The 54,934-nt window shown below is 72.6% G+C and carries 52 protein-coding genes and 1 riboswitch (1 of these 53 running past the window's edge); of the genes, 23 read left to right on the top strand and 29 right to left on the bottom strand.

Going from position 1 to position 54,934, the window contains the following annotated elements; translation table 11 throughout:
• The 3 genes from nagA to ACZ6CV_RS18855 form a co-directional block, all read right to left on the bottom strand.
• A protein-coding gene (nagA, locus tag ACZ6CV_RS18865; RefSeq protein WP_469251886.1) for an N-acetylglucosamine-6-phosphate deacetylase crosses the window boundary here: on the bottom strand, positions 1 to 645 show its 5' portion. It extends 495 nt beyond the left edge of the window; the window shows 645 of its 1,140 coding nt (coding positions 1-645); its start codon is at positions 643 to 645; the stop codon falls past the left edge of the window.
• Positions 645 to 1,622, bottom strand: coding sequence for an ROK family protein (locus tag ACZ6CV_RS18860; protein ID WP_469251885.1), 978 nt, complete (start codon positions 1,620 to 1,622; stop codon positions 645 to 647). Before ACZ6CV_RS18860 ends, nagA begins: the two co-directional genes overlap by 1 nt.
• Positions 1,623 to 2,290: 668 nt before the next feature.
• Complete coding sequence (locus ACZ6CV_RS18855) at positions 2,291 to 3,184, bottom strand: SIS domain-containing protein (RefSeq protein WP_469251884.1); 894 nt, start codon at positions 3,182 to 3,184, stop codon at positions 2,291 to 2,293.
• Positions 3,185 to 3,469: 285 nt separating this feature from the next.
• Here ACZ6CV_RS18855 and ACZ6CV_RS18850 point away from each other — a divergent pair, with 285 nt between their 5' ends.
• The 3 genes from ACZ6CV_RS18850 to otsB are packed head-to-tail and all read left to right on the top strand — an operon-like array spanning position 3,470 to position 5,885.
• The gene (locus ACZ6CV_RS18850; protein ID WP_469251882.1) at positions 3,470 to 4,735 is read left to right on the top strand and encodes an ABC transporter substrate-binding protein; all 1,266 of its coding nucleotides are present in this window, start codon (positions 3,470 to 3,472) and stop codon (positions 4,733 to 4,735) included.
• An 18-nt stretch (positions 4,736 to 4,753) separates the two neighbouring features.
• The gene (locus ACZ6CV_RS18845; RefSeq protein WP_362372313.1) at positions 4,754 to 4,993 is read left to right on the top strand and encodes a DUF3263 domain-containing protein; all 240 of its coding nucleotides are present in this window, start codon (positions 4,754 to 4,756) and stop codon (positions 4,991 to 4,993) included.
• A 19-nt stretch (positions 4,994 to 5,012) separates the two neighbouring features.
• Positions 5,013 to 5,885, top strand: a complete 873-nt coding sequence (otsB, locus tag ACZ6CV_RS18840) for a trehalose-phosphatase (protein ID WP_362372316.1) — start codon at positions 5,013 to 5,015, stop codon at positions 5,883 to 5,885.
• A gap of 51 nt (positions 5,886 to 5,936) precedes the next feature.
• Here the strand turns inward: otsB and ACZ6CV_RS18835 are convergent, their stop codons facing one another.
• A complete protein-coding gene (locus ACZ6CV_RS18835) occupies positions 5,937 to 7,364 on the bottom strand; it encodes an alpha,alpha-trehalose-phosphate synthase (UDP-forming) (RefSeq protein WP_469251881.1) in 1,428 nt (475 codons plus the stop codon).
• Between the two features lie 44 nt (positions 7,365 to 7,408).
• Positions 7,409 to 8,353, bottom strand: coding sequence for a glucosyl-3-phosphoglycerate synthase (locus ACZ6CV_RS18830; protein ID WP_469251880.1), 945 nt, complete (start codon positions 8,351 to 8,353; stop codon positions 7,409 to 7,411).
• Positions 8,354 to 8,494: 141 nt separating this feature from the next.
• Positions 8,495 to 8,651: riboswitch (SAM riboswitch) on the top strand.
• A 17-nt stretch (positions 8,652 to 8,668) separates the two neighbouring features.
• On the opposite strand from ACZ6CV_RS18830, the gene thrC reads away from it, so the two are divergent.
• From thrC to groL, 4 genes are all read left to right on the top strand, one after another.
• Positions 8,669 to 9,964, top strand: coding sequence for a threonine synthase (thrC, locus tag ACZ6CV_RS18825; protein WP_469251879.1), 1,296 nt, complete (start codon positions 8,669 to 8,671; stop codon positions 9,962 to 9,964).
• An 87-nt stretch (positions 9,965 to 10,051) separates the two neighbouring features.
• Positions 10,052 to 10,327, top strand: a complete 276-nt coding sequence (locus tag ACZ6CV_RS18820) for a MoaD/ThiS family protein (protein ID WP_150217764.1) — start codon at positions 10,052 to 10,054, stop codon at positions 10,325 to 10,327.
• A gap of 421 nt (positions 10,328 to 10,748) precedes the next feature.
• Complete coding sequence (locus ACZ6CV_RS18815; RefSeq protein ID WP_005315736.1) at positions 10,749 to 10,952, top strand: cold-shock protein; 204 nt, start codon at positions 10,749 to 10,751, stop codon at positions 10,950 to 10,952.
• Positions 10,953 to 11,273: 321 nt separating this feature from the next.
• Positions 11,274 to 12,899, top strand: a complete 1,626-nt coding sequence (gene groL / locus ACZ6CV_RS18810) for a chaperonin GroEL (RefSeq protein WP_355807995.1) — start codon at positions 11,274 to 11,276, stop codon at positions 12,897 to 12,899.
• 107 nt (positions 12,900 to 13,006) lie between these two features.
• On the opposite strand, the gene ACZ6CV_RS18805 is transcribed toward groL, so the two are convergent.
• The 3 genes from ACZ6CV_RS18805 to ACZ6CV_RS18795 all read right to left on the bottom strand — a co-directional run bounded on the left by ACZ6CV_RS18805 (position 13,007) and on the right by ACZ6CV_RS18795 (position 17,204).
• Entirely contained in the window at positions 13,007 to 14,281 is a 1,275-nt protein-coding gene (locus ACZ6CV_RS18805; RefSeq protein WP_469251878.1) for an esterase/lipase family protein, read from the bottom strand.
• 1,842 nt (positions 14,282 to 16,123) lie between these two features.
• Entirely contained in the window at positions 16,124 to 16,381 is a 258-nt protein-coding gene (locus ACZ6CV_RS18800) for a DUF397 domain-containing protein (protein ID WP_469251877.1), read from the bottom strand.
• Complete coding sequence (locus ACZ6CV_RS18795; RefSeq protein WP_469251876.1) at positions 16,362 to 17,204, bottom strand: helix-turn-helix domain-containing protein; 843 nt, start codon at positions 17,202 to 17,204, stop codon at positions 16,362 to 16,364. The genes ACZ6CV_RS18800 and ACZ6CV_RS18795 overlap by 20 nt, the downstream gene beginning before the upstream one ends.
• 114 nt (positions 17,205 to 17,318) lie before the next feature.
• Between ACZ6CV_RS18795 and ACZ6CV_RS18790 the strand changes: the two genes are divergently transcribed.
• Together ACZ6CV_RS18790 and ACZ6CV_RS18785 are read left to right on the top strand one after the other, a co-directional pair.
• Complete coding sequence (locus ACZ6CV_RS18790; RefSeq protein WP_469251875.1) at positions 17,319 to 17,531, top strand: hypothetical protein; 213 nt, start codon at positions 17,319 to 17,321, stop codon at positions 17,529 to 17,531.
• Positions 17,528 to 17,761 carry a hypothetical protein gene (locus ACZ6CV_RS18785; RefSeq protein WP_469251874.1) on the top strand — a complete coding sequence of 78 codons (234 nt, stop codon included), beginning with the start codon at positions 17,528 to 17,530 and terminating at the stop codon, positions 17,759 to 17,761. Before ACZ6CV_RS18790 ends, ACZ6CV_RS18785 begins: the two co-directional genes overlap by 4 nt.
• A gap of 42 nt (positions 17,762 to 17,803) precedes the next feature.
• Here the strand turns inward: ACZ6CV_RS18785 and murQ are convergent, their stop codons facing one another.
• Together murQ and ACZ6CV_RS18775 are read right to left on the bottom strand one after the other, a co-directional pair.
• Entirely contained in the window at positions 17,804 to 18,784 is a 981-nt protein-coding gene (gene murQ, locus ACZ6CV_RS18780; RefSeq protein WP_469251873.1) for an N-acetylmuramic acid 6-phosphate etherase, read from the bottom strand.
• A gap of 75 nt (positions 18,785 to 18,859) precedes the next feature.
• Positions 18,860 to 19,786: a MurR/RpiR family transcriptional regulator gene (locus ACZ6CV_RS18775; RefSeq protein WP_469251872.1), complete on the bottom strand. Its 927-nt coding sequence runs from the start codon at positions 19,784 to 19,786 to the stop codon at positions 18,860 to 18,862.
• A 106-nt stretch (positions 19,787 to 19,892) separates the two neighbouring features.
• Between ACZ6CV_RS18775 and ACZ6CV_RS18770 the strand changes: the two genes are divergently transcribed.
• Both ACZ6CV_RS18770 and ACZ6CV_RS18765 read left to right on the top strand, forming a co-directional pair.
• Positions 19,893 to 20,252 carry a hypothetical protein gene (locus ACZ6CV_RS18770; RefSeq protein WP_469251871.1) on the top strand — a complete coding sequence of 120 codons (360 nt, stop codon included), beginning with the start codon at positions 19,893 to 19,895 and terminating at the stop codon, positions 20,250 to 20,252.
• Entirely contained in the window at positions 20,249 to 20,515 is a 267-nt protein-coding gene (locus ACZ6CV_RS18765; protein ID WP_469251870.1) for a DUF4031 domain-containing protein, read from the top strand. Before ACZ6CV_RS18770 ends, ACZ6CV_RS18765 begins: the two co-directional genes overlap by 4 nt.
• Before the next feature lie 12 nt (positions 20,516 to 20,527).
• On the opposite strand, the gene ACZ6CV_RS18760 is transcribed toward ACZ6CV_RS18765, so the two are convergent.
• The 3 genes from ACZ6CV_RS18760 to ACZ6CV_RS18750 all read right to left on the bottom strand — a co-directional run bounded on the left by ACZ6CV_RS18760 (position 20,528) and on the right by ACZ6CV_RS18750 (position 23,910).
• The gene (locus ACZ6CV_RS18760) at positions 20,528 to 21,754 is read right to left on the bottom strand and encodes a Cmx/CmrA family chloramphenicol efflux MFS transporter (RefSeq protein ID WP_469252023.1); all 1,227 of its coding nucleotides are present in this window, start codon (positions 21,752 to 21,754) and stop codon (positions 20,528 to 20,530) included.
• A 327-nt stretch (positions 21,755 to 22,081) separates the two neighbouring features.
• A complete protein-coding gene (locus ACZ6CV_RS18755) occupies positions 22,082 to 23,161 on the bottom strand; it encodes a GNAT family N-acetyltransferase (RefSeq protein WP_469252022.1) in 1,080 nt (359 codons plus the stop codon).
• Positions 23,162 to 23,211: 50 nt separating this feature from the next.
• A complete protein-coding gene (locus ACZ6CV_RS18750) occupies positions 23,212 to 23,910 on the bottom strand; it encodes an HD domain-containing protein (protein ID WP_469251869.1) in 699 nt (232 codons plus the stop codon).
• A gap of 150 nt (positions 23,911 to 24,060) precedes the next feature.
• Between ACZ6CV_RS18750 and ACZ6CV_RS18745 the strand changes: the two genes are divergently transcribed.
• A complete protein-coding gene (locus ACZ6CV_RS18745; protein ID WP_469251867.1) occupies positions 24,061 to 24,735 on the top strand; it encodes a maleylpyruvate isomerase family mycothiol-dependent enzyme in 675 nt (224 codons plus the stop codon).
• A gap of 44 nt (positions 24,736 to 24,779) precedes the next feature.
• Here the strand turns inward: ACZ6CV_RS18745 and ACZ6CV_RS18740 are convergent, their stop codons facing one another.
• A complete protein-coding gene (locus tag ACZ6CV_RS18740; protein WP_469251866.1) occupies positions 24,780 to 25,160 on the bottom strand; it encodes a hypothetical protein in 381 nt (126 codons plus the stop codon).
• The gene (locus ACZ6CV_RS18735) at positions 25,157 to 26,437 is read right to left on the bottom strand and encodes a helix-turn-helix transcriptional regulator (protein WP_469251865.1); all 1,281 of its coding nucleotides are present in this window, start codon (positions 26,435 to 26,437) and stop codon (positions 25,157 to 25,159) included. Before ACZ6CV_RS18735 ends, ACZ6CV_RS18740 begins: the two co-directional genes overlap by 4 nt.
• Before the next feature lie 184 nt (positions 26,438 to 26,621).
• On the opposite strand from ACZ6CV_RS18735, the gene ACZ6CV_RS18730 reads away from it, so the two are divergent.
• The 3 genes from ACZ6CV_RS18730 (at position 26,622) to ACZ6CV_RS18720 (ending at position 28,375) form a co-directional block, all read left to right on the top strand.
• A complete protein-coding gene (locus tag ACZ6CV_RS18730; protein WP_469251864.1) occupies positions 26,622 to 26,990 on the top strand; it encodes a hypothetical protein in 369 nt (122 codons plus the stop codon).
• Positions 26,991 to 27,074: 84 nt separating this feature from the next.
• Entirely contained in the window at positions 27,075 to 27,518 is a 444-nt protein-coding gene (locus ACZ6CV_RS18725; RefSeq protein WP_469251863.1) for a glycine-rich domain-containing protein, read from the top strand.
• Positions 27,519 to 27,532: 14 nt separating this feature from the next.
• Positions 27,533 to 28,375 carry a protein kinase domain-containing protein gene (locus ACZ6CV_RS18720; RefSeq protein ID WP_469251862.1) on the top strand — a complete coding sequence of 281 codons (843 nt, stop codon included), beginning with the start codon at positions 27,533 to 27,535 and terminating at the stop codon, positions 28,373 to 28,375.
• On the opposite strand, the gene ACZ6CV_RS18715 is transcribed toward ACZ6CV_RS18720, so the two are convergent.
• The gene (locus ACZ6CV_RS18715; RefSeq protein WP_469251861.1) at positions 28,342 to 28,560 is read right to left on the bottom strand and encodes a hypothetical protein; all 219 of its coding nucleotides are present in this window, start codon (positions 28,558 to 28,560) and stop codon (positions 28,342 to 28,344) included. The genes ACZ6CV_RS18720 and ACZ6CV_RS18715 overlap by 34 nt on opposite strands.
• Before the next feature lie 181 nt (positions 28,561 to 28,741).
• Between ACZ6CV_RS18715 and ACZ6CV_RS18710 the strand changes: the two genes are divergently transcribed.
• From ACZ6CV_RS18710 to ACZ6CV_RS18700, 3 genes are all read left to right on the top strand, one after another.
• Complete coding sequence (locus ACZ6CV_RS18710) at positions 28,742 to 31,066, top strand: heavy metal translocating P-type ATPase (RefSeq protein WP_469251860.1); 2,325 nt, start codon at positions 28,742 to 28,744, stop codon at positions 31,064 to 31,066.
• 168 nt (positions 31,067 to 31,234) lie between these two features.
• The gene (locus ACZ6CV_RS18705; protein WP_469251859.1) at positions 31,235 to 31,924 is read left to right on the top strand and encodes a copper homeostasis protein CutC; all 690 of its coding nucleotides are present in this window, start codon (positions 31,235 to 31,237) and stop codon (positions 31,922 to 31,924) included.
• 158 nt (positions 31,925 to 32,082) lie between these two features.
• Positions 32,083 to 32,703, top strand: a complete 621-nt coding sequence (locus tag ACZ6CV_RS18700; RefSeq protein ID WP_469251858.1) for a DUF2165 domain-containing protein — start codon at positions 32,083 to 32,085, stop codon at positions 32,701 to 32,703.
• Here ACZ6CV_RS18700 and ACZ6CV_RS18695 read toward each other — a convergent pair.
• Together ACZ6CV_RS18695 and ACZ6CV_RS18690 are read right to left on the bottom strand one after the other, a co-directional pair.
• Positions 32,700 to 34,856 (bottom strand): HelD family protein, encoded by a 2,157-nt coding sequence (locus ACZ6CV_RS18695; protein ID WP_469251857.1) that lies wholly within the window; start codon positions 34,854 to 34,856, stop codon positions 32,700 to 32,702. The two genes, ACZ6CV_RS18700 and ACZ6CV_RS18695, sit on opposite strands and share 4 nt — an antisense overlap.
• 771 nt (positions 34,857 to 35,627) lie before the next feature.
• Positions 35,628 to 38,273: a helicase-associated domain-containing protein gene (locus tag ACZ6CV_RS18690; RefSeq protein ID WP_469251856.1), complete on the bottom strand. Its 2,646-nt coding sequence runs from the start codon at positions 38,271 to 38,273 to the stop codon at positions 35,628 to 35,630.
• A gap of 164 nt (positions 38,274 to 38,437) precedes the next feature.
• On the opposite strand from ACZ6CV_RS18690, the gene ACZ6CV_RS18685 reads away from it, so the two are divergent.
• Both ACZ6CV_RS18685 and ACZ6CV_RS18680 read left to right on the top strand, forming a co-directional pair.
• A complete protein-coding gene (locus tag ACZ6CV_RS18685) occupies positions 38,438 to 39,346 on the top strand; it encodes a hypothetical protein (protein WP_469251855.1) in 909 nt (302 codons plus the stop codon).
• 102 nt (positions 39,347 to 39,448) lie between these two features.
• Complete coding sequence (locus ACZ6CV_RS18680; RefSeq protein ID WP_469251854.1) at positions 39,449 to 41,089, top strand: DNA repair helicase XPB; 1,641 nt, start codon at positions 39,449 to 39,451, stop codon at positions 41,087 to 41,089.
• A gap of 49 nt (positions 41,090 to 41,138) precedes the next feature.
• Here the strand turns inward: ACZ6CV_RS18680 and ACZ6CV_RS18675 are convergent, their stop codons facing one another.
• Both ACZ6CV_RS18675 and ACZ6CV_RS18670 read right to left on the bottom strand, forming a co-directional pair.
• The gene (locus ACZ6CV_RS18675) at positions 41,139 to 41,510 is read right to left on the bottom strand and encodes a hypothetical protein (RefSeq protein WP_469251853.1); all 372 of its coding nucleotides are present in this window, start codon (positions 41,508 to 41,510) and stop codon (positions 41,139 to 41,141) included.
• Positions 41,449 to 42,609: a glycosyltransferase 87 family protein gene (locus ACZ6CV_RS18670; protein ID WP_469252021.1), complete on the bottom strand. Its 1,161-nt coding sequence runs from the start codon at positions 42,607 to 42,609 to the stop codon at positions 41,449 to 41,451. Before ACZ6CV_RS18670 ends, ACZ6CV_RS18675 begins: the two co-directional genes overlap by 62 nt.
• A 1,169-nt stretch (positions 42,610 to 43,778) precedes the next feature.
• Between ACZ6CV_RS18670 and ACZ6CV_RS18665 the strand changes: the two genes are divergently transcribed.
• Positions 43,779 to 44,894, top strand: coding sequence for a hypothetical protein (locus ACZ6CV_RS18665; RefSeq protein WP_469251852.1), 1,116 nt, complete (start codon positions 43,779 to 43,781; stop codon positions 44,892 to 44,894).
• Between the two features lie 19 nt (positions 44,895 to 44,913).
• On the opposite strand, the gene ACZ6CV_RS18660 is transcribed toward ACZ6CV_RS18665, so the two are convergent.
• From ACZ6CV_RS18660 to ACZ6CV_RS18645, 4 genes are all read right to left on the bottom strand, one after another.
• Positions 44,914 to 45,921: an ABC transporter substrate-binding protein gene (locus tag ACZ6CV_RS18660; RefSeq protein WP_469251851.1), complete on the bottom strand. Its 1,008-nt coding sequence runs from the start codon at positions 45,919 to 45,921 to the stop codon at positions 44,914 to 44,916.
• Between the two features lie 41 nt (positions 45,922 to 45,962).
• Positions 45,963 to 46,796 carry an ABC transporter ATP-binding protein gene (locus tag ACZ6CV_RS18655; protein WP_469251850.1) on the bottom strand — a complete coding sequence of 278 codons (834 nt, stop codon included), beginning with the start codon at positions 46,794 to 46,796 and terminating at the stop codon, positions 45,963 to 45,965.
• Positions 46,793 to 47,902 (bottom strand): FecCD family ABC transporter permease, encoded by a 1,110-nt coding sequence (locus ACZ6CV_RS18650; protein ID WP_469251849.1) that lies wholly within the window; start codon positions 47,900 to 47,902, stop codon positions 46,793 to 46,795. The genes ACZ6CV_RS18655 and ACZ6CV_RS18650 overlap by 4 nt, the downstream gene beginning before the upstream one ends.
• Before the next feature lie 199 nt (positions 47,903 to 48,101).
• Positions 48,102 to 49,100, bottom strand: a complete 999-nt coding sequence (locus tag ACZ6CV_RS18645) for a FecCD family ABC transporter permease (protein WP_469251848.1) — start codon at positions 49,098 to 49,100, stop codon at positions 48,102 to 48,104.
• Positions 49,101 to 49,238: 138 nt separating this feature from the next.
• Here ACZ6CV_RS18645 and ACZ6CV_RS18640 point away from each other — a divergent pair, with 138 nt between their 5' ends.
• Positions 49,239 to 49,868 carry an HAD family hydrolase gene (locus ACZ6CV_RS18640; RefSeq protein ID WP_469251847.1) on the top strand — a complete coding sequence of 210 codons (630 nt, stop codon included), beginning with the start codon at positions 49,239 to 49,241 and terminating at the stop codon, positions 49,866 to 49,868.
• Positions 49,869 to 49,953: 85 nt separating this feature from the next.
• Here ACZ6CV_RS18640 and ACZ6CV_RS18635 read toward each other — a convergent pair whose 3' ends face one another.
• Positions 49,954 to 50,205 carry a hypothetical protein gene (locus ACZ6CV_RS18635; protein ID WP_358779118.1) on the bottom strand — a complete coding sequence of 84 codons (252 nt, stop codon included), beginning with the start codon at positions 50,203 to 50,205 and terminating at the stop codon, positions 49,954 to 49,956.
• Positions 50,206 to 50,398: 193 nt separating this feature from the next.
• On the opposite strand from ACZ6CV_RS18635, the gene ACZ6CV_RS18630 reads away from it, so the two are divergent.
• On the top strand, positions 50,399 to 50,782 hold the full coding sequence (locus tag ACZ6CV_RS18630; protein ID WP_469251846.1) for a cold-shock protein: 384 nt from the start codon (positions 50,399 to 50,401) through the stop codon (positions 50,780 to 50,782).
• Positions 50,783 to 50,836: 54 nt separating this feature from the next.
• On the opposite strand, the gene ACZ6CV_RS18625 is transcribed toward ACZ6CV_RS18630, so the two are convergent.
• From ACZ6CV_RS18625 to ACZ6CV_RS18610, 4 genes are all read right to left on the bottom strand, one after another.
• On the bottom strand, positions 50,837 to 51,733 hold the full coding sequence (locus tag ACZ6CV_RS18625; protein WP_469251845.1) for a 1,4-dihydroxy-6-naphthoate synthase: 897 nt from the start codon (positions 51,731 to 51,733) through the stop codon (positions 50,837 to 50,839).
• Entirely contained in the window at positions 51,726 to 52,463 is a 738-nt protein-coding gene (locus ACZ6CV_RS18620) for a futalosine hydrolase (RefSeq protein ID WP_469251844.1), read from the bottom strand. Before ACZ6CV_RS18620 ends, ACZ6CV_RS18625 begins: the two co-directional genes overlap by 8 nt.
• On the bottom strand, positions 52,433 to 52,942 hold the full coding sequence (locus ACZ6CV_RS18615) for a DUF2771 domain-containing protein (RefSeq protein ID WP_469251843.1): 510 nt from the start codon (positions 52,940 to 52,942) through the stop codon (positions 52,433 to 52,435). The genes ACZ6CV_RS18620 and ACZ6CV_RS18615 overlap by 31 nt, the downstream gene beginning before the upstream one ends.
• Before the next feature lie 355 nt (positions 52,943 to 53,297).
• A complete protein-coding gene (locus ACZ6CV_RS18610) occupies positions 53,298 to 54,692 on the bottom strand; it encodes an MFS transporter (protein WP_469252020.1) in 1,395 nt (464 codons plus the stop codon).
• Positions 54,693 to 54,934 lie beyond the last annotated feature (242 nt).

Here is a 54,934-nt window from a genome sequence, read left to right as displayed (position 1 = left end):
CATGGCGTTGAACAGGTGCGTGGCGACGGTGGCGCCCGCGTCGATCGCGGCCACCGTCTGCTCGTACGTCGCGTCGGTGTGGCCGATCGCCGCGATGACGCCGTGCTCGGCGAGGAGCCGTACGGAGTCGAGGCCGCCCGGCAGCTCGGTGGCGAGCGTGCACATCCTGGCCTGGCCGCGGGCCGCGTCGATCAGCTTGCGGACGTCGGCGGGGTCGGGGTGGCGGAGCAGGCCCTCGCTGTGCGCGCCCTTGCGGCACGGGGAGATGAACGGGCCCTCGAAGTGGATGCCGGCGATGTCGCCCTGCTCGGCGAGTTCGGAGAGCACCCCGGCGCGCTCGACGAGGAAGTCCATCTCGCCGGTGACGGTCGAGGCGACGACGGTGGTGGTGCCGTGCAGGCGGTGCGTGTGCACGCCCTTCAGGACGTCCTCGACGGTGCCGGAGGTGAAGGACGCGCCGCCGCCGCCGTGGTTGTGCAGGTCGACGAAGCCGGGGACCACCCAGTGGCCGGTGAGATCGACGGTCTCGGCGTCCGCGGGCGCGCTGCCCGCGATGCGGGTGCCGTCGACGATCACTCGGCCGTTGGTGAGGGTCCCGGTGGGCAGGACCACCTGTGCACCGGCGAGAACCTTGCTAGTGGCCATCAGGTGGCTACCTCCGTGGGGTCGGTCGTGGGGTCGGTGTTCCGGTCGCCGGTTCTCCGGTCGACGAGGTCCCAGGCGAGCAGGCCCGCGCCCAGGCACCCGGCGGTGTCGCCGAGGGCCGCGGGGACGATGTCGGGCAGCGTCTGGAACTGGACGACGCGCGCCGCGACGGCCGCCCGCAGCGGCGTGAACAACGTTTCCCCCGCCTCCGCGAGACCGCCACCGATGATCAGCGTGTGCGGGTCCAGCAGAGTGAGGGCGGTGAGCAGGCCGTCGGCGAGGGCGTCGACGGCGTCCTGCCAGACCGTGCGGGCCCGCGGGTCGCCGGACTCCACGGCCTTCGCGCAGTCCGCGGCGTCCGCCTGCGGGTCGCCGCTCGCCTCGGCCCAGGCCTTGCTCACGGCGGAGGCGGAGGCGAGGCGCTCCAGGCAGCCGCGCTGACCGCAGCCGCAGGGTGGGCCGCCGGGGCGCACGACGATGTGGCCGATCTCGCCGGCCGAGCCGTGGGCGCCGGGCTCGATGGCGCCGCCGATGCCGATGGCGCCGGCGATGCCGGTGCCGAGCGGTACGAAGAGGAAGCGGTCGGCGCCCTTGCCCGCGCCGATGCGGCCCTCGGCGAGGCCGCCCGTGCGGACGTCGTGGCCGAGGGCCACGGGGACGCCTTCCAGGCGGGTGCTGAGGAGGTCGCGGAGCGGGACGTCGCTCCAGCCGAGGTTCGCTGCGTACACGGCGATGCCGCGCTCGGCGTCGACGATGCCGGGGACGGCGACGCCGGCCGCGGCGGCGGGTTCGCCGAAGCGGGCGGTGCCGTGGGCGCGCAGGTCCGCGGCGAAGTCGAGGATGGACTCGACGACGGCGTCGGGGCCCCGGTCGCGGCCGGTGGGGCGGCGCGCCTCGTACAGCAGCGTGCCGTCCGCCCCTACCAGGGCGGCCTTCATTCCGGTGCCGCCCACATCGAGGGCGATGACGTGTCTCACGGGGGACAGTCTCGCGCGTTCCCCCTGGAAAGGTCTAGTCCACTTCGGCTTCTTGTACGGGGGCGGGGTGCTGTGGGCCCCTTGCGGGGCGGGGTGCGTGTTCGTGGTTCCGCCCGGTGGGGGCGGGGTGCTGGTCCCGCCGCTGCGCGGCGGGCTTCTCCCACCCGCCCACCCGTTTGCCCCGCGCCGTGTGGTGGGCGGGGTGTCGTCTGTCGGACGTGTGGTTGTCCGGCGCGTTCCGGGACGTGGCCTGCTCCGCCGCTGCGCGGCGGGTTTTTCCCACCCGCCCACCCGTTTGCCCCGCGCCGTGTGGTGGGGGTAGGGGCGTGTCGTCCGGGTCTGCCGCCAGTTGAGCCGTCGGGCGGAGCTTCGGCTCGGGGTGGGGGGTGGCCTGGCGGTTCGGTGCGGGGTGAACGGGTGGGTGGGTGGGAGGCATCCGCCGCGCAGCGGCGGTCTGGGGTGGGTGTGTTCCGGCGGGCGTCGCCGGTGTGGAGAGCCCCGGCTCGGGTGGGGTTTTGCCCAGCGGTTCGGTGCGGGGTGAACGGGTGGGTGGGTGGGAGGTGCCCGCCGCGCAGCGGCGGTTCTGGGCCGAAGGCCCCAGCCCCGCCCCCCGGGCGAGACCCCGCCCCGCCCAAGGTGAGGGCCCGCCTGGGGGGGCCTGCCCGGGCCTACGGGAGGATCACGCTGCGCGTGAGGTTGCGGGGGCGGTCCGGGTCGTAGCCGCGGGACTCCGCAAGCGCCACCGCGAGCCGCTGCGCCCGGATCAGCTCCGCCAGCGGGTCCGCCTCCTGGCGGGCCACCAGCTCGCCGCCCACCCGGGCCACGTCACCCGCGAGCCCCTCCGGCAGCACACCGAACATCCACGTCACCCGGCCGGGGCCGGTGATGGAGATCGGGCCGTGCCGGTACTCCATCGCCGGGTAGGACTCCGTCCACGCCCCCGCCGCCTCGCGCATCTTCAGGGCCGCCTCCAGCGCGAGCCCGTACGTCCAGCCGCGCCCCAGGAACGTCCACTGCTCGGCGCCCACCACCGACGCCGGCAGCGGTTCCGTCACCGCGAGCTCCGCGTCGACGGCCGCCTCGGCCACCGACTTCACGCCGGGGATGTCGCCGAGCCCGGCCCGCAGGAAGGCGAGCGCCGTCGTGGCGAAGCGGGTCTGGACCACCGACTCCTCGTCGGCCCAGTCCAGGACGGCCACCGCGTCCGCCGCGTCCATGACCGGGGTCTTGGGGTCGGCGGTCAGCGCGACCGTCGGCGCCTTCCCCTTCAGCTGCCCGAGCAGCTCCAGGACCTCCGTCGTCGTACCGGACCGGGTGATCGCCACGACCCGGTCGTACGTGCGCCCCGCCGGGAACTCCGAGGAGGCGAAGGCGTCCGTCTCGCCGAGGCCCGCGGCCTCCCGCAGCGCCGCGTACGCGATGGCCATGAACCACGACGTCCCGCACCCGGTGACGGCGACTCGCTCACCCGTCCTCGGCAGCCCCTCGAAGGTGGCGGCCGCCTCCACCGCCCGGTTCCAGCAGGCGGGCTGGGTTGCTATTTCTGCTGCGGTACGCGACATGCGCCGAGGCTCCTCGTCAGTGCGGGGCTGGACTGGTGCGGGGTTTCGCTGAGCTGTGCCGACACGTGCATAGCAGTCGCCGCCCGCGCACGGCAATGATCAGCCCCGCGGAGCCACCCCGCGGAGGCGCCCGTGGAGCCGCCTGCGGGGGCACCTGCGGAGGCCGTTGCACAAGTGATACTCGGGTGGTGTAGACCTTGTGTCCGGACTCGGGGGAAACTCGCAGTTCAAGGGCATGGGGGCGAAGACGCCCCGGGACGTGGAAGCAATGAGGGTGGGACAGCTGTGCAGCGGCGCGTGACAGGACTGACCGCGGCGGTGGCCGCACTGGGCATGGCGGGCGTGCTCGCCGGCTGCGGCGGTCCCGGCGACTCCGGCGACGTCACCCTCAAGCTGGTGGCCGCCGACTACGGCGACTCCGCGGCGAACAGCTCCAAGAAGTACTGGGACAAGCTGGCCGAAGGGTTCGAGAAGGAGAACCCCGGCATCAAGATCGACGTCACCGTCCGCTCCTGGAACGACGTGGACCGCGACGTCAAGGACATGGTCGAGAAGGGCGAGGCCCCCGACCTGGCACAGATCGGCGCGTACGCCGACTATGCCGCGCAGGGCAAGCTCTACGAGGCCGACGAGCTCCTCTCGATCGCCACCCAGGCCGACTTCCTCGCCCCGCTCTCCCAGGCCGGCGAGGTCAACCGCATCCAGTACGGCATGCCGTTCGCCTCCTCCACCCGTCTGCTCTTCTACAACACCAAGCTCTTCAAGGACGCCCACCTCACCCCGCCGCAGAGCTGGACCGAGCTGCAGGCGGACGCGAAGGCGCTCAAGGCGCGCGGCGTGAAGATCCCGTACGCGCTGCCGCTGGGCCCGGAGGAGGCGCCCGCCGAGACGCTGATGTGGATGCTCAGCGGCGGCGGCGGCTACACCGACAACGTCGGCTCGTACGCCATCGACTCCCAGGAGAACGCCAAGACGTTCTCCTGGCTCCGCGACGAGCTCGTCGGCGAGGGCCTGACCGGCCCGACGCCGCCCGGGAAGATGAACCGCGCCGACGCCTTCGCGGCGTTCTCGCGCGGCGAGGTCGGCATGCTCAACGGCCACCCGACGCTGATGAAGATGGCCGCCAAGAAGGGCGTCAAGTTCGGCATGGTCCCCGCGCCGGGCCGCAACGGCAAGGCGCAGGCCACGATGGGCGTCGCCGACTGGATGATGGCGTTCAAGCAGAACGGCCACCGCAAGGAGGCCGGCAAGTTCCTCGACTACGTCTACAGCAAGAAAAACGTGCTCGACTTCTCGAACGAGTACGACATCCTGCCGGTGACCACCTCCGCGTCCCAGGCGATGGCCGCCGAGCGCGGCCACACCGCGCTCGGCAAGTTCCTCGACGAGCTCCCCACCTCGCAGCTCTACCCGGTCGGCAAGACCTCCTGGGCGCAGGTGTCGGCGGAGGTCAAGAAGAACATCGGCAGGACCGTCGAGAAGGGCGGCAACCCCGCCTCCGTCCTCACCGGCATCCAGAACCGCGCCGCGGCCGAGGAGAACGCCGAGTAGAGGCTTTACCGTGGCCGCATGAACCATCAGGAACCGGAGCTCTCCGCGCGGGACCGCGCCGTCCTCGCCCTGGAGCGGCGCCCGTGGCCGGGCCCCGGCGCGAAGGAACGCGCCATCCGCGAGGAGCTCGGCATGGTGCCGGTCCGCTACTACCAGGTCCTGAACGCCCTCCTGGACGACGCCCGCGCGCTCGCCCACGACCCGATTACGGTCAATCGGCTGCGCCGGGTGCGGGAGTCACGCCGCGAGGAGCGCTGACCCGGTTAAGGTCGGGCCCATGGGTGACCCTACGTACACGCAGCCCGCCGGGCCCGGACGCCCCGGCCTGCCCGAGCCCGTGACGCCGGCCGGGCGCGACGGCCTCGCCGCGCTCCTCGCCCGGCCCGAACGAGCCGTCGTGGCCCTGGACTTCGACGGCACGCTCGCCGCGATCGTGCCCGACCCCGAACAGGCCCGCGCCCACCCCGACGCCGTGCCCGCGCTCGCCGCGCTCGCGCCGCGGCTGCGGTCGGTCGCCGTGGTCACCGGACGCCCCGCGGGCGTCGCCGTCCGCTACGGCGGCTTCGCGGGCGCCGCGGGCCTGGAGCACCTCGTCGTCCTCGGGCACTACGGCGCCGAGCGCTGGGACGCCGTCACCGGCACCGTGCACGCCGCCGAGCCGCACCCGGGCGTCGCGGCCGTCCGCGCCGAACTGCCCGGCTTCCTCGACGCGATCAACGCATGGCGCGGCACCTGGATCGAGGAGAAGGGCCGCGCCGTCGCCGTCCACACCCGCCGCGCCTCGGACCCGCAGGCCGCCTTCGACGCGCTCCGCGCACCGCTCGCGGAGCTGGCGAACCGGCACGGCCTCATCGTCGAACCGGGCCGCATGGTCCTGGAGCTGCGGCCGCCCGGCATGGACAAGGGCGTGGCGCTCGCCGAGTACCTGCGCGAGGTGGGCGCCGAGTCCGTCCTCTACGCGGGCGACGACCTCGGCGACCTGCCCGCCTTCGGCGCCGTGGAGAAGCTCCGCTCGGAGGGGGTCGCGGGCCTGCTGGTGTGCAGCGGCAGCACGGAGGTCGCGGAACTGGCCGACCGGGCCGACCTGGTGGTGGACGGCCCGGCCGGAGTGGTGGCACTGCTGACGGCGATCACGGGGCAGCTCGACTGACGCTGGCTGCTGGCTGCTGGCTGCTGGCTGCTGACCGCCCGGCCGGTCGCGTCAGCCGGTGAGGGCGTGGAGCTGGTCCAGGAACCACTGGGCGGGGGGCAGCGCCGTGGCCGCCGCCGCGAGGCGCTTGGTGCGCTCGGCGCGCTCCTCCGCGGGCATCGACAGGCCGGCGTGCAGCGCCTCGGCGGTGGCCGACACGTCGTACGGGTTCACGGTGAGCGCGTCCTCGCCGAGCTCCTCGTGGGCGCCCGCCTCCCGCGACAGGACCAGCGCGCAGCCCTCGTCGGAGACGACCGGCACCTCCTTCGCGACGAGGTTCATGCCGTCCCGGATCGGGTTGACCAGCGCCACGTCCGCCAGCCGGTAGGCGGCGAGCGAACGCGCGAAGTCGTCGTCGACGTGCAGCAGCACCGGGGTCCAGCCGGGCGTCCCGTACGCGGAGTTGATGGACTCGGCGACCCGGGAGACCTCCGCCGTGTACTCGCGGTAGACCGTCAGGTCCTGCCGCGAGGGGTAGGCGAAGGCGACGTGCACGACGCGCTCGCGCCACTCGGGGTGGGTGTCGAGGAGCTCGCGGTAGGCGTGCAGGCCGCGCACGATGTTCTTCGACAGCTCCGTCCGGTCCACCCGGACGATCAGCTTCCGGTCCTCCCCGTCCTGCGTACCCGCCTGCTCGCGCAGCGTCCGCATCCGCTCCTCGACGTCGTCCCGGCGCGAGCGCTCCCGCAGGAAGTCCGCGTCGGCACCGAGCCCGTGCACCCCGATCCGGGTGCCCGAGGTCCCGCCGACGACCCGCACACAGCAGTCCGTGAACGCGTCCGCCCACCGCCCGGTGAGGAACCCCAGCCGGTCGGCGCCCAGCATCCCGCGCAGCACCTGCTCGGCCACGTCGTCCGGCAGCATCCGGAAGTAGTCGGCGGGCGCCCACGGCGTGTGCGAGAAGTGGCCGATCCGCACGTCGTCCCGGAGCTCGCGGAGCATCCCCGGCACCAGCGTCAGGTGGTAGTCCTGCACCAGGACCGCCGCGCCCGGCGCCGCCTCGGCCGCCAGCGCCTCGGCGAAGGCCCGGTTGTACGTCTCGTACGCCGCCCACTGCGCGCGGAACTCCGGCCCGAAGGCCGGCTCCAGCGGCGTCTGGTAGAGCATGTGGTGGACGAACCACAGCACCGAGTTGGCGATGCCGTTGTACGCGTCCGCGTGGACGTCCGCGTCGATGTCCAGCATCCGTACGCCCGGCTCGCCCACACCCCGCCGCACCGCCTCGCGGTCGCCGTCGCCGAGCGCCGCGCACACCCACAGCGCGTCCGCGTCGTCACCGATGGCGCTGAGCCCGGAGACCAGCCCGCCGCCACCGCGTTTCGCGGTCAGCTCCCCGTCCTCACCCACGGTGTACGAGACGGGGCCGCGGTTGGACGCGACGAGTACCTGCGCTGCTGCCGACGATTGCGCTGCTGCTGACGATGCGGACTCGGAGACCATGTGGCACAACGTAGCCCGTCCCGGCCCCGGGCAAACGTACGCCTTTACGCCACGCGACGGTGCGCGTACTCGGCGATGCCCGTCATCGGAGGGCGCTCCTCCGTGTCGACCGGATACGTGCGCGGCACGAACCCGTCCGCCCCCCGCTCGAACTGCGTCAGCTCCGGCCGGACGAGATGGCCGCGCGCCAGCCGCAGCTGCGCCGTCCGGTAGATCGCCGCCGCCATCCGCCCGAGCGCCTGCCCGTCCTGGTGCCGGTGCCTGCGCACCCCCACGTCCACCTGCGCCAGCGCGTCCAGACCCACCGTGTGCAGCGCGTCGACGAGCAGCCCCAGCTCCACGCCGTACCCCACGGGGAACGGCAGCCGCTCCAGGAGCGACCTGCGGGCCGCGTACTCGCCGCCCAGCGGCTGGACGAACCCCGCGAGCAGCGGCCAGTGCATGTTCAGGAGCGGGCGCGCCATCAGCTCCGTCACCCGGCCGCCCTGCCCCGCGGCCGACCCCAGCGGCCGGTCGTACATCGCCTTCACGAACGCCACGTCCGGGTCGGTGAGCAGCGGGCCCACGATGCCCGAGACGAAGTCCGCGGAGAACTCCCGCAGATCCGCGTCGACGAACGCCACGACGTCGCCGCCCGTCACCAGGAGCGAGCGCCACAGCACCTCGCCCTTGCCCGGCACCGGCGCCAGGCGCGGCAGGATCTCGTCCCGGTGCACGACCCTGGCGCCGGCCGCCGCGGCGACCTCCGCCGTACGGTCCGAGGAGCCGGAGTCGATCACCACGAGCTCGTCGACCAGCGGCACCCGCTCCATGAGTTCCCGGCGGATCTCGGCGACGATCTGGCCGACCGTGTTCTCCTCGTCGAGCGCGGGCAGCACGACGCTCACCGTGGTGCCCGACGCCCGCTTGGCGGCGGTCAGCAGCTCCGGCGGGCGGTCGGCGACAGACCAGGAACGCCTGCTCAGCCAGTGCTCGACCTCTTCCAGCACGGTCGCGGTCCTCCCATATGTGATCCATCTCGCGGTTCGGACGACTATCTCAAGGGTCCGGGGCTTCGGTTACAGTCTTGAACAACGCCGGTGACCATCGCATGTCGGGGTCATCGCCGCCTGAGATCAACAATCGAATACCGCTCATCCAGAGGGGCAGAGGGATACGGCCCGTTGAAGCCCCGGCAACCCTCCAGCCGGTCTCGTACGCGATCAAGTGATCAGCGCCGCGAGGCTCCCGGCTAGGGAAGGTGCCAAATCCGTCTCGCGGCGAGATGCGTCGCGAGGAAGATGAGGAGAAAGGGCCTCGCCTCCATGGCTGTGCAGACTGTCGCCACCGAGAACACCACCACCTCCGTAGACCTCGGCCCCGCATCGGGACTCTCCTGCCGGGAGTGCGGCACCACCTTCCCGCTCGGCCCGATCTTCGCCTGCGCCGAGTGTTTCGGCCCCCTCGAAGTCGCGTACGACCTGCCCCTCGGCGACCCGGAGTCCCTGCGCAAGCAGATCGAGGCGGGCCCCGCCAACATCTGGCGCTACGCCCCGCTGCTGCCCGTCCCCGCCGACGTGGCCGACAAGCCGAACCTGAACCCCGGCTGGACCAAGCTCGTCAAGGCCGACAACCTCGCCGCCGAACTCGGCGTCCAACAGGGCAAGTTGTTCGTCAAGGACGACTCCGGCAACCCCACGCACTCCTTCAAGGACCGCGTCGTCGCGCAGGCCCTCGAAGCGGCGCGCGCCTTCGGCTTCACCACCCTCTCCTGCTCCTCCACCGGCAACCTCGCGGGCGCCGTCGGCGCCGCCGCCGCCCGCGCCGGCTTCCGCTCCTGCGTGTTCATCCCGCACGACCTGGAGCAGGGCAAGGTCGTCATGGCCGCGGTCTACGGCGGCGAGCTCGTCGGCATCGAGGGCAACTACGACGACGTGAACCGCTTCTGCTCCGAGCTCATCGGCGACCCGCTGGGCGAGGGCTGGGGCTTCGTCAACGTCAACCTGCGGCCGTACTACGGCGAGGGCTCCAAGACCCTCGCGTACGAGATCTGCGAGCAGCTGGGGTGGGTCATCCCCGACCAGCTGGTCATCCCGATCGCCTCCGGCTCGCAGCTCACGAAGATCGACAAGGGGCTGAAGGAGCTCATCGCGCTGGGCCTCGTCGAGGACAAGCCCTACAAGATCTTCGGTGCGCAGGCGGAGGGGTGCTCCCCGGTGTCGGCGGCCTTCAAGGCCGGCCAGGACGTGGTCCGCCCGCAGAAGCCGAACACCATCGCCAAGTCGCTGGCCATCGGCAACCCGGCCGACGGGCCGTACGTGCTCGACATCGCGCGGCGTACGGGGGGTGCGGTGGAGGACGTCGACGACGAGCAGGTCGTCGAGGCGATCGAGCTGCTCGCCCGGAGTGAGGGGATCTTCGCGGAGACCGCGGGCGGGGTGACGGTGGGCGTCACGAAGAAGCTCGTCGAGGCGGGGCTCATCGATCCGTCGCTCACCACGGTGGTGTTGAACACCGGGGACGGGCTCAAGACGCTCGACGCTGTCGCCGAGAGGTCTCAGGCGACCGCCACGATCAAGCCGAACCTCGACGCGTTTCGCTCCGCGGGTCTGGCCGGCTGACCTTCTCCTTTCCCTGCGGGCCGGATGTGGCTGGTCGCGCAGTTCGCCGCGCCCCTGACGGGGCCCGTAATCCCTGAGGTGAAACCCATGAGCGTCAACGTCCGTATCCCCACCATTCTGCGTACCTACACCGGCGGCAAGGCCGAGGTCGCCGCCGAGGGGGCGAACCTCGGGGAGGTCATCGCCGACCTGGAGAAGAACCACACCGGCATCGCCGCCCGCGTCCTGGACGATCAGGGCAAGCTGCGCCGGTTCGTGAACGTGTACGTCAACGACGACGACGTCCGGTTCGAGCAGGGCCTGGAGACCGCCACCCCGGACGGTGCGGGCGTCTCGATCATTCCGGCCGTCGCCGGCGGCTGATCCTTTTCCGCAAGAACCCTGCTTAACCCGAATTGCCCTCTCCGTCGGAGAAACGGAGGGGGCAATTCTGCATGGTTGAGCGCGGTACAGTTGGGAAGTGTGCTTCGCCGTTTGTGCCGAGCGCATATACGAAGTCGACCCGGAGTCGACAAGAAGCAGCCAATGCGCGCCGCCCATTTGAGCCTCATGTGGCTTTTGCCCGGCCCGACTTGCCCTGAATTCCGGCAAATTCTCCGCATATTTCCGATCGCGCGTGCCCAGAATTCTCGTCCGATTGACCTGTTGCAGACGGCAGTTGGACAGATACATTCAGCGGCGGTCGACGCGTTCCGGCGCACACCCCCAATCAGTGGGGGGTGAGGTCTGACCCGGGTCCGCGAAGTGCGGTCCTGTGCAAGGGCCAGTAATAGGGGAGTTAGGCATGGCTCAGGGCACCGTCAAGTGGTTCAACGCGGAGAAGGGGTACGGCTTCATCGCGGTCGACGGTGGTGCGGATGTTTTCGTCCACTACAGCGCGATCCAGATGGACGGGTACCGCACCCTTGAAGAAGGTCAGCGAGTCGAATTCGAGATCTCGCAGGGCCAGAAGGGTCCGCAGGCGGACATGGTCAAGCTCGCCGTCTAGCTCGGCGCGATCGACCACCGAAGCAAGTATCACGAGGGGCCCGTATCCCGTCAGGGGTACGGGCCCCTCGTGCGCGCGGGGTACGCGCGCCGCGCGCCGGGGACTGTCCGGGATCCTCAAGAGGCGCTTGCACTCGACGGGGGCGAGTGCTAATCATTGGGCTTAGCACTCTCCGAGTGAGAGTGACAGAACTTGGATCGGGTCGGTGAGGCCCGCAGGCCGGGTGGGGCAAGGAACCACAAGGGCTGCAGGCCGTCCGTCGCGGGCGCAGGCGCGATCCGTTTGCTTGCATTTCCACCCCGTCCGGGAGGACCACTTCACATGGCCAAGATCATCGCGTTCGACGAGGAGGCACGGCGCGGCCTCGAGCGCGGCATGAACCAGCTCGCCGACGCCGTCAAGGTGACCCTGGGCCCCAAGGGTCGCAACGTCGTCCTCGAGAAGAAGTGGGGCGCCCCCACGATCACCAACGATGGTGTCTCCATCGCCAAGGAGATCGAGCTCGAGGACCCGTACGAGAAGATCGGCGCCGAGCTGGTCAAGGAGGTCGCGAAGAAGACGGACGACGTCGCCGGTGACGGCACGACGACCGCGACCGTCCTGGCCCAGGCCCTGGTGCGCGAGGGTCTGCGCAACGTGGCCGCCGGTGCCAACCCGATGGCCCTCAAGCGCGGCATCGAGAAGGCCGTCGAGGCCGTCTCCGGCGCCCTGCTCGAGCAGGCCAAGGACGTGGAGACCAAGGAGCAGATCGCTTCGACCGCCTCCATCTCCGCCGCCGACACCCAGATCGGCGAGCTCATCGCCGAGGCGATGGACAAGGTCGGCAAGGAAGGCGTCATCACCGTCGAGGAGTCGCAGACCTTCGGTCTGGAGCTCGAGCTCACCGAGGGCATGCGCTTCGACAAGGGCTACATCTCGGCGTACTTCGCCACCGACATGGAGCGTATGGAGGCGTCGCTCGACGACCCGTACATCCTGATCGTCAACTCGAAGATCTCGAACGTGAAGGACCTCCTTCCGCTCCTCGAGAAGGTCATGCAGTCCGGCAAGCCGCTGCTGATCATCGCCGAGGACGTCGAGGGCGAGGCCCTGTCGACCCTGGTCGTCAACAAGATCCGTGGCACCTTCAAGTCCGTCGCCGTCAAGGCCCCGGGCTTCGGTGACCGCCGCAAGGCCATGCTCGGCGACATCGCCATCCTCACCGGTGGCACCGTCATCTCCGAGGAGGTCGGCCTCAAGCTGGAGAACGCCGGTCTCGACCTGCTCGGCCGCGCCCGCAAGGTCGTCATCACCAAGGACGAGACGACGATCGTCGACGGCTCCGGTGAGAGCGACCAGGTCCAGGGTCGCGTCAACCAGATCCGCGCCGAGATCGAGAACAGCGACTCGGACTACGACCGCGAGAAGCTCCAGGAGCGCCTGGCGAAGCTCGCGGGCGGCGTGGCCGTCATCAAGGCCGGTGCCGCGACCGAGGTCGAGCTCAAGGAGCGCAAGCACCGCATCGAGGACGCCGTCCGCAACGCGAAGGCGGCCGTCGAAGAGGGCATCGTCGCCGGCGGTGGCGTGGCCCTGCTGCAGGCCGCCTCGGTCTTCGAGAAGCTCGACCTGCAGGGTGACGAGGCGACCGGCGCCAACGCCGTGAAGCTCGCCCTGGAGGCCCCGCTCAAGCAGATCGCCGTCAACGGTGGTCTCGAGGGTGGCGTCGTCGTCGAGAAGGTGCGCAACCTGACCGTCGGCCACGGCCTGAACGCCGCGACCGGTGAGTACGTCGACATGATCGCCGAGGGCATCCTCGACCCGGCGAAGGTGACGCGCTCTGCCCTGCAGAACGCCGCCTCCATCGCCGCGCTGTTCCTCACCACCGAGGCCGTCATCGCCGACAAGCCGGAGAAGGCGGGCGCTGCCCCGGCCGGCGGCGGCATGCCGGGCGGTGACATGGACTTCTGAGCCGCTTCGGCTCGGCAGGCCAGTCTTCACGTACCGAGGGCGGCACTCCTTCTCACGAAGGGGTGCCGCCCTCGGGCGTTGTGGGCGTTTCCGGTAGCCGTCCGCGACTACGGCAGGCGGTCCAGGATCCAGCTGCAGAGCTCCTCGGTCACCAGGGTGTGGCCCTCGTTGCGGGAGGCGCAGAGGAACTCGTCCAGTTCGCTCTCCTCCTCGGCGGCGGCCGTCACCGGCGCGTACAGCTTCTCGTGGGTGTCGATGTCGCGCAGCGCGATCGCGCTGACCGTCGGCACGAAGCAGTGTTCGCGGATGTCGGCCGCGGAGCCGAGTCCGATGATCGCCGGGATCTTCTCCAACTCGTCGGCGAGGATGCCGAAGCCCTCCAGGGTGCCGCCGGGCGCGCCGTCCGTCTCCGGCAGGCCGGAGGTGTGGATACGGGGCTTGCGCAAGGTCACCACGCGCAACTGCGCGACGAGTTGGTTCTCGCCGGCGGACTGGGTGTGCAGATGGGTGCCGGTGATGGCCAGGCCCTTGCCGTGGAAGGCCTGCTCGCCGCCGCGGATGCCGTTGCCCTCGCCGGTGCGGACGCCGTTGGCGACGCCGATCTTGCGGGGCCGCGCGGGCCAGCCGCCGACCCGTTCCAACTCGGCGAGGAACTCCACGCGTTCCTTGTCGGTCTCCGGGGTGTCGTCCCACTCGGCGATGTGCTGCGACAGCAGCTGACGGGCGGCCGGGCTGTTCATCTGGTTCGAGAACGCCGCGTTGAGGCGCCGGATGTAGTGCGCGAACGACTGCAGGGCGACGGGGATCCACGCGCCGCGGTGCGGGCTGTCGTAGGAGAAGTAGAGCGCCGTCTGGTGGTCGATGCCCTCCTGTTCCATCCTGGCGAGGGCGTACCGCGTGACGAGCCCGCCCATGCTGAACCCGCCGACCGTCAGCGGACGGTCACCCCGGCGCCGCGCGATCGCCTCCAGGATCGCGGCGCGGGCGACCTGCGCGTTGTCCAGGATGGAGGCGCTGCGCTCGTCGAAGCCGAGGAGCACGACGTCGTGGCCGCGGCGGCGCAGGGCGCTGATGAACGGGTACGGGCCGCGCTCCAGGATCTCCCAGGAGAAGTCCAGCTCACTGGGCCCGGTGTTGAATCCGTCGCCGATGATCACGGGCCGGGTCAGCCCCTGCGCCGAGTTGGCGAGGTACACCCAGGCCCTGCCGTTCGGCAGGGCCCACTCCTCGTCCGGCTCCGGCGCCTCGGCCGGCTGCTCCCTGGCGTCCCTGGACCCGGGGGCCAGGATGACGCGGGCGGCGGCCCCGAAGGCCTCGGAGATCTGCGGGTCGGCGGGCTCGTGCGGTTCGTTCGACGCGTTGGGGTCGCTGGGCTTGGTCATGGATCCCCTCCGGTGGTGCGGCTTCGATGCGGTACGCGAGGCGTTCGTTCCGGTCACGTTCGGTGCCATCTTTGATACGTCCGGTAGTCGCCGGATAGGGGAAGCGCCCGGATGCGGGCCGGGGCAGGACCCTTTCGGACAGGGCGGGTTCGGGCCGGTTACGGCTGGGGCGCGAGGGGCGGGGCGCGGTGGCCTGCGGCGTACGGGGGGACTGGACGCGGTCCCCTCGCGGGGCGACGGCGCGTCGGCCAAGTCGGTGGGGGACGGGGGGTGGCGGGGGGCCGGGAACCGTCACCAAGTCTGTCGCGAAGGCGACCGGGGGCGGGGCTGGTTCCGGAGGTCCCGCTTCGCTGGGCCGGTGCCTTTGCCGGTTGGCGGGGCCGCCCCGGCCAATGGTGGGCCGGAACTACGGTGGGGCTCCGCCCGGAGGTCGCGCTTCGGTGGACCGGAGACGTTGAAGGTCACCGGGGCCGCCCGGGGTTTTGCGGAGTGTGGCGGCTCCGGGCCGCGAGTAAAGGGCGCCCTACGGGCGTCGGCTCCGCCGATTCCGCTCCGCTCCACCCTTGACTCCCGCCCCTCCACCGCGACGTGACCTCCGACCCGGACGGCCAGGGGTGAGGCGGCGGACCTCGCTGCTCGGGTCATCACGTTTCGCTGCCGGGTGCGGCCCGGCTCATCGTGCGCCGACGCCCTCGTGCGAGCTCGGCCCACGGCCGGTGTGGTCGGGTCATCGGCTCTCGCGGCCGGGTGCGGACCGGCCCATCGTGGGCGGAGGCCACGGTGCGCGTTCGGCCAGCCCGGCGGCCTCACTACTCGGGTCATTACCTTTCATCGCCGGGTGCGGACCGGCCCAGCGTCGACAGGTGTCACCGTCAATGCGCTGCCTGGGGCAGGGGACTGCCGTCCCGGCCCCTGTCACCTACTTTGGGAAAGTTGCGAATGAATATGCCGCACGCCCCCCCTGTCACCACCCCAAGCGCCCCCGGAACTGTCCAGTCCGCCGAACGGAACGGGGCGGGTGGGCCCTCTGCGAGTCATGGGGATTGTGGGACTGGTGGGTTCTCGTGGCGCATGAGATCTGTGGGGCGGGTGAGTTCGGTGGGGCTACCGGGTTCGACGGCGGGGCAGGATCCTGCGATCGGGCACCCGCCCGGCGGCGCGCGGGGCGTGGCAGGGGGCGCGCGAGGATCTGATTCGCAACTTTCCCAAAGTAGGTCACCGAGGGGGAGGGATGGAGCGGGGACGGGCCTGACGTCAGAGGGCGGGCTTGCGCCCCCGGGGGCGCATACGGTCTGGCCAGGGGGTGCGCGGCGTATCGATTCGCAACTTTGCCGAAGTAGGTGCCAGACCACGAGAACCCACCCCGCGCCCCCGACCTCACCTCGACCGAAACGGCCAGGCACGCTGCCCCGGACTGCACCCGGCCGCGAAAGGTGATGACCAGAGCAGCGAAGTCGCGCGGCTGGTCGAGCACGCACCGAGGCGTCGGCTCACGATGGGCCGGTCCGCACCCGGCAGCGAAAGGGGATGACCCGAGCAGGGAGGCCGCCGGGGTGGCCGAGCTCGCACCGGAGCCTCCGCCCACGATGGACCGGTCCGCACCCGGCAGCGAAAGCCGATGACCCATCCCAGCGTCGCCCGCCGCCTCACCCCTGGCCGTCCGGGTCGAACGTCAACGTGCGGTGTAGGGACGGGAGTCAAGGGTGGAGCGCAGCGGAATCGGCGAAGCCGACGCGTAGCGCAGCGGAGCGCCCTTTACTGCCGGCCCGGAACCGCCACACTCCGCAAAACCCCGGGCGGCCCCGGTACGAATCCAAGGCACCGGCCCACCGAAGACACCGACTAGAGGGCCGTCACGAATGCGGCCCAGCTCATGGCGCGGAAGAGGAGGTGGGGCCCGCCCGGGTCCTTCGAGTCGCGCACAGGGACGAATTCCAGGTACCCGCCCGCGACTTCCAGGCAGTCTCCCCCGCTTCCCCTGCCGTAGGTGGACTTTCGCCAGACGGCCACTTCGACGCAATTGCCGCCGCTGGCATCGCTGTAACTGGACTTGCGCCAGGTGGCCGTGCTCAGGTCGTACTCAGGGCTGTTGCTCTTCATGTGTGTAATCCTCTGCCACTGTTTCGAGCAGGGCCAGGGATAGTTGCGGTGAGAGAGCACTCGCCCCGAGGAGAGCGTGGGCCAGGTCGTACCGGGCCACGGTGGCAGGGTCGTCCTCGAGGCGACCTGTCCCGAAACCTTCCAGGTAAGCGAGTTGCGGAGCGTCCCTGCAGGCCATCAACTTGAGTGAGCCGCCCATCGCGATGTGCCCGCCGGCCGCGAACGGGAGTACCTGAACGGTGATGCGGCGCCTCCGGCCCGGCGTCGCGATGTGCCCCAGGACTCCTGCCATGACCGAAGGGCCGCCCACAACCCGTCGAAGTACGGCCTCGTCAAGGACGGCCCACAACATGGGAGTTGTTGGATCGTCAAGTAAGTGAGCCCTGTCCAGCCGAGTGGCAACCAGGTCGTCGATCTCTTCTTCTGTCGCCGTCGGGCGGCCGTCGCGGAACATGGCTCGCGCGTATGCCTCGGTCTGAAGAAGCCCCGGAACCAGTTGGGGCGCGTACTCCCTGATGGTCGTAGCAACGGCTTCCGCTTCCGCCGCTTCCGCGAAGTGGTCCGGATACCTCGACTTGGCGAGGGCTCCGCAATTGCGGGTGAAGAAGCCTTGCGCGTCGAGGACTTCGTCGAAGTGCCGCGCGTATTCCAGATGCATTCTCCGCGTACCGGCCTCCAGCTGACCGATGAACGACCCGCTCACGAAGAGCGGTGTACCCAGAGCCTCCTGGCTCAGGCCTGCCCGTTCGCGGGCGTGGCGCAGCTCCGCGCCGAGGAGGGCGCGGGGGTTCGATGAGGGGTTCAGGTCCTTGGGACGGGTCATGGGCAATGCTCCACCATGCACAGGGGGTTGTTGGGATTCCCGCGCTGTTCAGCGTACGGAAGCTCGGACACGCTGGGTGAGGAAAGCAGAACACTCGGTGGAAAGGCGGAGCTCATGGCGCTGACGGCGCGGGAACGGGTGAGGGCGGCGGAGGAGGCCGTACGGGAGTTGAGGGCGGGCCTCGCGAGGGTGGGCGTCACGCTGCCGTCGTTGCGGATGGACCCGCTGACCGCCGCGGACGAGGGCGCGCTGCCCCTCGTGGAGCTGGGTCGCTGCAACCTCGACACGGCGCTGCGGCTGGCCGCCGTACTGGAGGGGACGCGATGAGCACCGAGGACCCGAGCGTGCCGGAGACGGGCACGTACGCCGTGGACTACCGGGACGGAAGCGTGGGGGAGGTGATGGGATGCGTGGGCGGACTCGTCCAGCTCAGGCCGATCGGCGGCGGCCGGGAGTGGGACTGCCCGCCGGCGGAGATCCGCGACGCGCCCCCGGGAGAGGTGCTCCGCGAACGGGTGCGTGAGCTGAACCGCCAGGTGCAGGCCAGGCCACGATGACCGCGCCGCCGCCGCGCGGTACGTCCCGACACCGGGCCCGGCTCAGGCCGTGTCGGTCGTGGTGGAAGCCTGGTCGAGGGCCGTGCGGAGGTGGCCGGACGACGTCCTCAGGAGCGTCGCCGCCGTCGCGGCGTCCACCTTGCCGAGGAGCGTGAGGATCGCGTTCTTCACCTCGCCGTCGGTCGCGGCGAGGGCCGCCTCGATCTCCTCGTCGGACGCGCCCGTGGCGAGCGCGACGATGCGGCGCGAACGGGCCCGCAGCTTCTCGTTGGAGGCGCGCACGTCCACCATCAGGTTCCCGTACGTCTTGCCGAGCCGGATCATCGTGATGGTCGACAGCATGTTGAGGACGAGTTTCTGTGCCGTGCCCGCCTTCAACCGCGTGGAGCCGGTGAGGAGTTCGGGGCCGACGACGACCTCGATGCCGTGGTCGGCGGCGGCCGCGAGCGCGCTGTCCGCGTTGCAGGAGAGGCCGATGGTGAGGGCGCCGCGGCGCTCGCGGGCGTGCTCGACGGCGCCGATCGCGTACGGGGTGCGGCCCGACGCCGAGACGCCGACGACGACGTCGTCCGCGGTGAGGCGCAGGGCGTCCAGGTCCGCGGCGGCGAGCTCCTTGCTGTCCTCCGCGCCCTCGACCGCCGTCACCATCGCGGTGGGGCCGCCCGCGATGAGGCCGACGACCTCACCGGGGTCGGTGTTGAACGTCGGCGGGCACTCGGAGGCGTCGAGCACACCGAGCCGCCCCGCGGTGCCCGCGCCCGCGTAGACCAGCCGGCCGCCGCGGGCCATCCGCTCGGCGGTGCCGTCGATCGCCGCGGCGATCCGGGGCAGCTGCTCGGCGACGGCGGCCGGGACGGTGGCGTCCTCGCCGTTCATGATCCGGGCGATCTCCAGGGTGGGCAGCCGGTCGATCTCGGAGAGCTCCGGCCGGAACGCCTCGGTGGTGAGGGTGGCCAGCTGGGCGCGGAGCTCCCCGTAGGGGTCGCCAGGGTGGGAGGGGGTGGCGCCGGTGGTGGAGGTCATGACGTCTGCGGCTCTTTCGTGTCCGGTACGTACGGGTGGCGTGGCATGGCGTGGTCGGGGAGGTGCGGGCCGTGCTCAGCGGGGGTTGGCGCCGCGCGGACTGTGCCGGTGCGCCAGCGCCTCGTAGGACGCGGCGAGCGCGGGCGCCGCCGTCTCGTACGTCCGCTGCGCCACGCCCACGAACAGACAGTCCACGACGAGGAGTTGACTCGTACGGGACGACATCGCGGCCGGCCGCAGCTCGCTCTCGCGGGCCGTGGAGGTGGTCAGTATGTGATCGGCGTACTGGGAGACCGCGCCGTCCGGACGCCCGGTGATCGCGATCGTCGTCGCCCCGTGCTCGAAGGCGACCCGCAGCGGCTCGATCACGTCGCCCGTCGAACCGGAGTGGGTGATCGCGATGGCGACGTCCTTGGCGCGCAGCGTCACCGCGGTGGTGACGGCCAGGTGCGGGTCGGAGTGCGCGTGCGCGATGTGCCCGATGCGCAGCAGCTTCTGGGCGAGGTCCTGGGCGACGAGCCCCGAGGCGGCGACGCCGTAGATCTCCACGCGCCCGGCGCCGGCGAGCGCGGTGACGGCGGCGCCGAGCTGCACGGTGTCGAGCGCGGCGGCGGTGTCGGCGAGGGTCTGCTGCTCGTCGTAGGCGAGCTTGGCCACGACGTCCGCGATCGGGTCGTCGACGGCGATGTCCGCGGTCACGGCCGGCGCCCGCCCGGACTGCTGCTGGGCGGCGAGGCCGGCGAGGGCGAGGCGGAGGTCCCGGTAGCCGGGGTAGCCGAGGAGGCGGGCGGTGCGCACGACCGTCGCCTCGCTGGTGCCGGTGAGCTCGGCGAGGCCGGTGACCGTGAGGGCGGCGCATCCCGCGGGGTCGCCGGCGACGGCCTCGGCGACGCGCTGCATGGAGCGGGTCATCGACGGCGCCAGGGTCCGCACCTTGGCCGCGAGGGCGGCGGGGGCGGGGTGCGCGGCTCCCGCGAAAATTTCCTTCACATCATGGGTCACGCCTGAAAGATATTTTCGGGTACGGGGGCGGTCAAGAGTGCGGGGACGGTCAAGGGTGCGAGGGCGGTCAAGAGTGCGGGGGCGGTCGAGGGGTGACAATGGCTGCATGGACACGATCGACCCCCTGGAGCAGGCGTTGCACGCCGCCCGCGCACTCGTCCTCGCCGACCTCGTGGCCCGCGAGGTCGCCGAGCCGGAGGTCGTCTCGATGGTCGAGGAGTCGGTGGCGCACCGCCGCTGGTGGGTCGAGCAGTGGCCGGAGGGCATCGCGTACGTCGCCGGACTCGTCGCCCAGGACGTCCAGGACGCGCTCCTGGAACGGTACGGGCGGTGGCCGCTGTGCCCCGTCTGCGGCACGGGCGACCCGCACGCGCTGGACGTGGAGCCGGAGCTGGGGCCCGATCCGCACTGGGTCTGCGGCAAGGCGGGCGTCGTGGTGGCACCGGTGGGCGGGCTCACGCCGTGACGGTCTACATCGACCCCCCGACCTGGCCGGGGCACGGCCGGATGTGGTCGCACCTGGTCAGCGACGCCTCGTACGACGAGCTCCACGCGTTCGCGGCATCCATGGGCTGCCCGCCCCGCGCCTTCGACGGCGACCACTACGACGTGCCGTCCGAGCGGTACGGGGACGCGGTGCGGGCGGGCGCGGTGGAGATCGGCTCGAAGGAACTGGTGCGGAGGCTTACGGGGGCGGGGCTGCGGAGGCCCAAGGGGCGGTCGGCTTAGTCGCCGTCAACGTCAGTTCCAGGAAGGGCTCTTGGTGTCGTCCTCGGAACGGTTGGCGGAGGAGACGAAGGACGTGGTGACCACACGGCTCGGGGCCCTCCGGTGCAGGCGCAGGGACACCGCCACCGCGACGATCGCCGCCGCGGTCATCGCCGCTCCCGCCCACGCCGTGGCCCGGTAGCCGAAGTCGAGGTCGATCACCGTGCCGCCGAGCCAGGGGCCGCCCGTGTTGCCGAGGTTGAACGCGGCCGTCGTCGTCGCGCCCGCGAGGGTCGGGGCGGCGCCCGCGACGTTGAACATGCGGGCGTTGAGCGCGGGCGCCGTGTAGAACGCCGAGAGGCCGAGGAGGAAGCTCAGCGTGATCGCCGCCGCCGGGGTGGCCGCGAACAGGGCCAGCGCGATCAGGAAGACGGTGGACGCGGCGATGCCGCTCAGCAGGACGCCGAAGAGGTGGGCGTCCGCGACGCGCCCGCCGATCGTCGTGCCGACGAGGGCGCCGAGACCGAAGAGGCCGAGGATCGTCGGGACCCAGCCCTCGGAGAGGCCGGCCACGTCCGTGAGGAGCGGGGAGAGGTACGAGAACGCGCAGAAGACGCCGCCCGCGGCGAGGGCGGTGACGGCGACGGACAGCCAGACCTGGCGGTCCGCGTAGATCGAGACTTCCCTCTTCAGCCGGGGCCTCTCGGCGGGGAGCGGGATACGGGGGATGAGGGCGAGCACGCCGACGAGCGCGACGGCGGAGGCGGCGCCGACCGCCCAGAACGCGGAGCGCCAGCCGAGGTTCTCGCCGAGGAAGGCGCCCGCGGGGACGCCGAGCACGTTGGCGATGGAGAGACCGCCGATCATGACCGCCATGGCGCGGGCGCGCTGGTGGAACTCGACCATCGCGATGGCGACGGCGGCGCCGACGGCCCAGAAGCCGGCACAGGCGAGTGCGCTGACCACGCGGGAGGCGAACAGGATCTCGTAGGTGGGCGCGAGGGCACCGGCGACCTGGCCGAGGCCGAAGACGGTGATGAGGGTGACGAGCGTGGTGCGGCGGGGGAGGCGCAGGGTCGCCACGGCGAGGAGGGGGGCGCCGATGACCATGCCGATGGCGAAGGCGGAGATGAGGAGGCCGGCGCGGGGGATGGAGACGTTCATGTCGTCGGCGATGGGAGGGAGGAGGCCGGAGAGCATGAACTCGCTGGTGCCGAGGGCGAAGACGGCGAGGCCGAGCATGTAGACGGCTATGGGCATACGGGCGGCTGCGCCGGGCTCGGGGGTGGGGGCGGGGGCGGAATTCGGCATAACAGTGGTGAACGCCGGGGTGGCACCTGTCATTCCTGTCATTCCATGGGGCGGGGCCGTGGTGCCCGAGCTGTCGGCCCGTCCGGGTTCCGGGGGCCCCTACGCCAACCCTGCGTCGCGGGGCGAACGGGTGGGCGGGCGGGGAACATCCGCCGCGAAGCGGCGGGCCTGTTCGGCCCCGCCGGGGGAGCGAGGGAGGAACCCCCAGCCCCCGACCCCGCCCCCGCCCCCGCCCCCGCCCCCGGCGAGAATCCGCCCCGGCGCGAAGGAAGCCGTTCAGGCCCGGCGCAGCCCGTACGCGAAGTTCGTGTCGCGGTCCGGCAGCCGCTCGTACCCCGCCCGCACCGCCACCGCCTGCGACGCGGCGTTGCCCGGCTCGACGACGGCCAGGAGGGACGTCACCTCCGGGTGCGTGAGGGCCCACTGCGAGAGCGAGCGCAGCGCCCCCGAGGCGTAACCCCGCCCCCGCGCCTCCTCCACCAGGTCGTACCCGACCTCCACGCAGCCGTTCTCGTCCGGCGGCCCGTGGAAGCCCATGCCGCCCACGGCCAGCTCGTCGGCGGTGCGGACCAGGACGTACATGCCCCACTCGGGACGGTGCACCCCGGCCGCGTACGCCTTCGTCACCATCTCCGCCGCCCGGCGCGTACCGTCGAACGGGCTGCCGCCCAGCCACTCCAAGCCGCCCGTGCCCCCCGCGGCGAGGTCCGCCGCCGCGGCGGGCGTCACCTCGCGCAGGGCGACGGGGCCGGCCGGCAGCGAGGCCGCGTTGCGCCAGCGCCAGCGCGGGAGCCGGGCGCGGCCCGGCAGCGTGCCCCGGCCGGTGGCCCACAGGAGCGTGGTCCACGGCGTGCCGCCCGCGGGAGTGGGCGGGACGTGCGGGAAGAGGTGCGCGAGGACCGCCTCGCAGAGGGAGGCCGGCGGCTCCGCGTCGACGTCCAGCGCGGTGGCGATGTCGTGGGTGTGGAGCAGCGCCTCCGTCACGCCCATCGCCGCGAAGCCCGCCGCGTCGGCGCTGCCCGCGGGGTACGGGTGGAAGGCGCGCACGCCGCGCGGCGCCGTCCGGACGACCGCCGCGAGGATCCCGCCCGTCGCCTCGATCGCGCGGATCGCGCCCTCGGGAGCCGTGCCCTTGTCGAGCACGGCCTCGAAGGGGACGTACGCGTCGGTGGGGCGGCCGGTCAGCTGGCCCGCGTACGCGACGAAGTCACCGGCGATGTGCTCGGCCGTGTACAGACAGCTCCAGTCGAGCCCGCCCGCCTTGACGCCCCAGTCGCGGTCCAGCGCCGCGCGCAGCACCTTCGCCGTGTGCGCCACGGCCTCGTCGATCCGGTCCCCGCCCCTGTCCCCACCCATGAAAAGCATGCGGTGAGGGTACGGGAGCGGGGTCCGCCCGGTCGCCCGGTTTACGGGGCGAGCAGGGCCAACTCGGTCGCCAGGTTCTCGCGGGCGGGCGCCTCCCAGTGGGCGGCGCCGTACGGGGTGCGGAACAGCCGGGGCAGCGCGCTGAGTTGGCGCAGCACCTCCGCCCTGCCCTGCCGGAACGCCTCGTCCGGCACGAAGCCGTACTCCTCGCGGACGGCCGCCGCGTAGGCCGCGTACGCGTCCGGGGCCGCCGCAAGGATCGCCAGGTCGGCGTCGCACAGGGCCTCGCCGTTGCGGTCGTCGTCGGCGGGGTCGTGCGTGACGGTGAGGCGGACCAGGCGGGCGACCTCGGCGACCTGTCGCTCCGTCAGGCCGGCCTCGGTGAGGGCGCGTTCGGCGAGGCGGGCGGAGCGCTCCTCGTTCTCGGAACGGTCCGGCGCGTACACCGCGTCGTGGAACCAGGCCGCGAGCCGCACCAGTTCGACGTCGTCGGCGTGGTCCGCGAGGACGTCGAGGTGGTCGAGGACCGCCGCCAGGTGGGCGGTGGTGTGGTACTTGCGCTGCGGTTCGGACCAACGGGCCAGGAGCCGGTCCGCGTAGGGCGCGGGGTCGGGGACGCCCTCGCAGGCCCGCGAGAGGGTCGCGTGCCAGCGGGAGCGGAGCGCGGCGTGCGACGGCTCGTCGTACGGCGCCTCGTCGTGCGGCGCCTCGTCGTGCGGCTCGGTTTCATGGTCGGCCATGCGGCGACTTTAACGCGGGCGGTACGGGGCGGGAGCGCGCGTACGGGCGGACCGGATCCGCGGGCCCGGCCATTGCCCGGGGGCGGGGGCGGGGGGCCATCGCCACGCGGGGCCATTGCCCCACGCGGCCGCGCCCTGTTGGCTTCGCCCATGACCCGTGTCGACGAGCACTACGAACCCGAACGCGCCGGCCGCCTTCTCCGGACCGAGCGCGACGCCCTGATCCCGCTGCTGCGGGCCGCGCCCGACGAGGCGTACGCGATCCGTACCTGTTGTCCCGGCTGGACCGTGCGGCATGTGCTCGCGCACTGCGGCTCCGCACTGACGCGGGTGGTCGAGAGCCGCTTCGAGGAGGGGGTGTACAGCCCGGAGTCCAACGACCGCGACATCGCCGAGCGCGCCGACTGGTCCAACTCCCGTGTGGTGGACGAGTTGGAGCGCGGCATGACGGAGGCGGGCCCCGTGCTCACCGCCGCCCGGGGGCGGCTGGACGGCGTGGCGCTGGGGGAGTGGGTGCACGCCGGTGACGTACGGGAGGCGTGGGGGAAGCCGGGTGCGTACGGCGGGGACGGGCTGGTGGACGCGCTGGACCTGCTCGGACAGTTCAGCAGGTCGGCCTCCTCAGCCGCCGCGCCGCCGCTGCACGCGGACCTCGACGGCCGCGACGAGCCCCTGGTCCTCGGCACCCCCGACGGAACGCGCCCGCCGGCCCGCTACATCGGCGACGCACCGACCCTGATCCGCCTCTGCGCGGGCCGCCCCCTGACCGGCACACGCTACGAACTGGCGGGCGCCACGGAGGGTGAGCTGGTGCTCTTCGGCTGAGGCGGAGACGGTGACGGTGACGGAGGCGAAGGCTGAGACGGAGTCTATGACGCGGACGCCGAATCAGCCGCTCGCTCCACCGCTTCGAAAATGTCCGCGTCGGTCTCCTGCTGCCACTGAGGGAGCTCGGGCCAGTCGGCGACGTAAGCGGGCTTGGGGTCGCCGAAGTGCAGGTACATCTGCGCTGTCCACGCGGTGGCGACGAACCGGCTCTTCTGCTCACGCGACAGTCGCGTGGCATGGCCTTCGGACAGGACGAGGAGCTGGGCGACCTGGTCGAAGACCGCGCCAGCCGCGGCGCGTTCCCACTCGGGGGTGTCGTCCCACGGGGTGATGTAGGAGGCCTTGGGGTCGCCGGGGAAGTGCTTGAGCACTCCGGCGATCCACGCCTCGCGGAAGACCCGCCCGCCCTCGATGTCACTCACGACGTCCACCCTTCGCTGCTAGGCCAAACGGTCAGCGCACCGATGTGGGCGTCGAGTTCGGCGACTCTGCGATCTCCGGACAGCGACGCGTAGGCGGTGCGCAGCGCGCCGAGTCTACGAGCCACGTATCCGGAGGAGGACTCGCGGGCCAGCGTGAGGGCCTGTCCGGCGTAGGTGGTGAGCTGCTCGACGTCACGGCGTCTGGCGCCGATCGCCGCGAGGTCGGTGAGGACGGCGCCACGCCTGCGCGGGGAGCGGCCCGGAGCGAGGGCGTCGAGTCGCAGGGCGGCTTGGAGGGCGTGTTCGGCCAGGTCGAGGCGCCCGAGTTGGACGTAACGGGCGCCGCGTTCCTCGGCCAGTCGTGAGCCGTCGAAACGCAGCCACCCGCCGTTGCCGATGACGCCACCTGCGGTGACCGTCTGGGCCTGATCCAGTGCGCGCTCACACAGTTCGAGTTCCCCGAGTCCGGCGTAGGCCTCGGCCTGCACGGAGGCGACCCAGTGACGCGTGGTCAGTTGCCGGTCGCCCCGGCCGGCGATGCGTTCCGCGGCGTCGAGCGTGGAGACGGCCTGGCGGAAGCGGCCTTCGTACACGTCCACGTAGGCGTGGCGCACCAGCGCGCAGGCCCACAGGTCGAAGGAGCCGGTGTCCTTGCCGGCGGACGCGGCCAGCGTGTACGCGGCGGCGGCATCCGTGTAGCGGTTCTGGTCGAAGGCCAGCTCCCCGGCCAGCTGAAACAGGTCCCCGGCCGCCGAGATCAGTGAGCGGCTGCTGCGGGGGCCCTCGGCGAGGCGGTCGGTGAGCGCGGTCATCTGGTCGTGCACCAGCGGGTAGACGGCTTGCTTTGAGCGGGCGAGTTGGTAGACCTGCCATAAGTGGGCGTTCATCGCCGCGAACGTGCCCACCCGCGGATCGATCCCGCCGTCCTCGGCGGCGGCATCATCTCCGGTCGCGGAGAGAGCGCCGGTCACCGCGACCAGGCGCAGGAACTCGCGTCGGATCATGTCGTCGGACACCCCCGCAGTGGACACGCCGTCCGGCGTGATCGTGGTGATCGTGGCTGTCGTGCGAGGGGCCGAGGCGGGTGAGGGGTCGATCAGACGGTCCAGCTCGTGCGGCGTCACACGCAGCAGACGTGCCAGCTCGGGGCGTTGGCATGGCTGGGGTGTCACCCTGCCGCTTTCCCATCGGCCGACCGTGCGCCGGTCCACACCCAGGAGTTCGGCCAGCCGTTCCTGACTGTAACCGGCGCGTCTGCGCCGCTCGCCCAGTGTCATCCGCCGTGCTCCCGCCATCCGACACGCCCGCTCGTTCCTGTGTACCGGCAACGAGTGACGGTGTCCCAAGGGTGTCCCCACAGTGCCCCACAAACGCCGTGGTCCGCGCCGACTCGGCGCGATTTGCTGGGTGCCACGCGATGTCGACGGAGTTCCAATCCGAGGACGAGGACCAGCGGTGACCATGACGACACAGCACCCGCAGCACCAGGATGCCGACCCCCTGGATCTGGCGCTGGTGGACAACGCCGTCCACCGCGCCGAGGGCCTGGCCGTCGCCGATCCCAGCGGCGGGCTCGCGGACGATGTCGCCGCTGAGCTGTCCGGCTACCTCGCCCCGCTGATCACGTACGCCGAAACGCATTTGGTGGCCAAGAGCGGCGTCACCCCTGCCGCGCAGCGCTCGCGTGACGTGCTCGCCGACTCCATCCGCCACGCCAGATCCGTGTACGAGGACCAGGCGGCCGGCGCGTTCACCAATCCCACCGCCCGCCTGTACCTCCTCGCCGGGGCGTGCCGCCTGCTGAAGAACACGATGGTGGCGCCGTGGTGAACCGCTCGCAGCCACCCTCCGGCCCTCTGAGCGGCGGCCCGGCACGGGCCCATCTGCAACCACGTCTACACCCAAGGAGAGTCGATGACCATCACCGAGCGCGAGCTGAAGACCGGCCGCGCGACGGCGGGGGAAGAGCTGTTCGACAGCCTCGCCCAGTTCCTCGTCGTCCAGGAGCACGTCGAGCGCCGGCGCGCGGAGCTGATCGCTGACCAGGCCGTGGCGTTCGTCGTCACCGCCGCCACCGCGAGCGTGCCGATGATGCCATCCGACGAAGTGGACCTGGGGCTGCACGCCCTGATCCTGCACACCCGGGCGTATGCCGGGATCTGCCAGGAGTACGCGGGGCGCTTCCTGCACCACAACCCGGCGCCGGGAGGCGGCGGCCGTGACCCGGAGATCGTGGCCGGATCCGTGCGCGCGATGAAGAAGGCAGGATTCCGCGTCTTCGACGAGCTGTGGACGGTCAACGGCCAGAATCTCGCACAGTGCGATTCCGACTGCGGCCGCCCCTACGGCCAAGCCTGACGCTGGGAGCCCTCGTGCCCGAACTTCCACCCACGTTGGCCCCCCAACTCGGCATCGGCGACGCGTCGCTGGCGCTGGACCGGCGCGGCTCGATGATCTGGGACGTCCACGTCGGCCCGCGCCGGTACGCGCTGAAGCTCGGCTATCCCATCGCCGAGACCGAGCACTGGCCCGCCCAGCCGTGGACCGCGCTCGCCCCCGCACGGGAAGCCGCCGTCCTCGACCAGCTCGGCCGCCCCGCACCCTCGGGCGAGTGGGAGCGGGGCACGTGGAACATGCAGCCCTGGCACGAGGGCCCCGACCTCCAGCGCGCTTGGAAAGACGTACGGGAGCAGGGCGACCTGCCCGGCCTGACGGTGGCCCTGCACTGCGCCCGCGCGCTCGCCGAGCTGCACGCGCAAGGGTGGGCGCACGGCGACGTCCAGCCCGCTCACCTGATCCTCGACGACCGCGCCGTCCATCTGATCGATCTAGCCCTGGCCCACGGCAAGCCCGTCCCCGGGGACGTCGACTTCCCCTTCCGGGGCTGTCTCGTCCACTACGAAGCACCGGAGATCTCCGCGCACATCCTCGACCACGGATGGGCCACGCCTACTCAGGCCGGCGACGTGTACGCGCTGGGTGCGAGTCTGCTGATGGCCGCCACCGGCCGCCGCGCCGTCATCTACCCCGATCACGCCGACCGGCCCGAACAGCGCGCCGCGATCGTCGAGGGCAACCGCCGCCCAGTGAACGTCAAGGGCCCACTGAGGCTGCTCATCGAGCAGATGCTCCGCCGAGCCCCTGAGCGGCGTCCCGTCATCGCGCACGTCGTCCGCACGCTTCAGACGCTGACGCCGTTCAGGTCCAGCGTGTAGCCGCGGTCGGCGATCTGCAGGCCGCCGGGGGGCGTCGCGGCGTGGTTCGTGTCGTCGTGTTCTCCGTGTCGCACGGCCGGCGGTTCGTTCGTGACGCGGTCGATGCTCTGGCCCACGCCATACGCGGTACCGAAGGTCGCGGCGACGGCCGTGGCGAACGCGGTGATCTTGAGTGCGGTGTTCATTGCGGCTCCTGGTGTACGAGGTCCGGGGTCCGGGGTGCTGACTAACTTGAAGATACCCCCGGGGGGTATTTAGTCAAGCCGCTCGTCACCCTTGCTTCGGGTACCCCCTGGGGGTATATATGGACCTCGTCAGCGGTACCCGCCCCGGGTATCGGCACCCCACCCCGTACAGGAGCAACCCATGGCCGCCCCCGCCCCCACTCCCACCCCCGACACCACCCCCTCCCACCGCGTCGAGCTCGCCATCGGTGGGATGACCTGCGCCTCCTGCGCTGCCCGTATCGAGAAGAAGCTGAACCGCATGGACGGCGTCGAGGCGACCGTCAACTACGCCACCGAGAAGGCCAGGGTCAGCTACCGCGGCGACGACGTCTCCGTGCGGGACCTGATCGCCACCGTCGAGGCCACCGGCTACACCGCACAGGAGCCCGCCCCCTCCGTCGCCGAGGAGGGGGCGGGGGAGAGCCCCCCGGGCTCCCCGGGCCACCCGGGCGAGGGGGGCCCGGGCGGCGAGGGTGAGCGTGAACTGCTGGCCCTGCGCCAGCGGTTGACCACCGCCACCCTGCTCTCCGTACCCGTCATCGCCATGGCGATGATCCCCGCGCTGCAGTTCACCTACTGGCAGTGGCTCTCGCTGACGCTGGCCGCGCCCGTCGTGACGTACGCCGCCTGGCCTTTCCACAAGGCCGCCTTCACCAACGCCCGGCACGGCGCGGCCACCATGGACACGCTGATCTCGGTCGGTACGTCGGCGGCGTTCCTCTGGTCGCTCTGGGCGCTGTTCTTCGGTACGGCCGGCACGCCCGGCATGACGCACCCCTTCGAGCTGACCATCGGCAGGAGCGACGGCGCGGGCAACATCTACCTGGAGGCCGCGGCCGGCGTCACCGCCTTCATCCTCGCCGGGCGGTACTTCGAGGCCCGCTCCAAGCGGAAGGCGGGCGCCGCCCTCAAGGCGCTGCTCCAGCTCGGCGCCAAGGACGTCACCGTGCTGCGGGGTGACGGGCGCGAAGTGACCGTACCCGTAAGTGAGTTGGGGGTCGGCGACCGGTTCCTCGTGCGGCCCGGCGAGAAGATCGCCACGGACGGGACGGTCGTCGAGGGCTCCTCGGCCGTGGACGCCGCCATGCTCACCGGCGAGTCCGTGCCCGTCGAGGTCGCCGTCGGCGACGCGGTCACCGGCGCCACCCTCAACGTCGGCGGCCGGCTCGTCGTCGAGGCCACCCGGGTCGGCGCCGACACCCAACTCGCCCGTATGGCACGGCTCGTGGAGGACGCGCAGAACGGCAAGGCCGCCGCCCAGCGCCTCGCCGACCGGATCTCCGCCGTGTTCGTGCCCGTCGTCATCGGGCTCGCGCTCGCCACCCTCGGCTTCTGGCTCGGCAACGGCGCGGGGCTGACCGCCGCCTTCACCGCCGCTGTCGCCGTACTGATCATCGCCTGCCCGTGCGCCCTCGGCCTCGCCACCCCGACCGCCCTCATGGTCGGCACCGGCCGCGGCGCCCAGCTCGGCATCCTGATCAAGGGCCCGGAGGTCCTGGAGTCCACGCGCCGGGTCGACACCGTCGTCCTGGACAAGACCGGCACCGTCACCACCGGCAGGATGACCCTGCTCGCCACGCACACCGCCCCCGGCACCACCGTCTCCGACGTCCTGCGGCTCGCCGGGGCCCTGGAGCACTCCTCGGAGCACCCCGTCGCGCGGGCCGTCGCCGCCGGGGCGGCCGCCGAGGTCGGCACCCTGCCCGTGCCCGAGGACTTCGCGAACGTCGCGGGCCTCGGCGTGCAGGGCGTCGTCGAGGGGCACGCCGTCCTGGTCGGCCGTGCCCGGCTCCTCGCCGACTGGGAGATCCACCTGCCCGAGCCGCTGGCGCGCGCCGAGGCCGCGGCGGAGGCCGCAGGACGTACCGCCGTCGCGGTCGCCTGGGACGGCGAGGCGCGGGCGGTCCTGGAGATCGCCGACGCGGTCAAGGACACCAGCGCCGAGGCCATCTCGCGGCTGCGCGCGCTGGGCCTGACCCCGATCCTGCTGACCGGCGACAACAAGGCCGTCGCCGCGTCGGTCGCCGCGCAGGTCGGCATCGCGCCCGGTGACGTGATCGCCGAGGTCCTGCCGCAGGACAAGGTCGACGTGGTGAAGCGGCTGCAGGCCGAGGGGCGCAGCGTGGCCATGGTCGGCGACGGCGTCAACGACGCGGCCGCGCTGGCCCAGGCCGACCTGGGCCTCGCGATGGGCACGGGCACGGACGCGGCGATCGAGGCGGGCGACCTGACGCTGGTACGGGGCGACCTGCGCGCCGCGGCGGACGCGATCCGGCTCTCGCGCCGCACCCTCGGCACGATCAGGTCCAACCTCTTCTGGGCCTTCGCCTACAACGTGGGTGCGCTGCCGCTGGCCGCGGCCGGACTGCTCAACCCGATGATCGCGGGGGCGGCCATGGCCTTCTCGTCGGTCTTCGTGGTCGGCAACAGCCTGCGCCTGCGGGGGTTCGAGCCGCTGGCGTAGGCGGTCGGGGCCGCTCGGCTCGCGCCGGAACGTTCTGCGCGTAGGCTGGTAATTGGACTAGACCTATGCCAGGTTTCCGGGGGTGCATCAGGGGTGCATCCGGGAGCCGGGCCGCCACGGTCAGGCACCCAGTCCGAGCCGCAGCGACCCCAGAAGGAAGAGACATCCATGAGCAAGCGTGCAGTCCTGGAGGTGATCGCCCTCGACACCGAGGACGCCGTCGCCGCCCAGGCCGGCGGAGCGGACCGCCTCGAATTGGTGACCGACATGGCCGCGGACGGCCTCACCCCGTCCCGCGAGACCTTCGCCGCCATCCGCTCCTCCGTCGACATCTCGCTGCGCGTCATGCTCAGGCTGGCCGACGGGTTCGCCGCGGGCGACGTCGACGCACTGGTGCACCGCGCCCAGGAGCTGCGGGGCGAGGGCGCCGACGAGTTCGTGCTCGGCTTCCTCGACGAGGCGGGCGGTCCCGACCTGGCCGCCGTGGAAAGCCTGGTCGGCGCGCTCGACGGCTGCCGCTGGACGTTCCACCGCGCCATCGACCGCGCCGCCGACCGCGACGCGCTGCGCAAGCAGCTCGCGGACCTGCCCGGCCTGGACACCTACCTCACCGCGGGCTCCGCGGCCGGCGTCGACGACGGCCTGCCGACGCTGCTCGCGGAGGCGGCTCGACGCGGCGAGCCCGGGTACGAACCGCAGCTCCTCATCGGCGGCGGCCTGCGCCTGGACCACCTGCCCCGGCTCCGGGCGGCGGGCGTCGACGCGTTCCACATCGGCGGGGCCGCCCGCCCCGACGGCTGGTCCGCCCCGGTCTCCCCGGCGGCGGTCGCACAGTGGCGGGCGGCGCTCGACGGGTGAGGGGCGGGGCGACGTACGCGGGGTTGGGCGGCGCTCGTACGCGAGGTTGGGCCGTAGTCGCACGCGGGGCTGAGCGGCGGGCGTACGCGGGGTCGGACGGCGGGGTGATCGCCCTTTCGGGGGACGCGATAGAACTGGGTCGACACGGAGGGGATTTCATGCCGACACCAGCACACCAGCCGCGCCCCGCGGAACGCATCCTCGCGGCCGGGACACAGCCCGTCGCCGCGATGCTGCTCACCGGGACGGTCGCGCTCTACATAGCGCTCGTCGCGTTCGGGAACATCACCGACTTCGGCACCAACCAGCAGTTCGTACGCCATGTCCTGTCGATGGACACCACCTTCAAGGGCAACGGCCTCAGATGGCGCGCGGTGGACTCCACCGCGCTGCAGGACACCGCCTACGTCGCGATCATCGCCTGGGAGACCCTCGCCGCGCTGACGCTCGTCGCGGCGACGGTCCTGTGGGCCCGTGCGCTGCGCCGCCCCGCGGGGACGCCGCGCGCGTACGGCCTGCGCCGGGCCCGACAGGCGGGTTCCATCGGTCTGTTGATGATTCTCGTGCTCTTCGGGGTCGGGTTCATCGGCATCGGCGGCGAGTGGTTCGCCATGTGGCAGTCGCAGGCCTGGAACGGCCTGGACGCGGCCACGCGCGTCGTGACGCTCGCGGGCATCGTGCTCGTCGTCACCCACCTGCCGTCCGCGGCGGGCCCGCAGGCGCCGTCCGCCGACGCCCCGGCGGACGGCCTCGACAAGCTCGAAAAGGGCGGCAGTTAGCGCCTTTCGAGCTGTTCGAGCTGTTCGGGTTGTTCGGGTTGTTCGGGCTGTTCGAGCTGCGCGGGCAGCGCGGCGCGGTGCACCACGATCAGCCCCGACACGGCACGGGTCAGCGCGACATAGAGCCGTCGCAGACCCGTCCGCTCGTCGGGCTCGCCGTCGACGACGGCGGCCGGCTCGTCCAGGACCACGTAGTCGTACTCCAGGCCCTTCGCGAGCGACGCGGGCACCAGCGTCAGCCGGGTGTCCGGCGTCGGCTCCTCGCCGGGCGAGAGATACGTGAGGCCCGCCGCCGTCAATGCGCCCGCGAGCGCGGGGATACGGGCGTCCGCGGCGATCAGCCCGACGGACCCCTCCTGCCCCAACGACTCGACGCAGGCGGCGAGGCAGCCCGCGTCGAGGGCGCCGGATCCCGCCGGGCCGCCGTCCCCGTCCCCGCCGTCACCGTCCCCGTCCGCCACCCGCCGCACCGCCAGCGAACCCGGCGACTCCCGCACCGAGTCGACCGCCGTCAGGCCGGGCGCGATGTCCGGAAGCAGCCGGGACGCGTACGCGATGACCTCGCGCGGCACGCGGAAACCGGCCGTCAGCTCCTCCACGACCGCGTCGTCCTTGCCGAGGTGCGCCAGCGCCTCGGCCCAACTCCGCGTCGCCCAGGGCGTGGTGCCCTGCGCGAGATCGCCGAGGACCGTCGCCGAGCCGGTCGTGCAGCGCCGCCCCACCGCGCGGTACTGCATCGGCGACAGGTCCTGCGCCTCGTCGAGCACGACATGTCCGAGGGAGTGCGTGCGGGAGACGAGATCGGTGGCCTCGTCGATGAGCACGGCGTCCGCGGCGGACCACTTGGCGGACTTGACGCTCCGGGCGGGCTTGGCCCACAGCACGGCCTTCTGCTCGTCCTCCGTCAGGATCCCCGCGGCGTGCTCGGCGAGGAAACCGGCGTCGGACAGCAGCCGCAGCACGAGCTTCGCGGGATCGACGGGCGGCCAGATCGCCTTCACCGCCGCCTTCACGGCCGTGTTGCGCGCGACGCTGTCCTGCACCCGGTCGTCCGGCGCCTCGCCCGCCTGCTCCATGCGGACGAGCACGGCGTGCGCGATGCGCTGCGGCAGGGCCTCGCGGGCGGCGCCGTAGCGGATGTCGCGGGCGAGCAACTCGGCGACGATCTCCTCCAGTTCGTACGCGGGAATCCGCCAGCGGCGCGAGCCGCGCACCACCACGACGGGTTCGGCGGGCGGGGTGACGTGCGAGCGCACGGCGTTGCGCAGCACGGTGGCCATCCGTGCGTCGCCCTTGACGACGGCGGCGCCGGCGTCGTCCGTGCCGCGCACCTCCACGTGGGCGACGAGGTCGTCGACGGTGGCCTGCTTGACCTCCAACTCGCCGAGCGCGGGCAGGACTTGCTCGATGTAGTGCAGGAAGGAGGCGTTCGGGCCGATGACGAGGGTGCCGGTGCGGGCGAGCCGGTCCCGGTGGGCGTAGAGCAGATAGGCGACCCGGTGCAGGCCGACGGCGGTCTTGCCGGTGCCGGGTCCGCCCTGCACGCAGACGCTGCCGCCGAGCCCGCTGCGGACGATCTCGTCCTGCTCGGGCTGAATGGTGGCGACGATGTCCCGCATCGGACCCACGCGCGGCCGCTCGATCTCCCGCTGCAGGAGCTTGCTGGTGCGCTCGTCCTCGGTGGCGTCGCTGAGGTGCTCGTCCTCGTACGCGGTGAGGTCGCCGCCCGTGTAGCCGAAACGGCGGCGCAGCGCGATGTCCATCGGGTCCTTCTTGGAGGCCCGGTAGAACGGCTGCGAGACCGGCGCGCGCCAGTCGATGACCATCGGGTCGCCGTCGGCGTCGTGCACGTGCCGCCGCCCGATGTAGAACTGCTCCCCTTCGTCGCCCTCGGCCTGCGCGGCGCCCGGCGCGTGCAGATAGTCGAGCCGCCCGAAGAAGAGGGGGGTGTGGGCGAGGTCGGCGAGGGACTTGACGCGCTCGTCGAGCTGCCGCTCCAGAACGGCGGCGTTCACCCAGTTCGCGGTGACGTCGCGGATGTCGAGGGCCTCGGCGTCCGCACGCATGGCGCGCAGCGCGGAACGGGACGCGGCGAGGTGGCCTCGTTCGCGGGCGAGCGGATCGGCGGGGTCGGTTTCGGCGTGCGCATGCACGGGGTGCCTCCGGCGGTTCAGCGGTGTCGTGTGCGGCCTCTGCTCCGATGCTGCTCGGGCGAGGTGTCCGACCGGTTTCCGTCCGGCCGACGGCGCTCCGCGGGGGGAGGCGGGAAGGGGGCATCTTAGGCGGGGCGTGGGTGCGGGGGCCAACGGTTTTCGGGGGCCGGTGCGGTCCGCTGCGCGGGTGCGGGTTGGGTTGTGGCTGGTCGCGCAGTTCCCCGCGCCCCTCCAAGACCTCCGCACGGGCTCGTCCGGCGATTGAGGGCGGGTGGGGGCGTGCCGGGTGAGGGGGTGCGGGGCTGTTTTGGGGGCGCGGGGAACTGCGCGAGTGACCACGGCGGGCCGGCAGTCGGGGGGCGGGCGGTAGCTGGGTGTTTTGGGGGCGCGGGGATGGTGCCGATGTATCCGACGGCGGGCGACGAGGAGGTCGCCTGGGCGAGCGGCCACGATGGGCCGGGCAGCCGGCGAGCGGACCGTAGCCGGGTGTTTTAGGGGCGCGGGGAACTGCGCGAGCGGCCACGGCGGGCCGGCGGCCGGGGAGCGGGCCGCAGCCGGGTGGTTTGGGGGCGCGGGGAACTGCGCGACCAGCCTTAGCGCACCCGCACGGAACAACGACCCCATCAGGGGCGCGGGGAACTGTGCAAGGAACCCCAGCGCACCTGCACGGAACAACGCCGGTGTGCCCCCCCATCAGGGGCGCGGGGAACTGCGCAAAGAACCCCAGCGCACCCGCACGGAACCCCACGGCCAAGGCACCCCCCGGGCCCCTCACCCCTCCTCGGCGAGCTCCGCAACCCCCGTAACCCGATGAAGGGGATACGTGCGGACCTCATCCGCAGTGTGGTCGTACGCCGTGACGAAGCCCCCCTCCACCCGCACCGGGGCGATGACCCGCTGACTCGCGGAGCCCTCCGCGTTCACGTACCCGATCCACACCGCCTCCCCGGTCAGCACCGCGGCCTGCATCGTGGCGAGGGTCTCCGCCGCCGTCGTACGCGGCAGGCGGCCGTCCGCCGCGGCCGCCGCGGCCGGCACCTCCTTGCGCGGCGCGGTGGACGCCAAGTCCCCCGCACGGATCGCCCGTACCGCCGCGTCGACGAGCGTGGCGCCGGGCAGCGGCGGCCCGTCGGGCACCGGCTCGGGGGCCGAACGGGGCGGCGTGCGGTGCGCGTGCGCGCGGGTGATCAGGACGTCGCCCTCCGCGCTCTCCGCGGCGGGCGCGAACCCCATGGCGCGCAGCCCGTCCAGGAGCGCGCCGGGATCCGCCTGGGCGGCGAGCACGGTGGGCGCGAGCCGACGCAGCCGCAGGCTCTGGGCGCGCTTGTCGGCCATGATCTCGTTGAGCAGCGCCTCGTCGTCGCAGCGCACGTACGCGGAGGCGGCGCCGATCCGCAGGTGGCCGTGTTTGCGCGCCACGTCGTCGATCAGATACGCGAGGGGCTGCGGAACCGGCGTACGGGAGTGGGCCGCCAGGAACGCGTGCAGGTCGGACGCGGACTGCCCGGCGTCGAGCGCGCGGCGCACGGAACCGGGCGTGAAGCGGTAGACGGTGGCGCCGCCCTTCGACTCGACGTCGGCGAGGACGGCGAGCGCGTCGGCGAGCGGCCGCTCCAGCGGGCCGGGGGCCACGGCGGTGAGGTCGGCCTGCAGCAGGACGTGGTCGAGGGGCTCCGGGAGGAGCGGCGCGAGGAGCCGGGCGGCGCGGGCGGCGGCGACACCGCGCTCGGCGAGACTCTCGGCGCCGTCGGCCGCGGTGCCGGCCGCCGAAGCGGTGCCGGGTGCGTCGGGCAGCAGCGCCCGCCCGTGCGAGGAGAGCGCGCCACGCCCCGTGACACCCAGCAACTCGGCCTCGTTCAGGGTCCATTGGGCGATACGGGAGCGCAGGTCGCGCGGGGTGGGCGAGTCGGAGGGGTTGGCGGCACCGGCCCGGGTGGAGCCGGGGGAAGAAGGCGCGGAACCCGAGCCGCCCGGGGCGGCGGCGGCCCCCTGGGCGCGCCCGGCGACCGGCCGCTCCCAGCCGAGCCGGGCCAGCAGCGACTCCGGCACGGGCGCCGTGCCCTCGGGCAGCGTGGCGAGCAGCGCGAGGACGCGCCGGCGGACCTCGGGGGCCGCCGAACGGTCCAGGTGCGGGCCGAGCGCGGAGAGCGTGCGGTCCTTGCCGTCACGGCCGCCGACCAGCCCCGCCGTACGGGTGGCGGCGAGCCAGGCGGTGGCGAGCGCCGCCCAGCGCTCGGCCGCGGGCAACTCCTGCCACGCGTCGTACGCGGGCGTCGCGGCGTACCGCTCGTCGGCCTCGCCGTCGGAGGCCAGCAGGCCCGCCGCGTAGGCCAGTTCGACCCAGAACGCGGCGAGCGGCTCGGACGTGTCGAGCGCCACGGCAGTCCGCTTCAGGTCGCGCACGCTCAGGCCGCCGGCGCGCAGGACGGTGGGGCCGCCCTCGTCCCAGTCCTTCAGGAGCTCCTCGACGGTGGCGAGCGCGGTGTACGCCTGGCCCGCGGCGGTCGCGTCCACAACCTGTGGACGGTGTTCGCGGGCGCCCTCCACGGGCGGCGGCGTCGGCTCGGGCGCGCGGTGGGCGCGGCCCGCGCGCAGGTGCAGGGCGGCCTCGCGGGGCAGTACGACGGTGCCGGGCGCGGTCGGCAGCAGCAGCCCCCGGTCGAGGAGCCAGCGCAGATGCCGGGCCGGATCGGCGGTGACCTGCCCGTACGGCGGCCCCCACACCAGTCGCGACAGCACCTCCACGGACTCCGCGGGCGCCTCGTCGAGCAGCGCCGACATCCGGGTGCGGTCGGTGAACAGCGCGGTCAGCGCCTGCACGGCGGAGACCGGGTCGTGGGTGGTGGGCAGCCCCGCCGCGGTGACGATGTCCTGCACCCGGGTCGGCGACATCCCGGCGGTGGCCTCGGCGACGGTGGGGCCGAGGCCGGTCGGGGAGGGGTGCTGCGGGGTCGGGGCGAGCAGCTCGCGGGCGGTCCGCACGAGCCGCAGCCGGTCGTCCGGGCCCCACACCAGGGCCTGCTCGTGCAGGGTGGCGAGGGCGCGGGGCAGCGCGGCCTCGACGTCGGCGTCCCCGTCGTCGCCGCCGAGCAGCCGCAGCACCTCGTCGTACGAGGTGGGGTCGGACGCCACGGCCAGCACCTCGGCGACCTGCTGCGCGAACCGGTCGAGCCGCTCCAGGGCGCGCACGACGGAGGCGCGGGTCCCCGCGCGGGCGGCGAGCTGGGTCAGATCCGTGGGCACGGGGTTGAGCAGATCGGGCCGCGCCCGCAACAGCCCGGCGAGCGCGCCGTCCGCCCGCGACCGCAGGGCCTCGGCGAGAGACCGCGGCGCGTCGACCCCCCGCGCCGCCGCGGTGCCGCCCTCGCTGACGCCGGCGCTGTCGGTGGGCTGCGACTGGGTGCTCATCCGGTTCACGGTAGCGGGTCGGGGGGGAAGGGCGGGGCTGTCGAGTACGGGGCGGCGTTCCCGGGGACAGTCCACCCCCGCAACGCCGGGCGAACGTTTCGCCACCTCTCGAAAGAGTGAACACCTCGCACTTGCCCCGCCACGGTGCCCCGCACGCGGCTTAGCTCGCTCACATGGTCACATCAGCCCACGAGGCATCGCACCGGATCTTTCAGGACCGCCCAGAGATCCTCGTGCCGGTCTTCGGCACCCTCGGCCTTCCCTTCCCGGAGAAGGCCTCGGTGGACGTGCTCACCCCCGACGCGACGGAACTCCAGCCGCTGGAGCGCCGCGTGGACAGCGTGCTCCGCATCCAGCCCTCCGATGGCGAGGACTTCCTCCTCGCCATCGAGGCGCAGGGCCGCCGGGACCCGGACAAGGAGGCGAGCTGGCCTTACTACGTGGCTTACCTCCGGGCGAAGTTCCGCCTGCCCGTACTGCTGCTCGTGGTGTGCAAGAGCCGGGCCACCGCGCGGTGGGCCGCAGGTCCGTTCGACTGCGGAGCGCGTGGCTGGACGGCGCAGACCACCTGGCCCTTGGTCGTCGGTCCCGACAACGTGCCGGTGATCACCGAGCGGCGAGCCGTCGAAGAGAACTTGGCGATGGCCACCTTCGCGGCGTTGACACATGGCAACAACCCGGACGCCGCCCCCATACTGGAGGCGCTGGCCCGTGCCGTGCAGGCGTCCGACAAGAAGTCCGCCACCTACTACAACGACCTTCTGGACGTCGGCCTGGGGGACACCCGTGCCGGAGCGAAATGGAGAGAACTGATGACCTTCGTTACCTACTTCCCCGGGCGCGGCACCGTACGGGAGACGGCCTACCTCGAGGGCAAGGCGGAGGGGAAGGCGGAGGGTGAGGCCACGGCCCTTCTCCGGGTCCTTGAGGTGCGTGGGATCGACGTACCGGAGGAGACCCGCGAGCGGATCGGAGCGTGTGCCGATCTGGCCGTCCTGAACCGCTGGCTGGAGCGTGCCGTGCACGCCGGGACCGTCGACGAGCTCTTCGTGGAGGACGGCACGGAGCCCTGCGGGGCCTGAACATCCTGAGGGGGCCGCTCGCGCGGCTGTAGCGGACGTCACCGCCGCAGGGCGCGTGCATGCGGCACACTGGACGTTTGGCCTTAATGAAAGGGCGCTCGCGTGAACGGTCCCCTCATCGTCCAGTCGGACAAGACCCTCCTGCTCGAGGTCGACCACGAGCAGGCCGATGCCTGCCGCCGTGCCATCGCGCCCTTCGCCGAGCTGGAACGGGCCCCCGAGCACATCCACACCTACCGCGTCACCCCCCTCGGCCTTTGGAACGCGCGGGCCGCGGGACACGACGCCGAGCAGGTCGTGGACGCCCTCGTGGAGTTCTCCCGCTACCCCGTCCCGCACGCCCTCCTCGTGGACGTCGCCGAGACCATGGCGCGGTACGGGCGCCTCACCCTCTCCAAGCACCCCACCCACGGCCTCGTCCTCACCACCACCGACCGGCCGGTCCTCGAGGAGATCCTGCGGTCGAAGAAGGTGCAGCCGCTGGTCGGCGCACGCCTCGACCCGGACACCGTCGCCGTGCACCCCTCCGAGCGCGGCCAGATCAAGCAGACCCTGCTGAAGCTGGGCTGGCCCGCCGAGGACCTCGCCGGGTACGTCGACGGCGAGGCGCACGCGATCGACCTGGACGAGAGCAACTGGTCGCTGCGGCCCTACCAGCAGCAGGCCGTCGAGGGGTTCTGGCACGGCGGGAGCGGCGTCGTCGTGCTGCCCTGCGGAGCCGGCAAGACCCTCGTCGGCGCGGGCGCCATGGCGCAGGCCAAGGCCACCACCCTCATCCTCGTCACCAACACCGTCTCCGCCCGCCAGTGGAAGCACGAGCTGGTGAAGCGGACCTCCCTCACGGAGGACGAGATCGGCGAGTACAGCGGGACCCGCAAGGAGATCCGCCCCGTCACCATCGCCACGTACCAGGTCCTCACGACGAAGCGGAAGGGCATCTACCCGCACCTGGAGCTCTTCGACTCCCGCGACTGGGGACTCGTCATCTACGACGAGGTGCACCTGCTCCCCGCACCCGTCTTCAAGTTCACCGCCGACCTCCAGGCCCGCCGCCGCCTCGGCCTCACCGCCACCCTCGTACGGGAGGACGGGCGCGAGTCCGACGTCTTCTCGCTCATCGGGCCCAAGCGGTTCGACGCCCCGTGGAAGGAGATCGAGGCGCAGGGCTACATCGCGCCCGCCGACTGCGTCGAGGTCCGCGTCAACCTGACCGACGGCGAGCGGCTCGCGTACGCCACCGCCGAGGCCGAGGAGAAGTACCGCTTCTGCGCCACCACCGCCACCAAGCGGAAGGTCACGGAGGCGCTGGTCAAGAAGCACGCGGGCGAGCAGACCCTCGTCATCGGGCAGTACATCGACCAGCTCGACGAGCTCGGCGAGCACCTGGGCGCGCCCGTCATCAAGGGCGAGACCACGAACGCGCAGCGCGAGAAGCTGTTCGACGCCTTCCGGGAAGGCGAGCTCTCCGTCCTCGTCGTCTCCAAGGTCGCGAACTTCTCCATCGACCTGCCGGAGGCGACCGTCGCCATCCAGGTCTCCGGCACGTTCGGGTCGCGCCAGGAGGAGGCGCAGCGGCTCGGCCGGGTGCTGAGGCCCAAGGCGGACGGGCACGAGGCGCGCTTCTACTCCGTCGTCGCGCGCGACACCATCGACCAGGACTTCGCCGCCCACCGGCAGCGGTTCCTCGCCGAGCAGGGGTACGCGTACCGGATCGTCGACGCGGACGAGCTGCTGGCCGGCTAATCCCTCCGGGCTGGGGGAGGGTGGGGGCGGCCGACGACGGGACGAGTGGTCAGCCCGCGGACAGCGCCGCCGGGATCGCCGCCACCGACAGCAGCGCGAACGCCGTCCGCAGCCACGCCGCGTCCGCGTCGCGCGGCGTGAGCCAGCCCGCCGCCAGGCAGCCGACGCCGCCGAAGGTCCCGAAGACGCAGCGGACGACCAGGTCCTGATGTGTCGCCGACGACGCGCCGCCGAACTCCGCGTCGAGCCCGACGATCCACCAGGCAAGGACGAGGAGCAGCAGTACGGCGGGGGTCGCGAGGCCCAGGGCGAGGTTGCGGGCGGGCTGGGGGATGGGGTGTGTCGCGGCGTAGGCGGCGTTACGGGCGGCCCACTCGGTGCGGGTTTCGGTACGGGTCTCGGTACGGGTCTCGGAGCTCATGGGGGGAGTCAACCGGGGGGTGGGGGAGCGGGGCCTCTGTGCTCGTACTCAGGTACGTACTCGGCTCACTCGGCGTACTCAGGGAAGTACTCAGCATCGGCAGCAGCGCCAGCGCGAGGAGCGGGTACGGCGCCGCCAACGGCTGCTGCCACCACGGCAGATGCAGGTCCAGGTCGCCGTGGTGCGGGAGCAGCCAGAACGTACGGGCCGTGAAGAGCGCGGCCACGGCGGCCGCCGTGCGGGTTCTGCCCTCGGCGACCAGGACCGCGAGCAGCGGCACGCACCACACCCAGTGGTGGGACCAGCTGATGGGGCAGATCAGCAGCGTCGTGAACGCGGTCAGGAGTACGGCGCGGGGCTCGGTGGGCGCGCGCCGGACCAGCCACAGGCCGAGGGCGGCCGTGAGGGCGGCGGGGACGGCCCAGGCGGCGCCCGGTTCGGCGTCGTGCAGGATGCGGGCGGCCAAGCCTTGGAGTGACTGGTTGTCGACGATCCACGCCTTGCCGACGCGGCCCGTCTCGAAGACCCGGCGGGTGAAGAACTCAACGCTGGCGGCGGGCAGGACGAGCGCGCCGAGCAGCACGGTGCCCGTGAAGCCGGCCAGCGCGGTGACGCCCTCGCGGGTGCGGCCCCGGAGGAAGAGGTACGCGATGAAGACGGCGGGCGTCAGCTTGATGCCGGCGGCGATTCCGATGGCGAGCCCTTTGCCGAGGGCGGCGGGGGGACGGGTGAGGTCCCAGAGGACGAGGCAGGCGAGGGCGAGGTTGATCTGGCCGAACAGCACGGTCTGGAAGACGGGTTCGAGCCAGAGGGCGAGGGCGGTGGCGGTGACGGTCGTGGTCGTGGTCGTGGCGGTGGTGGTGCGGAGGTTCGCGAGGCGGCAGGAGAGGTGGACGAGGAGGGCGAGGAGGGCGATGTTGCCGAGCAGGAAGGCGGTTTTGAGGGCGGGGAGGGGGAGCCAGGTGGTCGGTACGAAGAGGATGGCGGCGAACGGGGGGTAGGTGGCGGGCAGTTGCCACGGGGTGACGGTGAACCCGTACAGATCGCTGCCGCGGGCGACGGCGGCTCCTTCGGCGCGGTAGACGAGGGTGTCGGCCATGGGGATGTGCTGGGCGGCGCAGAGGGCGAGGAGGGCGAGGAGGGATGCGGCGAGGGTGGTGACGCTGAGTGCTGGATGCGTCGCGTTCCGTGACTTCACGGGGGGAGGGTAGTGGATGGGGGTGCGGGGCGCGGGGGCGTGGCGTCTGCGCTTTGGGTCCGTGGTGGGGTGCGGGGCGCCTTGGGCTGGCGTCCGCGCCTTCGCTTCGTCTGTGGGTGCGGGGCCGCGGGGGTATGTGCGTACTCGCCATCCACTGTTCGCCACGCCTCGCGGACAACATTGCTATTGCTGGCTCGGTGCTCCGTGCGCACATACCCCCACGTCCCCTCCCGAGCGTTTGCGGGTGCGGCCCGGCGGGGCGGCAGACACGAGCCCACCCGGCCCGGCTCCCGCAGGCGGGTGCGGGCAAACGCGGGCCCACTCGTCCGGGCTCCCACAGGCGGCTGCGGCAAACGCGGGCCCACCCGGCCCCGGCTCCCACAGGCGGCTGCGGCAAACGCGGGCCCACCCGGCCCCGGCTCCCACAGGCGGCTGCGGCAAACGCGGGCCCACCCGTCCGGGCTCCCGCAGCCCGGTACGGACGAACGCACCCGCCCCCCACCCTCGACAGCCAGACGCAAGGCAAACACCCACCCACCCCTACTCCGTCCGCAGGGCGACGCGAGGCAAACACCCACCCACCTCGCTCCAGCTGCACGTCGGTGGGCCCGCCAATCCGCCCTGCTCGGGTGCACGTCGCGAGGCAACGCCCCCCGGCCCTGCTCCAGTCTTACGCCGCAGGGTGAGCCCACCCGCCCCGCTCCAACCGCACGCTGCGGGGCAACCACCCGCCCACCCCTCTCCACCGCACGTCGCAGGTGACCCGCCCACCCGCCCGCTCCAACCGCACGTTGCGGGGTAAAACCCACCCACCCCTCTCCACCGCACGTCACGGGGCGGGCCCACCCGCCCCTACTCCCGCCTTGCGGCGCGGGGTAAACGGGTGGGTGGGTGGGGAATATCCGCCGCGGAGCGGCGGGGCTGTTTGGGCCCGCAGGGGGAGACGGGGGAGCCCCCCCCACCCGGCCCCTCCCCCGCGGAGCGGCAGGCGCGGACCCCACCCGCATAGGCGCCCCCGCCAGAAAACGGTAACGTCGAGAACACAACACAGCCGCCCCGGAGGGGACTTCGTGGGGATCGAGAGCGATCAGCTGGTCTTCGACTACCTGAGCCGGGTCGGAGACCTGGCCCAGCAGCGGCAGTTGCCGTCCGGCGACCGGATGAGACTCGTCGCCGAGTTGCGGAACCGCATCGAACGCGGCCGGTCCAAGTCCGTCGGCGACGGCCCCGTCGCCGTCCGCCGCATCCTCGCCCGCATCGGCACCCCGGAAGAGGTCGTCGAGGCGGCCGGCGGCGCCCCCGGCGACGTACAGGATGACCTGCGGGACGTACGGGACGTACGGGACGTGCCAGAAGGGGTGCCGTCCGTGCCCCGCGCGCCCCGCGCGCCCCGCGCTCGGCCCCACCCCGCCGTCCCCCTCCAACGCAACCGCCGCCGTCCCCCCGCCGACCCCGGCGAAAGCGGCACCGAGAAGGGCACCGGGCGGCTGCGCCGCATCGTGCCTCGGCCGCGTCGCTCCGGCGCCGCGGAGACCGATGACAGCCCCGACTTCGAGGGCGCCGCACCCCCGCACCTCGCCGGCTCCGACGAGTTGGGGCCCAGTGGGTCCGAGCCCGACTGGTGGCGGGTGGACAGCAGTCCGTTCGGCGTCGCCGACACCGTCCCCGGCTTCGTCGGCGGCGTGGAGATCCCCGAGATACTCAAGCCGCCCCCCGGCCGCGACGACGAGGAGGAGGACGACGACGGCGAGGAGGAGGACGACCTCGCGTATGAAGAGGACGACAGGGGCGGGCGCCGGCGGCGGTTGTGGCGGCCGGCCCGCCGCGGTGACGGCGCCGGGCCCGCCCTCGGCAACCCCCTGCTCCTGCTCGCCGCCGCCCTCCTCACCGTCGGCGCCGTCCTCGGCAACTTCCTTGCCCTCGGCGTCGGCTGGCTCATCGCCTACGCCTCTCGCCGGCTCTCCCGCGTCGAGGCGAAGTTCGCCGTCCTCGGGCTGCCGGGGCTCGCCCTGGCGGCCGGGGTCGGCTGGCTGTGGGGGCGGTCGCAGGGGCGGTGGGGCGACCCGATCCGGGACGGGCACATGAGCGACGCCATCGCCGACACCTGGCCGTGGGTGGTGCGGGGCGCCGCTGTCGCCTCCGCCCTCTTCCTGCTGTGGCGGTCCCAGCGCCGCCAACAGCCGTGAGTGGTACGGGGGTTCGTGGTCAGCGCTTGTGCGTCAGGTCCCTCCGCAGTTCGTCCAGGATCCTGTCCGCCGCCGTGTAACCGATGCCCTGGATCCACAGCTCGTCCTCGACCGTGTGGACGTTGCCCGACTTGACCGCCCTCATGTTCTTCCACAGGCTGCTGCCCGTCGTCTGCGTCTCCTTGGACTTCTTCGGATCGCCGTACGTGGAGCGGAAAATGACGTCGGTGTCGGCGAGGTCGATCTTCTCGGGCGACAGGTCGTACGAGAAGCCGTCCTTCGCCTTCGCCGCGATCGGCGCGCGGCCGAGGCCGACGTCCTTGAGGATCGTGGCGATGTAGCTCTGGTCGCCGTAGAGGCGGATGTCGGCGCCCTCGATGAAGCGCAGGACGTTGACCTCGGTCCGTTCCGCCTTCGCGCGGCCGCCGATGGCCTGGGTGACCCGTGCGGCGTGGGCCCGGTAGCGGGTGATCACCTTCTTCGCCTCGGCCCGCTTGTCGAGTGCCTCGGCGTGCAGTTGGAAGTTCTCCTTCCAGGGGTAGCCGGTGGTCTCCGTCATGACGGTCGGCGCGATCGCCTTGAGCTGGTCGTACTTGGCCGCGTGGCGGATCTTCGAGGTGAGGATCAGGTCGGGCTTGAGCGCGGCGATGGCCTCCAGGTTGGGGTTCATCATCTCGCCGACGTCCTTGATGCCGCTGACCTTGTCCTTGGGCAGGTAGTCCAGGAACCCGGACTCCGCCTCGACGTGCGTGGCGCCGACCGGGCGTACGCCGAGCGTGATCGCCGAGTCCAGTTCGGCGGTGTCGAGGACGACCACCCGCCGGGGGGCCTTCGGGACCTTCACGTCGCCCATCGCCGTCTTGACCGTACGGGTTCCGCCGGACGCCCCGGAGCCGTTGGAGTCCGAGGAGCCACAGGCGGTGAGCGTGAGAGCGCCGGTCAGGGCCAGGGCGCCCGTGAGGAGGGCGCGGCGGCGGTGCAGCGGGGCGTGCGTGTGGGTGTGGGCGTGCGTGTGGGTGTGGGGCATGGGGTCGCCTTTCACGGGGCCTGGGGGGGCGAGGGGGCGGCTCACTCGGAGGTGGGGATGTCGGGGGGTGCGGACCAGGGCGGTCCGGGGACGACCAGGGGGGATCCCGTCACCGGGTCCGGGACCACCACGCAGTCCAGGCCGAAGACCTCCCGTACGAGATCCCGGGTGACGATCTTCGCGGGGGCGCCCTCGGCGACGACCTCGCCGGCCTTCATGGCGACCAGGTGGTCCGCGTACCGCGCCGCCTGGTTGAGGTCGTGCAGGACCACGACGACCGTGCGGCCGGGTTCGCCCCGCGGCGTCCGTGCCGCCAACTGGCGGACCAGGTCGAGGACTTCGACCTGGTGGGAGATGTCCAGGTAGGTGGTGGGCTCGTCCAGGAGCAGCAGGCCGGTGTCCTGGGCGAGGGCCATCGCGATCCATACGCGCTGGCGCTGGCCGCCGGAGAGTTCGTCGACGGGGCGCTCCGCGAGGGCGCTCACGTCGGTACGGTCCATCGCCTCGGTCACCGCCCGCTCGTCCTCGTCGGACCACTGCCTCCACCAGCGCTGGTGCGGCTGGCGGCCGCGGGCGACGAGGTCGGCGACGGTGATCGCCTCGGGGGCGGCGGGGGTCTGCGGGAGCAGCCCGATCTGCTGGGCGATGCGCTTCGTGGGGAGCCCGGCGAGCGACGCGCCGTCCAGGAGCACGGCGCCGCTGCGCGGTCTGAGGAGCCGGCCGAGGGCCCGCAGCGTCGTGGACTTGCCGCAGGCGTTGGGGCCGACGATCACCGTGACCCGGCCGTCGGGGATCGCCAGGTCGAGGCCCTCGACGACGGTACGGTCCTCGTAGGCGAGGGTCAGCGCGCGGGCCGTGAGACGGGCGGCGGTCACGACGGGCCTCCAGTGCGGACGGGACGGCTGCCGCCGGTGCGGTGGCCCCGCACGATCAGCCAGATCAGGTACGGGGCGCCGACCGCCGCCGTCAGGACGCCCACGGGGAGTTCGGTGGGCGCGAAGAGGCGGCGGCCCAGCAGGTCGGCGACGACGACGATCAGGGCGCCGAGCAGCGCCGAACCCAACAGCGGGATCTGTGCGGTGCGGGTAAGCCTGCGGGCGGTCTGCGGGGCGAGGAGCGCCACGAAGTCGACCGGTCCCGCGGCGCCGGTGGCGACCGAGGCGAGGACGACGCCGACCAGGACCAGGCCCAGACGTACGTGTCCCAGGCGCGTCCCGAGGGCCGTCGCCGTGTCGTCGTCCAGGGTGACCTGGCGCTGCGCGCGGGCCGCCCACAGGACGCAGGGGAGCAGGACGAGCAGGGTCAGGGCGAGCGGGGTGGCCTCGGTGCGGCCGCGGCCGTTGAGGGAGCCGGTCATCCAGATCTGCGCCTGCTGCGCGACGAGGTAGTCGCCCTTGGTCATGAAGAGCGTCGTCACCGAGCGCAGGGCGACGGCGAAGCCGATGCCGATGAGGACGAAGCGGGCGGCGTGCAGGCCGCCGCGCCACGCGAAGACGTACACGAGGGCCGCGGCCGCGATGCCGCCGAGCACGGACAGATAGGGCAGGACGGTGTACGAGGTGACCCCGTACGTCAGCGCGCCGACCGTCAGCGCGCTCGCGCCCTGGCTGATGCCGATGATGTCGGGGCTGGCGAGCGGGTTGCGGGCCACGGTCTGGATGAGCGCGCCGGCCACGCCGAACGCGGCGCCCGCCAACAGCCCGACGGTCATACGGGGTTCGCGCAGCGTGCCCACGACCAGCTCGTCGGGGGAGGGCCGCCCGAGGAGCACCTTCACCACCTCGGCGGGCGGCACGAAGGACTCGCCGACGCAGAGGTAGGCCAGGCACCCCGCGCCGAGCAGCAGGCCGAGCACGGCGGCCACGGCGGCGGCCCGCCGATGCACGAGGAAGGTGACCCGCCGCAACCGCACCACCGCGTGCCCGACGGGCCGGCCCCGGGACGCGGACCGGCCCCGGGCGCCGGGCGACGCGGAGGTCATGCGGCCACCGCCTTGCGGCGTGCGGGGGGCGTGGTGGTCGTGCGAGCCACCGCCTTGCGGGGTGCGGGCGGCGTGGTGGTTGTGCGGCCAAGCGCCGTGCCGCGTAAGGGCGTTGTGGTCACACGGTCAACCGCCCTGCGGCGTACGGGCAGCGTGATGGTCGTGCGGGCCTTCGCCCCGCGGCGTGCGGGCGGCGTTGTCATGCGGTCACCGTCCTGCGGCGTGCCAGGGTTACCAGGAAGGGGACCCCGATGAGCGCGGTCATCACGCCGGCGGGGACCTCGCCGGGTGGGAAGACGATGCGGCCCGCCGTGTCGGAGACCAGCAGCATCACCGGGCCGAGCGTGGCGGCGAGCGGCAGCACCCAGCGGTGGTCGGTGCCGATGAGGGCGCGGGCGATGTGCGGGACGGCGAGGCCGATGAAGGCGATCGGTCCGGCGGCGGCCACGCCCGCCCCGGTCAGGACCGTCGCGCCGATCCCGCCGACCACGCGGACCGCCGCGACGTTCTGGCCGAGCCCCTTGGCGACGTCCTCGCCGAGCGCGAGCGCGTCGAGGCCGCGGGCGACGGCGAGGACGAGCACCAGGCCGACGAGGAGGAACGGCCAGAGTTGGCCGACGATCCCGGCGTCCCGGCCGGAGAGCGAGCCGACCTGCCAGAACCGGAACTCGTCGAGCGCGGCGGCCCGGGTGGTGAGCACCGCGGTCGTCACGGAGACGAGGAGCGCGTTGATCGCGGCGCCGCCGAGGGCGAGTTTGACCGGGGTCGCGCCGCCACGGCCCGCCGCCGCGATCGCGTGGACGGCGACGGAGGCGGCCCCGGCGCCGGTGAACGCCCACCAGACGTATCCGGGCAGCGTGTGCACGCCGGCGAAGGCGATGGCGAGGACGACGCCGACGGAGGCGCCCTGGCTGATGCCGAGGATGCCGGGGTCGGCGATCGGGTTGCGGGTCATGCCCTGCAGGACCGTGCCGGCCAGTGCGAGCGAGGCGCCCACCAGTACGCCGATCACGGTGCGCGGCACCCGCATCTCGCGGACCACCTCGGCGGACCCGCCGTGCCCGCCGTGCAGCAGCGCGTCGAGCACGGCGGAGGGGGCGACCGCGCGGGCGCCGACGGCGAGGCTGAGCAGGACGGCGAGCAGCAGGGCCACGACGGCCGCCGCCAGCACGGCGGCACGTCGGACGGGCACACGCATCGGCTGGGCTCGTTTCCGGAGAGGACGGCACGGGGCGGGACGCGGCGGCTCGGCAGGAGTGACGGGGCCGGTGGGGCTCGGTAAGGCTTGGCTAAGTCTACGGGCGGGCAGGGCCGTCACCCTCGGCAGAATGGGTCCATGAGCTCACACACCCTGACCGTCGGCTTCGACCTCGACATGACCCTGATCGACTCCCGGCCCGGTATCAAGGCCGCCTACGAGGCGCTTTCCGCGAGGACGGGCACGTACGTCGACGCCGACCTGGCCGTGACGCGGCTCGGCCCGCCCCTGGAGGAGGAACTGCGGAACTGGTTTCCGGAGGAGGCGATCCGGGAGACGGGCGACCTCTACCGTGAGATCTACACCACACACGCGATCGAGCCGACGCTCGCGATGGCCGGCGCCCGCGAGGCCATCGACGCCGTCCACGCGCACGGCGGCCGCGCGATCGTGGTGACCGCCAAGCACGAGCCCAACGCGAAGCTGCACCTGTCGCACCTCGGCATCGAGGCCGACGCCGTCATCGGCTGGCTGTGGGCGGAGGCGAAGGCCGAGGCGCTGCGCGAGCACGACGCGTCGGTGTACGTCGGGGACCACACCGGTGACGTACGCGGTGCGCGTACGGCGGGCGCGCTGTCCGTCGCGGTGGCGACCGGACCGTGCGACGCAGCGGAACTGCGCGCGGCGGGCGCGGACGTGGTCCTCGGCGGCCTCGCGGAGTTCCCGGCCTGGCTCGACGCGTACGTGGCGCGGGGCGCGGCCGGTTAGTTCGCCGAGCGGCTGGTGCGGGGTCCGGCCGGCCCACCGCCCGGCTGGTTCGGCGCCCGGCCGGTCCGCGTCGGGAGGCGGGCCGTCAGCCGGTGCCGCCGCGGGCCTGGCGCCGCTGGGAGGCGATGCCGCGGAGCACGCCGGCCCCGGCGATGAGGAAGCCGACGCCCATCAGCATGCACACCGCGTACGCGATGGACGGAAAGGGGTCGGTGCCCAGGAACAGCGGGGCCACCGTGACCAGTGTGGCCACGGCTCCGACGAAGAAGACGATGGCTCCGGTCCGGACCATTCCATCGCCCGGTCCGGCGGAATTCGCTTGGGTTTTGTCACGCACCCCACCAGGGTAGTTCCCAGCGCGAAGGAAGAATCCGGGGACGTCTTGTCACCGGCCCCCGGACCAATAGTCTTGGTTCCGGCGGGTCGAGCGACCCGCTGTAGTGCTATCCAGAGCCGTTTTCGCTCCGCCGTACCGGACGGGGCGGAACCGGCACAGACGAGTACGACGAGTACGAGGACGAGGACTTCACGTGCCTACCGGCAAGGTCAAGTGGTTCAACAGCGAGAAAGGCTTCGGCTTTCTCTCCCGCGACGACGGCGGCGACGTCTTCGTGCACTCCTCAGTACTGCCCGCCGACGTCGACACACTCAAGCCCGGCCAGCGCGTGGAATTCGGCGTCGTCGCCGGCCAACGCGGTGACCAGGCCCTTTCCGTGGCGATTCTCGACCCGACCCCGTCGGTGGCGGCCGCGCAGCGCCGTAAGCCCGATGAACTGGCGTCGATCGTCCAGGATTTGACGACCCTGCTCGAAAACATCACGCCGATGCTGGAGAAGGGCCGCTACCCCGACAAGGCGTCCGGCGCGAAGATCGCGGGCCTGCTGCGGGCGGTCGCGGACCAACTCGACGTATAGCGCGCGCGTCCGGTCCCCGGGGAAGAGCGCTCCGGGAGAGCCGCTCGAATGTCGCTAGGGGAACGCCAGCGCGTCCGGGCCGAGGGGCGGTACGAGTCCCTCGGCCGCGGCACGCGTGAGGAGCCCGCGCACCGCCGCGTAGCCGTCCTCGCCGAGGTCGGCCGTGAACTCGTTGACGTACAGCCCGATGTGCTGGTCCGCCACCGAGGGGTCCATCTCCTGGGCGTGCGCCAGGACGTACGGGCGGGAGGCCTCCGGGTCGTCCCACGCCATGCGGACCGACGTGCGGGTCGACTCGGCGAGCCGCTCCAGCGCCGCCGTGCCGAGGCTCCGCCTCGCGATGATCGCGCCCAGCGGGATGGGCAGGCCCGTCGTGGCCTCCCAGTGCTCGCCCATGTCGGCGAGGCGGTGCAGGCCGTAGTTCTGGTACGTGAAGCGGGCCTCGTGGATGACCAGGCCCGCGTCGACCTTTCCGTCGCGCACCGCCGGCATGATCTGGTCGAAGGGCATCACCACGATCTCGCCGACGCCGCCGTCGGACAGCGTGTCCGCCGCCCACAGCCGGAAGAGCAGGTACGCCGTCGACTTCTCGCTGGGCACGGCGACCGTCCGGCCCGTGAGGTCGACGTCCGGCTCCCGGGTGAGGACCAGCGGGCCGCAGCCTCGGCCGAGGGCGCCGCCGCAGGGCAGCAGGGCGTACTCGTCCAGGACGTACGGGAGTACGGCGTACGAGACCTTCAGGACGTCGAGGTCCTTGGGGGCTGAGGGGTGGGTGGCCGCTGCGCGTTCCGCGATGCCGTTGGTGATGTCGATGTCCGCGAACGTCACGTCCAGCTCGGGGGCGCCGGGCACCCTGCCGTGCGCCCATGCGTCGAAGACGAACGTGTCGTTGGGGCAGGGGGAGTAGGCGATGCGGAGGGGGTTGGGGGTGGGGTTCAGGGGGTTAGTCATGTGTGTTCCAACTCCTCAGTACCGGCGCGCACTTCCCGAACGCGTCGCTCAGCGCGGCCAGCGCGTCGCCGATCCGCCAGGCGGCGCGGTCTCGCGGGCCGACGGGGTTGGAGACCGCGCGGATCTCCAGGACGGGCAGGCCGTGCAGGGCCGCCGCCTCGGCGACGCCGAATCCCTCCATCGCCTCGGCCAGGGCCCGCGGGTGGCGTCGTCGCAGCTCGGCGGCGCGGTCGCCTGAGCCGGTCACGGTGGAGACGGTCAGGACGGTGCCGGTCGCGGCACCGGAGGCGTTGGCCGTCTCCCGTACGAGGGCTGGTGGCGGGCGGTGCGTGATCGCTCCGAAGCCGAGTTCGGTGACGGGTGTGAAGCCGTCCGGGGTTTCTGCGCCCAGGTCGGCGACGGTGATCTCGTCGGCGACGATCAGGGAGCCGACGGGGGCGTCCGGGGCGAAGCCGCCGCCGATGCCCGCGGAGACGACGAGGCCGTAGGGGTGGCCGGTGGCCGCGGCGCGGGCGAGTGCGGTCGCCGTCCCCGCCGCGGCCGCGGCCGGTCCCACGCCTACGGCCAGCACGTCGATGTCCGGGCCGGGCCCGGACGGGTCGGCCCCGGAGGGGGGCAGCTCTCGGGCCACCGCGTCCCGTTCGGCGGGGACGGCGGTGGCGACGAGGACGCGGGTGTCCTTGTGCGGGGTGTCCGTGGTCAGGAGTCCTTCTTGAACTTGAACGACCACAGGCCCGTGGCCTTCGTACCGGAGCCCTTGCCGCCCTCGAGGAGGCTGACGGTCGACTTGCTGCCGCCACCGCCGTACTGCTGGTTGAAGAAGACGCTGCCGGGGATGACGACGTACGTCTTCTTGCTGGCCTCGGTCAGCGGCTGACCGTTCATCAGCAGGGTCCAGCCCTTGTCGGCGATCTCGGGGTCGACGCCGAAGCGGACCTTCTCGTCGGGGTCGACCTTGATGGTCTTGACGTCCTTGTCCTGCAGGCAGGGCTTCAGCTGCGACGTCTCCAGCTCCTTGCCGTCGTTGTAGCAGGAGGCTTCGGTGTGCACCGAGTCGCTGCCGACCGTCACGGTGGCCAGCGGCGTCGGCTTGTCACAGGCGGAGAGGACGAGGAGTCCGGCGGAGACGGCGCCAAGCGCGGCCACGGTGCGGCGGCGGCGCGCCGCGCGGTTCACATTCGCGGCTCCGCCGCGGAGCAGGGAGGTCATGGGCGAAGGCTATCGGGCGCGTCGGGGGGTGTTGTTACTCGGGGGTGGCGGGCGTGCCGTGGCGTGGGCGGCTTCGCCTTGGCGTGGGCGGCTTCGCTTTGGCGTGGGCGGCTTCGCTTTGGGGTGGCGCGGTGAAGGGAGGGGGGTGGGTTGGTGTGGTCTGGCGGCTGGCTCTCTCTTTTGGCCGGAGTGTGGGGGTGGCGGGGCCGCGGGGGTATGTGCGTACTCGCCATCCCTGCGCCGCGCCGCACGGACAATGGCGCCAGTGTGGGCTCTGTGCTCCGTTCGCACATACCCCCACGTCCCCTCCCGTGCTCTCTCGGCCATCGGTCGGTGGGGCTCGTCGGGCCGTCCCTCACTTCACCCGGGTGCGGTGTGGGCCTGTGCGGTGGGAGGAGGTCAGGAGGCCTCGGGCCGTGGTGAGCCAGCCGGTGGCCACGATCGCTGCCGCCACCGAGAGGCCCAGGGGGCCGATCAGGGGGAGGACGATGCCGATGCCGCCGCCCAGGACCCAGGCCATCTGGAGCAGCGTCTCCGAGCGGGCGAAGGCGGAGGTGCGGACCTGTTCGGGTACGTCGCGTTGGAGCAGGGCGTCCAGGGAGAGCTTGGACAGGGCCTGTGCGAAGCCGGCGCAGGCGCCCAGGCAGGCGACGCCTACGGCGCTGAAGAAGAGGGCGGACGTCACGGCTACGGCCAGGACCACGGCGACGACGGTCACGATGATGACCTCCGGCGCCCGTGACTTGAGCCAGGCGCCGACGGCCGTGCCCAGGGCGTTTCCCGCGCCCGCCGAGACGCCCACTATGCCGAGGGAGACCGCGGCGCTCTGGCCCGCGAGGGGGTGCTCGCGGAGGAGGAAGGCGAGGAAGAAGATCAGGAAGCCGGAGAGGCAGCGCAGGGCGGCGTTGGCGACCAGGGCGTGGGTGACGGCGGGGCCGACGGTACGCAGGCCCATGCGCCGTTTGCGGGTCGTGTCCCCGGCGGCTTCGGTGCGGGCGTGCAGATGCAGGTGTTCCTCGTCGGCGGCCAGCAGCGCCTTGCTCTCGCCCTTGGACGAGTCGACCTTCCGCGGCAGCGAGAAGGACAGGAACATGCCGGAGATGAAGATCGCGAAGGCGCCGTAGAGCGGCCAGCGGGGTCCGAGCGCCTGCAGTCCGGCGCCCGCGGGGGCCGCGACGGCGGTGGCGAGGAGGCCGCCGAGGGTGACCCGTGAGTTGGCCTTGACCAGCGAGAAGCCGAGCGGCAGGAGTCTCGGGACGACGGCGCTTCTCACCACGCCGTACGCCTTCGATGCGACGAGCACGCCGAGCGCGGCCGGGTACAGCTCGACACTGCCGGTCGCGACGGCGCCCGAGAGGACCAGGGCCAGCAGGGCGCGGGCCAGCATCGCGCCCGCCATCGCGGCGCGGCGGCCGTGCGGGAGGCGGTCCAGGAGGGGGCCGATGACGGGGGCGAGGAGGGTGAACGGCGCCATGGTGATGGCGAGGTAGAGCGCGACGCGGCCGCGGGCCTCGTCGGTCGGCACCGAGAAGAAGACGGTGGAGGCGAGGGCGACGGTGATCATGACGTCGCCGGCGCCGTTCACCGCGTGGAGTTCGATGAGCTTGCCGAGGCCCGACTCGCCCGCTCCGTGGGCGTGGGTGACCTTGCGGATGCCGCGGGCCGTGCCGGTGAACGGGAGGTGCAGGGCGCGGCCCAGCGCGCGGGCGGTCCGCCTCGCCGGGCCCGGCGAGACGGTTCCTACGGACATCGACCTGGTGGGGGCCACCCCGTCATAGTGCCCTGTTGGGGGGCGGCTAGTGCGAATACTGGCTGTGAGCCGTGGCGAACCTCTCCGCCGCTCCGCGGCGGGCCCCGTTTCGGCGGTTGCCCCGCGACGGGCGGCGGCCCCTTCGCTCCCCGGCGCCGTGTGGCTGGTCTGCTTCGCCGCTTCGCGGCGGGTTGCCCGCCCGCCCGCCCGTTTGCCCCGCGACGCCGGGTGGGCGTACGTCG

The organism is Streptomyces sp. NPDC041713, from assembly GCF_055591085.1.
This window is presented reverse-complemented; position numbering and strand designations above follow the sequence as displayed.

Bases quoted from the DNA above. Each gene is read 5' to 3' on its own strand.
- ACZ6CV_RS18855 (WP_469251884.1), bottom strand. From the start codon at position 3,184: ATGTCGCGTACCGCAGCAGAAATAGCAACCCAGCCCGCCTGCTGGAAC.
- ACZ6CV_RS18845 (WP_362372313.1), top strand. From the start codon at position 4,754: ATGAACCATCAGGAACCGGAGCTCTCCGCGCGGGACCGCGCCGTCCTC.
- otsB (WP_362372316.1), top strand. From the start codon at position 5,013: ATGGGTGACCCTACGTACACGCAGCCCGCCGGGCCCGGACGCCCCGGC.
- ACZ6CV_RS18835 (WP_469251881.1), bottom strand. From the start codon at position 7,364: ATGGTCTCCGAGTCCGCATCGTCAGCAGCAGCGCAATCGTCGGCAGCA.
- thrC (WP_469251879.1), top strand. From the start codon at position 8,669: ATGGCTGTGCAGACTGTCGCCACCGAGAACACCACCACCTCCGTAGAC.
- ACZ6CV_RS18820 (WP_150217764.1), top strand. From the start codon at position 10,052: ATGAGCGTCAACGTCCGTATCCCCACCATTCTGCGTACCTACACCGGC.
- ACZ6CV_RS18815 (WP_005315736.1), top strand. From the start codon at position 10,749: ATGGCTCAGGGCACCGTCAAGTGGTTCAACGCGGAGAAGGGGTACGGC.
- groL (WP_355807995.1), top strand. From the start codon at position 11,274: ATGGCCAAGATCATCGCGTTCGACGAGGAGGCACGGCGCGGCCTCGAG.
- ACZ6CV_RS18805 (WP_469251878.1), bottom strand. From the start codon at position 14,281: ATGACCAAGCCCAGCGACCCCAACGCGTCGAACGAACCGCACGAGCCC.
- ACZ6CV_RS18800 (WP_469251877.1), bottom strand. From the start codon at position 16,381: ATGAAGAGCAACAGCCCTGAGTACGACCTGAGCACGGCCACCTGGCGC.
- ACZ6CV_RS18795 (WP_469251876.1), bottom strand. From the start codon at position 17,204: ATGACCCGTCCCAAGGACCTGAACCCCTCATCGAACCCCCGCGCCCTC.
- ACZ6CV_RS18790 (WP_469251875.1), top strand. From the start codon at position 17,319: ATGGCGCTGACGGCGCGGGAACGGGTGAGGGCGGCGGAGGAGGCCGTA.
- ACZ6CV_RS18785 (WP_469251874.1), top strand. From the start codon at position 17,528: ATGAGCACCGAGGACCCGAGCGTGCCGGAGACGGGCACGTACGCCGTG.
- murQ (WP_469251873.1), bottom strand. From the start codon at position 18,784: ATGACCTCCACCACCGGCGCCACCCCCTCCCACCCTGGCGACCCCTAC.
- ACZ6CV_RS18770 (WP_469251871.1), top strand. From the start codon at position 19,893: ATGGACACGATCGACCCCCTGGAGCAGGCGTTGCACGCCGCCCGCGCA.
- ACZ6CV_RS18760 (WP_469252023.1), bottom strand. From the start codon at position 21,754: ATGCCCATAGCCGTCTACATGCTCGGCCTCGCCGTCTTCGCCCTCGGC.
- ACZ6CV_RS18755 (WP_469252022.1), bottom strand. From the start codon at position 23,161: ATGGGTGGGGACAGGGGCGGGGACCGGATCGACGAGGCCGTGGCGCAC.
- ACZ6CV_RS18750 (WP_469251869.1), bottom strand. From the start codon at position 23,910: ATGGCCGACCATGAAACCGAGCCGCACGACGAGGCGCCGCACGACGAG.
- ACZ6CV_RS18745 (WP_469251867.1), top strand. From the start codon at position 24,061: ATGACCCGTGTCGACGAGCACTACGAACCCGAACGCGCCGGCCGCCTT.
- ACZ6CV_RS18735 (WP_469251865.1), bottom strand. From the start codon at position 26,437: ATGACACTGGGCGAGCGGCGCAGACGCGCCGGTTACAGTCAGGAACGG.
- ACZ6CV_RS18730 (WP_469251864.1), top strand. From the start codon at position 26,622: ATGACGACACAGCACCCGCAGCACCAGGATGCCGACCCCCTGGATCTG.
- ACZ6CV_RS18725 (WP_469251863.1), top strand. From the start codon at position 27,075: ATGACCATCACCGAGCGCGAGCTGAAGACCGGCCGCGCGACGGCGGGG.
- ACZ6CV_RS18715 (WP_469251861.1), bottom strand. From the start codon at position 28,560: ATGAACACCGCACTCAAGATCACCGCGTTCGCCACGGCCGTCGCCGCG.
- ACZ6CV_RS18710 (WP_469251860.1), top strand. From the start codon at position 28,742: ATGGCCGCCCCCGCCCCCACTCCCACCCCCGACACCACCCCCTCCCAC.
- ACZ6CV_RS18705 (WP_469251859.1), top strand. From the start codon at position 31,235: ATGAGCAAGCGTGCAGTCCTGGAGGTGATCGCCCTCGACACCGAGGAC.
- ACZ6CV_RS18700 (WP_469251858.1), top strand. From the start codon at position 32,083: ATGCCGACACCAGCACACCAGCCGCGCCCCGCGGAACGCATCCTCGCG.
- ACZ6CV_RS18685 (WP_469251855.1), top strand. From the start codon at position 38,438: ATGGTCACATCAGCCCACGAGGCATCGCACCGGATCTTTCAGGACCGC.
- ACZ6CV_RS18675 (WP_469251853.1), bottom strand. From the start codon at position 41,510: ATGAGCTCCGAGACCCGTACCGAGACCCGTACCGAAACCCGCACCGAG.
- ACZ6CV_RS18670 (WP_469252021.1), bottom strand. From the start codon at position 42,609: ATGGCCGACACCCTCGTCTACCGCGCCGAAGGAGCCGCCGTCGCCCGC.
- ACZ6CV_RS18660 (WP_469251851.1), bottom strand. From the start codon at position 45,921: ATGCCCCACACCCACACGCACGCCCACACCCACACGCACGCCCCGCTG.
- ACZ6CV_RS18650 (WP_469251849.1), bottom strand. From the start codon at position 47,902: ATGACCTCCGCGTCGCCCGGCGCCCGGGGCCGGTCCGCGTCCCGGGGC.
- ACZ6CV_RS18645 (WP_469251848.1), bottom strand. From the start codon at position 49,100: ATGCGTGTGCCCGTCCGACGTGCCGCCGTGCTGGCGGCGGCCGTCGTG.
- ACZ6CV_RS18640 (WP_469251847.1), top strand. From the start codon at position 49,239: ATGAGCTCACACACCCTGACCGTCGGCTTCGACCTCGACATGACCCTG.
- ACZ6CV_RS18625 (WP_469251845.1), bottom strand. From the start codon at position 51,733: ATGACTAACCCCCTGAACCCCACCCCCAACCCCCTCCGCATCGCCTAC.
- ACZ6CV_RS18615 (WP_469251843.1), bottom strand. From the start codon at position 52,942: ATGACCTCCCTGCTCCGCGGCGGAGCCGCGAATGTGAACCGCGCGGCG.
- ACZ6CV_RS18610 (WP_469252020.1), bottom strand. From the start codon at position 54,692: ATGTCCGTAGGAACCGTCTCGCCGGGCCCGGCGAGGCGGACCGCCCGC.